The 57671-nt window shown below is 73.3% G+C and carries 51 protein-coding genes (1 of these 51 running past the window's edge); 38 read left to right on the plus strand and 13 right to left on the minus strand.

Annotated elements, in window-relative coordinates; all coding sequences use genetic code 11:
* Positions 1 to 82 precede the first annotated feature (82 nt).
* Together AB0B83_RS02850 and AB0B83_RS02855 are read left to right on the plus strand one after the other, a co-directional pair.
* Positions 83 to 1078 (plus strand): iron ABC transporter permease, encoded by a 996-nt coding sequence (locus tag AB0B83_RS02850; protein ID WP_357576701.1) that lies wholly within the window; start codon positions 83 to 85, stop codon positions 1076 to 1078.
* A 65-nt stretch (positions 1079 to 1143) separates the two neighbouring features.
* Positions 1144 to 1920 carry an ABC transporter ATP-binding protein gene (locus AB0B83_RS02855; RefSeq protein WP_357576815.1) on the plus strand — a complete coding sequence of 259 codons (777 nt, stop codon included), beginning with the start codon at positions 1144 to 1146 and terminating at the stop codon, positions 1918 to 1920.
* Positions 1921 to 1948: 28 nt separating this feature from the next.
* Here AB0B83_RS02855 and AB0B83_RS02860 read toward each other — a convergent pair whose 3' ends face one another.
* The 4 genes from AB0B83_RS02860 to AB0B83_RS02875 form a co-directional block, all read right to left on the minus strand.
* Positions 1949 to 2710: a VOC family protein gene (locus tag AB0B83_RS02860; protein ID WP_357576702.1), complete on the minus strand. Its 762-nt coding sequence runs from the start codon at positions 2708 to 2710 to the stop codon at positions 1949 to 1951.
* A 97-nt stretch (positions 2711 to 2807) separates the two neighbouring features.
* Positions 2808 to 3545, minus strand: coding sequence for an ABC transporter permease (locus AB0B83_RS02865; RefSeq protein ID WP_357576703.1), 738 nt, complete (start codon positions 3543 to 3545; stop codon positions 2808 to 2810).
* Positions 3546 to 3560: 15 nt separating this feature from the next.
* Positions 3561 to 4478, minus strand: coding sequence for an ABC transporter ATP-binding protein (locus AB0B83_RS02870; RefSeq protein ID WP_132232158.1), 918 nt, complete (start codon positions 4476 to 4478; stop codon positions 3561 to 3563).
* Between the two features lie 57 nt (positions 4479 to 4535).
* Positions 4536 to 6644 (minus strand): AAA family ATPase, encoded by a 2109-nt coding sequence (locus AB0B83_RS02875; protein ID WP_357576704.1) that lies wholly within the window; start codon positions 6642 to 6644, stop codon positions 4536 to 4538.
* Positions 6645 to 6835: 191 nt separating this feature from the next.
* Here AB0B83_RS02875 and AB0B83_RS02880 point away from each other — a divergent pair, with 191 nt between their 5' ends.
* The 3 genes from AB0B83_RS02880 to AB0B83_RS02890 are packed head-to-tail and all read left to right on the plus strand — an operon-like array spanning position 6836 to position 9674.
* Positions 6836 to 7420 carry a winged helix-turn-helix domain-containing protein gene (locus AB0B83_RS02880; RefSeq protein ID WP_357576705.1) on the plus strand — a complete coding sequence of 195 codons (585 nt, stop codon included), beginning with the start codon at positions 6836 to 6838 and terminating at the stop codon, positions 7418 to 7420.
* 40 nt (positions 7421 to 7460) lie between these two features.
* Positions 7461 to 8789, plus strand: a complete 1329-nt coding sequence (locus AB0B83_RS02885; protein WP_357576706.1) for an MFS transporter — start codon at positions 7461 to 7463, stop codon at positions 8787 to 8789.
* Between the two features lie 33 nt (positions 8790 to 8822).
* Positions 8823 to 9674, plus strand: coding sequence for a menaquinone biosynthesis protein (locus tag AB0B83_RS02890; RefSeq protein ID WP_357576707.1), 852 nt, complete (start codon positions 8823 to 8825; stop codon positions 9672 to 9674).
* Between the two features lie 31 nt (positions 9675 to 9705).
* Here the strand turns inward: AB0B83_RS02890 and AB0B83_RS02895 are convergent, their stop codons facing one another.
* Positions 9706 to 10653, minus strand: a complete 948-nt coding sequence (locus AB0B83_RS02895) for a hypothetical protein (protein WP_357576708.1) — start codon at positions 10651 to 10653, stop codon at positions 9706 to 9708.
* Positions 10653 to 11609, minus strand: a complete 957-nt coding sequence (locus AB0B83_RS02900) for a hypothetical protein (RefSeq protein WP_357576709.1) — start codon at positions 11607 to 11609, stop codon at positions 10653 to 10655. The genes AB0B83_RS02895 and AB0B83_RS02900 overlap by 1 nt, the downstream gene beginning before the upstream one ends.
* Before the next feature lie 357 nt (positions 11610 to 11966).
* Here AB0B83_RS02900 and paaA point away from each other — a divergent pair, with 357 nt between their 5' ends.
* The 27 genes from paaA (at position 11967) to AB0B83_RS03035 (ending at position 42596) form a co-directional block, all read left to right on the plus strand.
* Positions 11967 to 13034 (plus strand): 1,2-phenylacetyl-CoA epoxidase subunit PaaA, encoded by a 1068-nt coding sequence (gene paaA, locus AB0B83_RS02905; protein ID WP_357576710.1) that lies wholly within the window; start codon positions 11967 to 11969, stop codon positions 13032 to 13034.
* Complete coding sequence (gene paaB / locus AB0B83_RS02910; protein ID WP_101413756.1) at positions 13031 to 13351, plus strand: 1,2-phenylacetyl-CoA epoxidase subunit PaaB; 321 nt, start codon at positions 13031 to 13033, stop codon at positions 13349 to 13351. Before paaA ends, paaB begins: the two co-directional genes overlap by 4 nt.
* Entirely contained in the window at positions 13348 to 14073 is a 726-nt protein-coding gene (gene paaC / locus AB0B83_RS02915; RefSeq protein WP_357576711.1) for a 1,2-phenylacetyl-CoA epoxidase subunit PaaC, read from the plus strand. The genes paaB and paaC overlap by 4 nt, the downstream gene beginning before the upstream one ends.
* Before the next feature lie 131 nt (positions 14074 to 14204).
* On the plus strand, positions 14205 to 14681 hold the full coding sequence (gene paaD, locus AB0B83_RS02920) for a 1,2-phenylacetyl-CoA epoxidase subunit PaaD (protein WP_357576816.1): 477 nt from the start codon (positions 14205 to 14207) through the stop codon (positions 14679 to 14681).
* Positions 14678 to 15787, plus strand: coding sequence for a 1,2-phenylacetyl-CoA epoxidase subunit PaaE (paaE, locus tag AB0B83_RS02925; RefSeq protein WP_357576712.1), 1110 nt, complete (start codon positions 14678 to 14680; stop codon positions 15785 to 15787). Before paaD ends, paaE begins: the two co-directional genes overlap by 4 nt.
* Positions 15788 to 16143: 356 nt before the next feature.
* Positions 16144 to 17991 (plus strand): FG-GAP-like repeat-containing protein, encoded by a 1848-nt coding sequence (locus tag AB0B83_RS02930; protein ID WP_357576713.1) that lies wholly within the window; start codon positions 16144 to 16146, stop codon positions 17989 to 17991.
* 144 nt (positions 17992 to 18135) lie between these two features.
* On the plus strand, positions 18136 to 19326 hold the full coding sequence (mqnC, locus tag AB0B83_RS02935; protein WP_151456466.1) for a cyclic dehypoxanthinyl futalosine synthase: 1191 nt from the start codon (positions 18136 to 18138) through the stop codon (positions 19324 to 19326).
* Positions 19327 to 19678: 352 nt separating this feature from the next.
* The gene (locus tag AB0B83_RS02940) at positions 19679 to 20884 is read left to right on the plus strand and encodes an LPXTG cell wall anchor domain-containing protein (RefSeq protein WP_357576714.1); all 1206 of its coding nucleotides are present in this window, start codon (positions 19679 to 19681) and stop codon (positions 20882 to 20884) included.
* Between the two features lie 221 nt (positions 20885 to 21105).
* Positions 21106 to 22353 carry a cell wall anchor protein gene (locus tag AB0B83_RS02945; RefSeq protein WP_357576715.1) on the plus strand — a complete coding sequence of 416 codons (1248 nt, stop codon included), beginning with the start codon at positions 21106 to 21108 and terminating at the stop codon, positions 22351 to 22353.
* Between the two features lie 114 nt (positions 22354 to 22467).
* Positions 22468 to 23178: a demethylmenaquinone methyltransferase gene (locus tag AB0B83_RS02950; protein WP_151454888.1), complete on the plus strand. Its 711-nt coding sequence runs from the start codon at positions 22468 to 22470 to the stop codon at positions 23176 to 23178.
* Between the two features lie 65 nt (positions 23179 to 23243).
* The gene (locus tag AB0B83_RS02955) at positions 23244 to 23474 is read left to right on the plus strand and encodes a hypothetical protein (protein WP_311413643.1); all 231 of its coding nucleotides are present in this window, start codon (positions 23244 to 23246) and stop codon (positions 23472 to 23474) included.
* Positions 23475 to 23622: 148 nt separating this feature from the next.
* The gene (locus AB0B83_RS02960; protein ID WP_132232124.1) at positions 23623 to 24900 is read left to right on the plus strand and encodes a geranylgeranyl reductase family protein; all 1278 of its coding nucleotides are present in this window, start codon (positions 23623 to 23625) and stop codon (positions 24898 to 24900) included.
* Positions 24901 to 25092: 192 nt separating this feature from the next.
* On the plus strand, positions 25093 to 25458 hold the full coding sequence (locus AB0B83_RS02965; RefSeq protein WP_111134310.1) for an NADH-quinone oxidoreductase subunit A: 366 nt from the start codon (positions 25093 to 25095) through the stop codon (positions 25456 to 25458).
* A 14-nt stretch (positions 25459 to 25472) separates the two neighbouring features.
* Positions 25473 to 26150 (plus strand): NADH-quinone oxidoreductase subunit B, encoded by a 678-nt coding sequence (locus tag AB0B83_RS02970; RefSeq protein WP_132232122.1) that lies wholly within the window; start codon positions 25473 to 25475, stop codon positions 26148 to 26150.
* Positions 26147 to 26884: an NADH-quinone oxidoreductase subunit C gene (locus tag AB0B83_RS02975; RefSeq protein ID WP_132232120.1), complete on the plus strand. Its 738-nt coding sequence runs from the start codon at positions 26147 to 26149 to the stop codon at positions 26882 to 26884. The genes AB0B83_RS02970 and AB0B83_RS02975 overlap by 4 nt, the downstream gene beginning before the upstream one ends.
* A complete protein-coding gene (locus tag AB0B83_RS02980; protein ID WP_311413645.1) occupies positions 26881 to 28206 on the plus strand; it encodes an NADH-quinone oxidoreductase subunit D in 1326 nt (441 codons plus the stop codon). Before AB0B83_RS02975 ends, AB0B83_RS02980 begins: the two co-directional genes overlap by 4 nt.
* Positions 28203 to 29360 carry an NADH-quinone oxidoreductase subunit NuoE gene (gene nuoE / locus AB0B83_RS02985; protein WP_357576716.1) on the plus strand — a complete coding sequence of 386 codons (1158 nt, stop codon included), beginning with the start codon at positions 28203 to 28205 and terminating at the stop codon, positions 29358 to 29360. The genes AB0B83_RS02980 and nuoE overlap by 4 nt, the downstream gene beginning before the upstream one ends.
* Complete coding sequence (gene nuoF / locus AB0B83_RS02990; RefSeq protein WP_132232114.1) at positions 29357 to 30673, plus strand: NADH-quinone oxidoreductase subunit NuoF; 1317 nt, start codon at positions 29357 to 29359, stop codon at positions 30671 to 30673. The genes nuoE and nuoF overlap by 4 nt, the downstream gene beginning before the upstream one ends.
* Positions 30673 to 33186 (plus strand): NADH-quinone oxidoreductase subunit G, encoded by a 2514-nt coding sequence (locus AB0B83_RS02995; RefSeq protein WP_357576717.1) that lies wholly within the window; start codon positions 30673 to 30675, stop codon positions 33184 to 33186. The genes nuoF and AB0B83_RS02995 overlap by 1 nt, the downstream gene beginning before the upstream one ends.
* Entirely contained in the window at positions 33183 to 34538 is a 1356-nt protein-coding gene (nuoH, locus tag AB0B83_RS03000; RefSeq protein ID WP_311413649.1) for an NADH-quinone oxidoreductase subunit NuoH, read from the plus strand. The genes AB0B83_RS02995 and nuoH overlap by 4 nt, the downstream gene beginning before the upstream one ends.
* A 1-nt stretch (position 34539) precedes the next feature.
* Positions 34540 to 35181: an NADH-quinone oxidoreductase subunit NuoI gene (gene nuoI, locus AB0B83_RS03005; RefSeq protein ID WP_089002426.1), complete on the plus strand. Its 642-nt coding sequence runs from the start codon at positions 34540 to 34542 to the stop codon at positions 35179 to 35181.
* Positions 35178 to 35948 (plus strand): NADH-quinone oxidoreductase subunit J, encoded by a 771-nt coding sequence (locus tag AB0B83_RS03010; RefSeq protein WP_357576718.1) that lies wholly within the window; start codon positions 35178 to 35180, stop codon positions 35946 to 35948. Before nuoI ends, AB0B83_RS03010 begins: the two co-directional genes overlap by 4 nt.
* Positions 35945 to 36244: an NADH-quinone oxidoreductase subunit NuoK gene (gene nuoK / locus AB0B83_RS03015; RefSeq protein ID WP_132232104.1), complete on the plus strand. Its 300-nt coding sequence runs from the start codon at positions 35945 to 35947 to the stop codon at positions 36242 to 36244. Before AB0B83_RS03010 ends, nuoK begins: the two co-directional genes overlap by 4 nt.
* 11 nt (positions 36245 to 36255) lie before the next feature.
* Positions 36256 to 38214: an NADH-quinone oxidoreductase subunit L gene (gene nuoL / locus AB0B83_RS03020; RefSeq protein ID WP_357576719.1), complete on the plus strand. Its 1959-nt coding sequence runs from the start codon at positions 36256 to 36258 to the stop codon at positions 38212 to 38214.
* A gap of 64 nt (positions 38215 to 38278) precedes the next feature.
* Positions 38279 to 39814: an NADH-quinone oxidoreductase subunit M gene (locus tag AB0B83_RS03025; RefSeq protein WP_132232102.1), complete on the plus strand. Its 1536-nt coding sequence runs from the start codon at positions 38279 to 38281 to the stop codon at positions 39812 to 39814.
* Between the two features lie 52 nt (positions 39815 to 39866).
* Positions 39867 to 41420 (plus strand): NADH-quinone oxidoreductase subunit NuoN, encoded by a 1554-nt coding sequence (gene nuoN / locus AB0B83_RS03030; protein WP_357576720.1) that lies wholly within the window; start codon positions 39867 to 39869, stop codon positions 41418 to 41420.
* 90 nt (positions 41421 to 41510) lie between these two features.
* The gene (locus AB0B83_RS03035) at positions 41511 to 42596 is read left to right on the plus strand and encodes a polyprenyl synthetase family protein (protein WP_132232098.1); all 1086 of its coding nucleotides are present in this window, start codon (positions 41511 to 41513) and stop codon (positions 42594 to 42596) included.
* Positions 42597 to 42617: 21 nt separating this feature from the next.
* On the opposite strand, the gene AB0B83_RS03040 is transcribed toward AB0B83_RS03035, so the two are convergent.
* Positions 42618 to 43799 (minus strand): MFS transporter, encoded by a 1182-nt coding sequence (locus AB0B83_RS03040; protein ID WP_357576721.1) that lies wholly within the window; start codon positions 43797 to 43799, stop codon positions 42618 to 42620.
* Positions 43800 to 43953: 154 nt separating this feature from the next.
* On the opposite strand from AB0B83_RS03040, the gene AB0B83_RS03045 reads away from it, so the two are divergent.
* Positions 43954 to 44736 (plus strand): helix-turn-helix domain-containing protein, encoded by a 783-nt coding sequence (locus AB0B83_RS03045; RefSeq protein WP_357576722.1) that lies wholly within the window; start codon positions 43954 to 43956, stop codon positions 44734 to 44736.
* Between the two features lie 98 nt (positions 44737 to 44834).
* On the opposite strand, the gene AB0B83_RS03050 is transcribed toward AB0B83_RS03045, so the two are convergent.
* Entirely contained in the window at positions 44835 to 46946 is a 2112-nt protein-coding gene (locus AB0B83_RS03050; RefSeq protein ID WP_357576723.1) for a PhoX family phosphatase, read from the minus strand.
* A gap of 250 nt (positions 46947 to 47196) precedes the next feature.
* Here AB0B83_RS03050 and AB0B83_RS03055 point away from each other — a divergent pair, with 250 nt between their 5' ends.
* Both AB0B83_RS03055 and AB0B83_RS03060 read left to right on the plus strand, forming a co-directional pair.
* A complete protein-coding gene (locus AB0B83_RS03055; protein ID WP_357576817.1) occupies positions 47197 to 47691 on the plus strand; it encodes a sigma-70 family RNA polymerase sigma factor in 495 nt (164 codons plus the stop codon).
* Positions 47688 to 48380 carry a zf-HC2 domain-containing protein gene (locus tag AB0B83_RS03060; RefSeq protein WP_357576724.1) on the plus strand — a complete coding sequence of 231 codons (693 nt, stop codon included), beginning with the start codon at positions 47688 to 47690 and terminating at the stop codon, positions 48378 to 48380. Before AB0B83_RS03055 ends, AB0B83_RS03060 begins: the two co-directional genes overlap by 4 nt.
* Positions 48381 to 48390: 10 nt before the next feature.
* On the opposite strand, the gene rarD is transcribed toward AB0B83_RS03060, so the two are convergent.
* From rarD to eccE, 4 genes are all read right to left on the minus strand, one after another.
* Positions 48391 to 49320, minus strand: a complete 930-nt coding sequence (gene rarD / locus AB0B83_RS03065; protein WP_357576725.1) for an EamA family transporter RarD — start codon at positions 49318 to 49320, stop codon at positions 48391 to 48393.
* Positions 49317 to 49817: a GNAT family N-acetyltransferase gene (locus tag AB0B83_RS03070; protein WP_357576726.1), complete on the minus strand. Its 501-nt coding sequence runs from the start codon at positions 49815 to 49817 to the stop codon at positions 49317 to 49319. Before AB0B83_RS03070 ends, rarD begins: the two co-directional genes overlap by 4 nt.
* 94 nt (positions 49818 to 49911) lie before the next feature.
* Complete coding sequence (locus AB0B83_RS03075; protein ID WP_357576727.1) at positions 49912 to 50298, minus strand: phage holin family protein; 387 nt, start codon at positions 50296 to 50298, stop codon at positions 49912 to 49914.
* Between the two features lie 54 nt (positions 50299 to 50352).
* Positions 50353 to 52125, minus strand: coding sequence for a type VII secretion protein EccE (gene eccE / locus AB0B83_RS03080; protein ID WP_357576818.1), 1773 nt, complete (start codon positions 52123 to 52125; stop codon positions 50353 to 50355).
* A gap of 474 nt (positions 52126 to 52599) precedes the next feature.
* Here eccE and AB0B83_RS03085 point away from each other — a divergent pair, with 474 nt between their 5' ends.
* On the plus strand, positions 52600 to 52920 hold the full coding sequence (locus tag AB0B83_RS03085) for a WXG100 family type VII secretion target (RefSeq protein ID WP_132232452.1): 321 nt from the start codon (positions 52600 to 52602) through the stop codon (positions 52918 to 52920).
* Between the two features lie 26 nt (positions 52921 to 52946).
* Positions 52947 to 53237: a WXG100 family type VII secretion target gene (locus tag AB0B83_RS03090; protein ID WP_357576728.1), complete on the plus strand. Its 291-nt coding sequence runs from the start codon at positions 52947 to 52949 to the stop codon at positions 53235 to 53237.
* 154 nt (positions 53238 to 53391) lie between these two features.
* Here the strand turns inward: AB0B83_RS03090 and mycP are convergent, their stop codons facing one another.
* On the minus strand, positions 53392 to 54672 hold the full coding sequence (gene mycP / locus AB0B83_RS03095; RefSeq protein ID WP_357576729.1) for a type VII secretion-associated serine protease mycosin: 1281 nt from the start codon (positions 54670 to 54672) through the stop codon (positions 53392 to 53394).
* Between the two features lie 152 nt (positions 54673 to 54824).
* Between mycP and AB0B83_RS03100 the strand changes: the two genes are divergently transcribed.
* Positions 54825 to 57671, plus strand: the 5' portion of a protein-coding gene (locus tag AB0B83_RS03100; protein WP_357576730.1) for an SseB family protein. The gene runs 645 nt beyond the window's last position; the window shows 2847 of its 3492 coding nt (coding positions 1-2847); it begins with the start codon at positions 54825 to 54827; its stop codon lies beyond the right edge, outside the window.

The following is a 57671-nucleotide window of genomic DNA, read 5'->3' on the forward strand; positions in this document are numbered from 1 at the left end:
CGGGTCAACCCGGCCGCCGCCGTGCCGCTGCCGACCACCTGGGACGGCCCGATGGGGATGGCTCGCCGCCGGGGTCGCCGCGGTGCTCGTCGCCCTGGTCGCCGGGGTGTCCCTCGGCCCGGTCAGCCTGCCGCCGGGCAGCGTCGCGGCCGAGCTGCTGAACCTCATCCCGGGGGTACGCCTCGACAGCGGGCTCTCCGAGCGCGAGATCGCCATCGTCACCGAGCTGCGGCTGCCCCGGGTGGTGCTCGGGCTGCTGGTCGGCGGGCTGCTCGCCCTGGCCGGCGGCTGCTACCAGGGCGTGTTCCGCAACCCGCTGGCCGACCCGTACCTGCTCGGGGTGGCGGCCGGGGCCGGGCTCGCGGTCACGGCGGTGATCACCCTCGGCGTCGGGGCTGGCGGCGCGCTGACCGGGCTGCCGCTCACCATCCCGCTGGCCGCGTTCGTCGGCTCGATCGGCGCGGTGGCGATGACCTACCTGCTGGGCGTCTCCGGCGGGCGCGGCCGCTCCACCGCCACGCTGATCCTCGCCGGCGTGGCCGTCTCCGCGTTCCTCTCCGCCGGGCAGACGTACCTGCTGCAACGCAACTCCGACAGCATCCAGCAGGTCTACTCCTGGCTGCTCGGGCGGCTCGCCACCGCCGGCTGGCACGACGTGCGGCTGGTGCTGCCGTACTTCCTGATCACCGCGTTCGTGGTGCTGCTGCACCGGCGGGAACTCGACGTGCTCTCCGTCGGCGACGACGAGGCCACGAGCCTCGGACTGCATCCGCAGCGGTCCCGCTACCTGCTCATCGCCGCCGCCTCGCTCGGCACCGCCGCCGCCGTCTCCGCGTCCGGCCTGATCGGCTTCGTCGGGATCATCGTGCCGCACACCGTCCGGCTGCTCGTCGGGTCGAGCTACCGGGTGATCCTGCCGCTCTCGCTGCTCTTCGGCGGGGCCTTCCTGGCCCTGACCGACGTGGTGGCCCGCACCGCAGCCGCCCCGTCGGAGATCCCGATCGGCGTGGTCACCGCACTGCTCGGCGGCCCGTTCTTCGTGCTGGTGCTGCGTACCTCCCGTCGGATGCTCGGGTGAGCGCGCGGCGCGCGGCCGCGCGGCCGGCGGACGGTGGGGCCGTGGGGGCCCCCGACGTGGCCGCCGTGCCCGCCGTCGAGGTGCGCGACCTGCACGTGCGCCTGGACGGCACGCCGATCCTGGCCGGCGTCGACCTGACCGTCGCCGCCGGCGAGTGGGTCACCGTGATCGGCCCGAACGGCGCCGGGAAGTCGACCCTGCTGCGCGCCGTCGGCGGCCTGCTGCCCGCGCCGGGCGCCGTCTCCCTCTTCGGTACGCCCAGCGAGGCGCTGCGCCGCCGCGACCGCGCCCGGGTGGTCGCCACGGTCGCCCAGTCCCCGGTCGTGCCGGCCGGCATGACGGTGCTCGACTACGTGCTGCTGGGCCGCACCCCCTACATCCCGACGCTGGGCCGGGAGTCGGCCGCCGACCTGGCCGCCGCCCACGAGGTGCTCGACGGGCTGGACCTGGCCGGATTCCACGACCGGGAACTGGCCACCCTCTCCGGCGGTGAGCGGCAGCGGGTCTTCCTGGCCCGCGCGCTGGCCCAGGGCGCGACCCTGCTGCTGCTGGACGAGCCGACCAGCGCCCTGGACATCGGCCACCAGCAGGAGGTGCTGGAACTGGTCGACCGGCTGCGCCGCGAGCACGGCCTGACCGTGCTCGCCACCATGCACGACCTCTCCATCGCCGGCGAGTACGCCGACCGCATGGTGCTGCTGGCCGACGGCCGGGTGGTCGCCGCCGGCACCCCCCGCGAGGTGCTCACCGAGCAACTCCTGGCCACCTGGTACCGCGCCACGGTCCGCGTCGTTGACGGCGACCACGGCCCCCTGGTCGTCCCGATCCGCCCCCGTCGCTGACCGTCCCGCCCCGCGCGGGTGGGGATGGTCAGGGGCGGGTGAGGATGTTGAAGAGGGCGCCGTGGGGGTCGCGGAGGGCGGCGTAGCGCCCCGCCGGGGCGGTCTGGGGCGGGACGAGGATGGTGCCGCCGAGTTCGGCGGCGCGGGCGGCGGCCGCGTCGGCGTCGGCCACGGCGAAGTACACCGACCAGTACGCGGGCGTGTCCGCCGGGAACCCGTCGCCGAGCGGTGGCACCATGCCGGCCACGATCCGGGTGCCGAGCCGCCAGCCGGTGTACGTGACCGGGCCCGCCTGCTGGTCGTCCGGTTGCCAGCCGAAGACCAGCTCGTAGAAGACCTTCGCGCCCTCCGGATCGGGGGTGACCAGCTCGGTCCAGGTCAGCGCCCCCGGGACGTCGAAGACCTCGGCGCCGGGCATCGACATCGGCTGCCAGACGCTGAACGTCGCGCCGGCGGGGTCGGCGAAGACCGCCATCCGTCCCTGGTCGAAGACCTCGAACGGGGGCACCACGACCTGCCCGCCGGCCCGCTCGACCCGGCCGGCCACCAGGTCCGCGTCGTCGGTCGCCAGGTACGTCGACCAGATCGGCACCTGGTCGGGGATGGCCGGCGGTCCCGCGCCCGCCACCGCCCGCCCGCCGAGCAGGAAGACCGTGTAGCCGCCCGCCTCGGGCTCCGGGTCGATCCGGCCGGTCCAACCGAACAGCTCGGGGTAGAACCGCCGCGCCTCGGCGAGGCCCGGGGTGGCGAGGTCGACCCAGCAGGGTGTGCCCGGCGGGACGATGCTCACGTCGACCCCCCTCTCGGCGGGGGACGGCCACGCCGGCACGCCCCTGCCGGAATCGTGGCACCGACCCGCCGCGCCACGTGGCGGATCGGCCGAAACGTCAGCTGAACCGTCGACCCTCGTCGCGCCGGTACGCCCACCCGGCCAGCAGCGCCAGCAGCACCACCCAGACCCCGAGCATGACCATCGACAGCGGGTTGACCGGGTAGTCGCCGACCGCCGCCCACATCAGCTCCACCGCGCCCCGGGTCGGCAGGAACGGCGCGACGGCCTCGACGAAGCCGGGCGCCTGGTCCGGTGCGGAGAGCAGCCCGCCCCCGAAGGCGAGCGGAAAGAAGACGACCTGCGCCACGACGATCGCCGCCTTGCTGGGCATCGAGTAGCCGATGGCGAGACCCAGCAGCGTGAACGGCACCGAGATCACCGTGACGATCGCCAGGGCCAGCAGGAACGCCGGTGCGCTGACCCGCGCCTCGGTGAGCGTCGCCCCGATCGCCACCACCGGCACCAGGGAGAGGTAGGTGAGTGCCAGCCCGGCCAGCACCCGCCCGGCGAAGCGGGGCGCGGGCCCGGCCGGCAGGGTCCGCGTGTACGGGTTCCAGGGCTGGTCGCGGTCCTCGGCGACCCCGACGCCGTACTGGAAGATGTTCGCGCTCATCACCGAGAAGGTGACCATGGCGGCGGTGGCGTAGGTGGCGCCGACCGGGTCCTTGCCGGCGAACGGCACCACGAAGAAGAGCATCGCGACGGCGGGGAAGAAGGCGCTGCCGAAGACGGCGATCGGGATGCGGACCGTCTCCAGGAGCTGGTAGCGGGCGTGGACCAGGGCGAGGCGCATGGGAGAACCGTCCCCTCAGGCGGTGGCCGGCGGGCCGGCCACGGCGGTCGTCGGACGGTCGGCTCCGGAGCCGGGCGCGGTGATGGCGAGGAACGCCTCCTCGAGCGAGGTGGGGCGGACCTCCAGGTCGGCGAACGCCACCCCGGCGGTGACCAGGGCCCGCACCAGCTCGTCGGCGTCGGTGGTGAGCAGGTGCGTGCGGCCGTCGACCCGCTCGGTGCGGACGACGCCGGGCAGCGCGGGCAGCGCGTCGGCGACCAGGCTGACCCGGCGTACGCCGACGATGCCCCGGATCGCGTCGACCGTGTCGTCGGCCAGCACCCGGCCCTGCCCGATGACCACCACCCGCCGGGCCAGCGCCTCGACCTCCTCCAGGTAGTGGCTGCTCAGCAGCACGGTGCCGCCGTCGTCGTGGAACGCCCGGATCGCCTCCCACAGGGTGTGCCGCGCCGCGACGTCCAGGCCGGTGGTCGGCTCGTCGAGCAGCACCAGCCGGGGCCGGCCGACGAAGGCGAGCGCCACCGCGAGTCGGCGGCGCTGCCCGCCGGAGAGGCCCCCGGTCTGCCGCCGGGCCAGCTCGCCGAGGCCGAAGCGGTCGAGCAGCTCGCCCCGAGGGACCGGGTCGGGGTGGTGGGCGGCGACGAAGTCCACCACCTCGCCGACCCGCAGCGTGCCGGGCAGGCCCGTCTCCTGCGGGGTGACCCCGATCCGCCGCCGGCTCGCCGGGTCACGGGGGTCGCCGCCGAACAGCTCGACCCGGCCGGCGGTGGGCCGGCGCAGCCCGACGAGCAGGTTCAGCAGGGTGCTCTTGCCGGCCCCGTTCGGGCCGAGCAGGCCGACCAGCTCGCCGGCGGAGACCTCCAGGTCGACCCGGTCGAGGGCGAGCACGTCGCCGTAGCGGCGGCTGACCGCCTCGGCGCGGGCGAGGATCACGGGAGACTCGTCGAGGGCGTCACGGACACCTGTCTACCGCCCCGGCGCAAGTCCGGGTCAGCCGAGCGGCGCGGGGAGCGGTCGGGTGTGCAGCACGGCGAGTCGGGAGACCGCCCGTGTGAGCACCACGTAGAGCCGGTGCAGGCCGCGCGGTTCGGCGGCCACGATCGCCGCCGGCTCGACGACGATGACGTGGTCGTACTCCAGGCCCTTGACCAGGGTCGCGGGCACCACCGTGACGCGCGCCGCGGCGGCCGGCTCGTCGACGGTCGCGGTGTCGACGCCAGCGGCCTCCAGCGCCGCCCGCAGCCCGCCGACCGCGTCGTCGGCGGCGATCACCGCCACCGAGCCGTCGAACGCGAGCGCCGCGCGCACCTCGGCCACCGTCGCGGCGGCCAGGTCGTCGACGGTACGCACGTCGAGCGCCCCGTCGCGGCGTAGCGACTCGGCCGGGGGCACGTCGACGGCGAGCGCCGGCAGCAGCCGGTTGGCGAACGCCACCACGGCGGCGGGCACCCGGAACCCGACGGTCAGCGGCACCACGACGGCGTCCGGCTTGCCGAGGTGGCGCAGGGACTCCCGCCAGTCGGCGGCGGCCCACGGGGCGGTGCCCTGGGCCAGGTCGCCGAGGAGCGTGATCGACCCGTGCTCGCTGCGTCGGGCGATCACCCGGCACTGCATCGGGGAGAGGTCCTGGGCCTCGTCGACGACGACGTGCCCGAAGCCGCCCGGCCGCTCGATCAGCCCGGCCGCCTCGTCGATCAGCACGGCGTCGGCCGCCGTCCACTTCGTGGCCTTCGGCGTACGCCCGAGCTTCGTGCCGGCCGGGGCGGCGAGCCTGCACAGCCGCGCCTGCTCCTCGGCGTCGAGCAGCCCGTCCGCCGCCGCGGCGAGCCGCTGCGGGTCGCCGAGCAGGGCGTGCACCAGCCCTTCCGGGGTGAGCGCCGGCCAGACCGCGTCGAGGAAGGCGGTGACCGGGGTGGCCTTGCCCATCCGGCGCAGCCAGGCGTCGCTCGGGGACTCGGCGCGCCGCGCCTCGGCCTGCCGTTGCAGCAGCGCCACCACCCGGGCCCGGACGCGCTCGCGCCCCGTGGCGTACGGCAGTCGTTCCCGGCGGGTCTCCTGGACCACCCGGTGCAGCGGGTCCAGGCCGATCCGCCAGCGGAACGAGCCGTCCGAGACCATGATCGGCTCGGTCGGCTCGCCGATGTGCGCGTCGACTGCCCGGCGCAGCACCTCGGCCATCCGGGCGTCGTGCTTGATGGCGGCCACCGCCGGGTCCTCGACGGCCCGCACCGGCACCCGGCCGACCAGGTCCTCCACGGTGGCCTGCTCGACCTCCACCTCGCCGAGCGCCGGCAGCACCGCCGCGATGTACGACAGGAAGGCCCGGTTCGGCCCCACGATCAGCACGCCGGAGCGGCGCAGCCGCTCCCGGTGCAGGTAGAGCAGGTACGCGGCCCGGTGCAGGCCGACGGCCGTCTTGCCGGTGCCCGGGGCGCCCTGCACGCAGATCGAGTCGGCGAGGTCTGCCCGGACCAGCTCGTCCTGCTCGGGCTGGATGGTGGCGACGATGTCGCGCATCGGCCCGACGCGCGGCCGTTCGATCTCGGCGGTCAGGATCCGGCTGGTCGTCCCCAGTTCCTCGCCTCGGTCGAGGCGCTCGTCCTCGAAGCTGGTAAGCGCCCCGCTGCTGAACCCGAAGCGGCGCCGTACCGCCACGCCCTGCGGGTCGCGCGCGCTCGCCCGGTAGAACGACCGGGAGACGGGGGCCCGCCAGTCCAGCACCAGCGGCTCGCCCCGGTCGTCGGTGACGTGCCGCCGGCCGACGTGGTAGCGCCGCCCGGCGTGGTCCGCGTGCCACCCGTCCGGCCCGTCGCCGGGGCCGCCGGGCGGGTCGTCGGCGGGCGGGGCCCCGGTCGTCGCACCGAAGTCGAGGCGCCCGAAGAAGAGCGGCGTGGTGGGGTCGTCGGCGAGTTCGGCGACCCGGCGGGCGAGGGTGCGCCCGAGGGTCTCGGCCGCGTACGCGTCGCCGGCCACCTGGTCGCCGGTCGAGAAGAGGGCCTGGGCGCGTTCCCGCATCTGCGCCAGGGCGGCCCGGGAGGTGGCGAGGTGCTCGCGTTCGGCGGCGAGGTCGGCGTCGAGGTCGAGATCGAGGTCGGTCACGCTGAATCCCGTCGGGGTCTACTGCCGGTCGCTCGCGTGTCCGGCGGGCGGATGGGAGCGACCTGACAGCCTACGCGCCGGGCGCGTGACGCTCCACCGGATTTCGACCGTGGCGCCGCCGTCCGCCGCTGACCTCCGGTGCCGGTCGACCGGCGACCCACGGCGGGCGGGCGACCAGGAATCATGGACGAATGACGGAGGCGCGTCCCGAACAGCGCCGGATCACGATCAGCGACCCGCAGGTGATGCGGGCGCTGGCCCATCCGGCCCGAATCGCGATCATGGAACACCTGGGCGTGGTGGAGGGCGGTGCGACCGCCACGGAGTGTGCGGAGGTGGCCGGGCTGTCGCCGAGCGCGACCAGCTACCACCTCCGGGCGCTGGCCAGGTCGGGCCTGGTGGAGCAGGCACCGAGCCGGGGGGACGCGCGCGAGCGGCTGTGGCGCACGGTCGGCCGGACCCTGCTGGTCGACGCGGGACAGTCCGCCGGCCCGGAGGCGCGCGCGGCCGAGCAGGCGCTGGTGGAGGCGCACGCGGCCCGGGACATGGAGCGGACCCGGGACTGGCTGCGCCGCGCCGGGGACGAGCCCGCCGAGTGGTACGACGTCGCGCTGTTCAGCGACACGCTGCTGCTGCTCACCGCCGACGAGCTGGCCGGGCTGAACGAGGCGGTGAGCGCGTTGTTCGAGCCGTACCGGCAGCGGAACCGGCAGGCGGATCCGCCGGCCGGGGCGCGCACGGTGGCGGTGCAGTACCGGGCGGTGCCGCTGGCGTAGGGGGTTGCTTCGATCAGTTGTGAAGGATTATTTTCGAAGTATGTCCTTCACAACTGACGGGTCGCGCTGGTCCGACGTCTGGCTCGCCGCCACCGCGCGCGGCACCTCGATGTGCGGTGACTTCCTCGCCGCCACCGCCCTGGCGCTCGCCCTCCAGTCCGCCGGCGCCAGCGGCATCGCCGTGTCCGGACTGCTGTTGGCGGCGACCCTGCCGCTGGTGGTGCTCGCCCCGCTCACCGGGCGCCTCGCCGACCGGGTGGACAGCCGGAAGCTGCTGGTCACCGCCGGCCTGGGACAGGCGGCCGTCTGCGCCCTGCTCGCCTTCGCCACCCACCCGGCCCTGATCATCGGGCTCGTCGCGCTGCTCGCCTGCGGGCTGGCCGTGACCCACCCCTGCCTGGCGGCGCTGCTGCCGGCGATGGTGCGCCCCGCCGACCTGCCCCGGGCGAGCGCGATCAGCCAGACGGCCAGCAGCCTGGGCGCGCTCGGCGGCCCCGTGCTCGCCGGGCTGCTGGTCGGGCAGTTCGGTGCGCGCGTACCCCTGCTCATCGACGCCGGGAGCTACCTCGCCCTGGTGGCCGCGGGCCTGCTGCTGCGTACCCGCAGGGGCGGCCGGCGGGCCACGGCCGCACCCGCGTCCGGGACGGAACGGGCCCCGGCGTGGCGGCTGCGCGGCGACCCGCTGCTGCTGGCCGTCGTCGTCAGCACGGCCGCGGTCATCACCGCCGTCGGCGGTATCAACGTGGTCGAGGTCTTCTTCATCCGCGAGACCCTCGACAGCTCGCCCACGGTGTACGGGCTGGTCGGTGCCGCCTGGATGGCGGGGATGCTGCCCGGCAGCTGGCTCTGCGCCCGGCTGGCCCACCGGCTCACCGACGACGGCGCCCTGGTGTACGGGGTGCTGGCGACGCTCGGCGGCATCTGCCTCATGGTGCTGGTCGCCGCCGCCGTGCCCACGGCCGCGCTGCTGGTCCCGCTCTGGCTGGTCGCGGGCGCGGCGAACGGCGGGGAGAACGTCTTCGCCAACCTGCTCACCGCCCGGCGGGTGCCGGAGGCGTCGCGCGGCCGGGCGTACGCCCTCTACGGCGCGGCCGTGCAGGGCGGCTCGATGGGGGGCTACCTGATCGGGGGCGCCCTGCTGGCGCTGCTGTCGCCGCGACCCCTGATCGCGGCGGCCGGCGCGGTCGGCCTGCTGGTCGTGGTGGCGTTCGTGCCGGCCGTCGCCCGGTCCGTCCGACGGGTCCGGGCGGCCGGCGCCGGGTCGACGGCGGCGGCCCGGGCGGGCGGTGCGGACGGCGCGCCGGGCGAGGCGGGGGACGGCGACCACCCGGCGGATGCGGGGTTGGCCACTCCCACCCCGGCCCACTGAGCCACGCGACGGTGGCGGGGATACGGTCGGGGCATGGCTGAGCACGTCGCACGCCCCCGGGTCGGGCACATCCAGTTCCTGAACTGCCTGCCGATCTACTGGGGGCTGATGCGCTCCGGCGCCCTGATCGACGTCGACCTGCACAAGGACTCCCCGGACCGGCTCAGCGCCGCCCTGGTCGCCGGTGACCTGGACATCGGCCCGATCTCGCAGGTGGAGTACCTGCGGCACGCCGACGAGCTGCTGCTCCTGCCCGACCTGGCGGTCGGCAGCGACGGCCCGGTGCTGTCCGTCAACGTCGTCTCCACCCGCCCGCTGGCCGAGCTCGGCCACGGCAAGGTGGCGCTGGGCTCGACCTCGCGGACCGGGGTGCTGCTGGCCCAGTTGCTGCTCGGCGAGCGGTACGGGGTGAACCCCGAGTACTTCCGCTGCCCGCCCGACCTGACCCAGATGCTGCTGGAGGCCGACGCCGGGGTGCTGATCGGCGACGTGGCGCTGCGCGCCCTCTACGAGGCGCCGAAGCGTGGGCTGGAGGTCACCGACCTCGGGCAGGCGTGGCGGGAGTGGACGGGCCTGCCGATGGTCTTCGCCGTCTGGGCGGTACGCCGCGACTTCGCCGCCGCCCACCCCGGCCTGGTCAAGGAGGTGCACGAGGCGTTCCTGCGCTCCCGGGACCTCTGCCTGGCCGAGCTGGACCAGGTGGCCGAGGCGGCCGCGCGCTGGGAGCCGTTCGACGCGGCGACCCTGGCGACGTACTTCCGGGCGCTGGACTTCTCCCTCGGCGAGCGCCAGGTGGCGGGCCTGCGCGAGTTCGCGCGCCGCGCCGCCGCCATCGACGCCGCCCCGCCCCTGCCCCCCTCCGGCCCGGCCTTCTTCACGGGCTGAACCTCTGGCCGGCCCGGGGCGGTGGTCGGGTCTAGGTGGTGGGGCGGAGGAGGGCTTCGGTGATCTTCTGGCAGTTCTTCATGCCGTACTCGTAGCCCTTGCCGATCGGGTAGCGGACCATCACGCCCATCGTCCAGGTGTCGCCGATGGCCAGGCAGTTGATGTGCATCTCCTGCTCCTTGGTCCGGTCGATCCAGCCGTTCTTGATGGCGATGTTCTTGCGTTCGGCGGCCGGGAACGCCTTACGGATGCCGAAGTCGCCGCCGCCCCTGACCAGCCGCATCTCGTTGAGCAGCCACTTGGTCCACTTCGGCCCCGCGGCGCGGCCGTCGGCGATGCAGGCGCCCATCCGGGCGGTGTCCCGGGGGGAGAGCTTCGTCCGGCTCCAGCCGCCGTCGCTGGCGACGCTGCTGTCGGTCAGCTCGCACTTGGCGAGCAGCCGCTTGATCGAGGAGGACCCGCCCAGCGCGTTGTAGAACTGCTGGGTCCGGGTGTTGTCGCTGTCCCGGATGATCTTCGTGGCGTCGGCCAGCTTGGCGGCGCTCGGGGTCTGGCCGTTCTCGTCGGCGCGGCGCAGGTGGTCGGCGACGATCCACGCCTTGATCAGCGACGCCGTGGTGCTGGTCTCGTCCATGTTGTCGGAGCCGACGATCTCCCCGGTGCGGCGGTCGAGGACGCTCCAGGAGTACCAGCCCTCGATGTCCAGGTCGAGTTCCTTGGCCTCGAACGGCAGCGGCTCCGGCTCCGGCGTCGGGCTCGGCGACGGCGAGGGCCGGGAGCTGCGGTCGCTGGGGGCGGTCGTGGCGCGCTCGGCCGGGCCGGCGGGGGTGCCCCACTCGGCGGCGGCGCGGGACTCGAACGGCGAGCCCGGCAGCAGCCGCAGCGAGACGAGCACCAGGCAGATGAGGACCACCGCGATGGCGATGAGCCTGCGGGGGGAGGCGTCGGCGGGCTCGTCGGCCCGGCGCTGTCGCGTCATCAGAGCTTCCCGGCGGGCTGCTGCGGCACCTTGAGGGCGGCGCCGGGCTGCGGGGTCACGAGCTGGCTGGCGACCGAGGCGCAGACCTGCGCGCCGTAGTTCAGCCCGCTCTTCTGCGGGTAGCGCAGCATCACCGCGAGGCTCCACCTGTCGGTCACCGCGAGGCAGTTCACGTGCCAGTTTCCGTCGTAGTTGAGCGGGGTCCAGCCGTTCTTCATGCTGACCGGGCCCTGGCTGACGATCGACTGGGGGAGGCCGTCGATGATGCCCCAGCGGCCGCCGCCGGAGCGGGCCTTCTGGTCCTTGGCGGCCGTGCTGCCCCTGACCTTGCTCATCTCGTCCAGCAGGAGCTTCGTCCACTTGGGGCCGGCGGCCGTGCCTTCGGCGATGCAGTCGCCGAGCCGGACGGCGTCGCGCGGGGACATCCGGGTGAAGCTCCACCAGCCCACGTAGCCGGGCACGTTGCCCGGCTTGGTGTCGGTGAGTTCGCAGGTGCTGATCATCCGCTTGATCGTGGCGGCCCGACCCACCGCGCCGTACAGGGCGTTGGCGGCGTCGTCGTTGCTGTCCCGGATGGCGGTGGTGATCTGCTTCTTGCGCTCGGCCGGCAGCGGCTTGTCGCCGAGCTGGCGGAGGTAGTCCGCCGCGAACCAGGCCTTGATCATCGACTCGGTGGAGCTGGTCGAGGCCAGGTTCTTCGACCCGGAGATCTCGCCGGTCTCCCGGTCCATCAGGGCCCACGAGAAGAACTCGCCCTTGAAGTCCACCGCCACCGGGCCGGCGGCCAGGGTCGGCGGCGCGGGCGGGACCGGCGCGGGCGCCGCCACGCTTCCGCCACCGCTTCCGCCGCTCGCGGCGTCGTCGCCGGTGAGTCGGGCGTACGCGGCCGGGACGAGCAGGCCACCACCGAGGAGGACCGCCACGACGGCGAGCACCAGGGTCACGCGGGATCGCATGAGTGGATGAGCTCCAGATGTCAGGGCCGGGGGACCGGCTGGTTGTCGGACGGATCGGCGGCTCGCCGAGGCGGGGGATGCGCCCTCCGTGTTTCTCGGGCGATCGTCGGCAGCCGATCGGTGTGACGGGGGAAGTCTACGTGCGGATCGGCGGCGCGCCAGGACCCGACACCTGGCAACTTGCCATGTAGGCGGGATATCGAGCCGCTATGCGGCTGTTGAGAGGATTCAGCTTCTCATAGTGAGCCAAGTCATAGTTTGCCCGGCTGCCGGAGCCCCTTCCCCGTACCGAAACTGCCTCCGGAAACCTGTTACACCCTCTGGTGTCCCGAGAGGCGAGCTGTAACACTTGACCCCATGTATGGCAACGACTTCTCCGCCGAGGACGCACCCGGCGGTGGCCTGCTCGGCGAGGTCGAGGCGGCGGAGGCGGCCCTGCGGGAGGCCGCCGCACGTGGCCGCCGGGGCGGCGCCCCCGGCCCGGACGAGGACCTCGAGGCGTACTTCGCCGAGGTCATCGACGCCGACCAGAAGATCGAGCCGCGCGACTGGATGCCCGAGGCGTACCGCAAGACGCTGATCCGGCAGATCGCGCAGCACGCGCACTCCGAGATCATCGGCATGCAGCCGGAGGGCAACTGGATCAGCCGCGCCCCCTCGCTCAAGCGCAAGGCGATCCTGCTGGCCAAGGTGCAGGACGAGGCCGGCCACGGCCTCTACCTCTACGCCGCCGCCGAGACCCTCGGGATCAGCCGGGACGAGCTGGTCGAGCTGCTGCTCAACGGCCGGCAGAAGTACAGCTCGATCTTCAACTACCCCACCCTGACCTGGGCCGACGTGGGCGCCATCGGCTGGCTGGTGGACGGCGCCGCCATCGTCAACCAGGTCCCGCTCTGCCGCTGCTCCTACGGGCCGTACGCGCGGGCGATGATCCGGGTCTGCAAGGAGGAGTCGTTCCACCAGCGGCAGGGCTACGAGATCCTGCACACGCTCGCGCACGGCACCCCGGCGCAGAAGGCGATGGCGCAGGACGCCCTCGACCGCTGGTGGTACCCGTCGCTGGCGATGTTCGGCCCGCCGGACACCGACTCCACCCACTCGGCGCAGTCCATGGCCTGGAAGATCAAGCGCTTCTCCAACGACGAGCTGCGCCAGCGCTTCGTGGACATGTGCGTGCAGCAGGCGGAGATCCTCGGCCTGACGATCCCGGATCCCGACCTGCGCTGGAACGAGTCCCGGCAGTCGTACGACTTCACCCAGCCCGACTACGACGAGCTGATGCGGGTGATCAAGGGCAACGGCCCGTGCAACCGGGAGCGGATGGAGCACCGGCGCCGCGCCCACGACGACGGCGCGTGGGTGCGGGAGGCCGCTGCGGCGTACGCCGCCAAGCGGGTGGAGCAGAAGGAGAAGGTAGCGGCGTGAGCGAGCGTAGCGAGCGGACGGAGCAGCGCGGCGTGAGCGCCCCGTCGCCCCTGTGGGAGGTCTTCGTGCGGGCGCGGCGCGGGTTGTCGCACACCCACGTCGGCAGCCTGCACGCCCCCGACGCCGAGCTGGCCCTGCGCAACGCGCGGGACCTCTACACCCGCCGCCAGGAGGGCGTCTCCATCTGGGTGGTGCCGGCGGGCGCGATCACCGCGTCCAGCCCCGACGAGAAGGACGCCTTCTTCGACCCGGCGGCCGACAAGGTCTACCGGCATCCCACCTTCTACGACGTGCCGGACGGGGTGGCCCACCTGTGAACGGCCCCTTCGACTTCGCCCTCGCGCTCGGCGACGACGCGCTCGTCGCGGCGCAGCGGCTGGCCGAGTGGACCACCCGCGCGCCGGAGATGGAGGAGGACATCGCGCTGGCCAACATCGCCCTCGACCAGCTCGGCGCGGCCCGGCTCCTGCTGTCGTACGCGGGCGAGGTGGAGGGCGCCGGCCGGGACGAGGACGCGCTGGCGTTCCTCCGCGACGACCGGGAGTTCCGCAACTGCCTGCTCGTGGAGCTGCCCAACGGCGACTTCGCGGTCACCATGGCGAAGCTGCTCTTCCTGGCGGCCTACCAGCTTCCCCTCTACACCGCGCTGGCCGGCTGCGCCGACGAGCGGCTGGCCGCGATCGGGGCCAAGGCCCGCAAGGAGTCGGCCTACCACCTCGACCACGCCTCGACGTGGGTGCGGCGGCTCGGTGACGGCACCGAGGAGTCGCACCGGCGCATGCAGGCGGCGGTCGACCAGGTCTGGCCGTACGCGCACGAACTGTTCGCCTCCGACCCGGCGGCGCCGGTCGACCCGGCCACCCTGCGGGCCGACTTCGACGCCACCGTCGGTGCCGTGCTCGACGAGGCCACTCTGACCCGGCCGGAGTCCGGCTGGGCGCCGGGCGGCGGGCGGGACGGCGTGCACACCGAGCACCTGTCCTACCTGCTCGCCGAGATGCAGGTGCTGCACCGCGCCCACCCCGGAGCCAACTGGTGAGCGCGAGGAGTGCAGCGCAGCGGAGCCCCGCAGTCGCGAACGGAAGGCGGTACTGGTGAGCGCGAGGAGTGCAGCGCAGCGGAGCCCCGCAGTCGCGAACGGAAGGCGGCACTGGTGAGCGCGAGGAGGCACTGGTGACTCCGAGGGAGGCCGTGGCGGCGGTGGTGGACCCGGAGATCCGGGTGGTCACCATCGACGACCTCGGCATCCTGCGGGCGGTCGACGAGGACCCGGCGACCGGCCGGGTGGTCGTGACCATCACCCCCACCTACACCGGCTGCCCGGCGATGGACGTGATCCGCGCCGACATCCGGCGGGCGCTGGCCGCCGTCGGGCGTCCCGAGGCCGACGTGCGGACCGTCTACAGCCCGGCGTGGAGCACCGACTGGATCTCCGACGCCGGCCGGGCCAAGCTCGCCGCCGCCGGCATCGCCCCGCCGTCGCCCGTACGCGCCGACAACGTGGTGCCGCTGACCCTCGCCGTCCGCTGCCCGCGCTGCGGATCGCCCGAGACCGAGCAGGTCAGCCGCTTCGGCTCGACCGCGTGCAAGGCGCTCTGGCGCTGCCGTTCCTGCCGTGAACCCTTCGACCACCTGAAGGCGCTGTGACTGTCACCATCACCCGCCCGGTCCGTCGCCGGCCGGTCTTCCACCCGCTGTCCGTCGCCGCCGTCGACCGGCTCACCGACGACGCCGTGGCGGTCACCTTCGCCGTGCCGGCGGAGCTGCGGGAGACGTTCGCGTTCTCCGCCGGCCAGCACCTCACCGTCCGCCGCCCCGGCGCCGCCGGTGAGGACGTGCGGCGGTCGTACTCCATCTGCTCCACGCCCGACGACCTGGCCCGGCACGGCCGGCTGCGGATCGGCGTGCGGGAGATCCCCGGCGGCGCCTTCTCCGCCTTCGCCTGCGGCGCGCTGCGCGGCGGCGACACGATCGAGGTGCTGCCGCCACTCGGGCACTTCACCACGGCCCTCGCGCCGGACCGGGCCCGCCACTACGGCGCGGTGGTCGCCGGCTCGGGCATCACCCCGGTGCTCGCGCTGGTCGCGACGGCGCTCGCCGTCGAGCCGGCCAGCACGTTCACGCTGGTGTACGGCAACCGCACGGCGAACACGGTGATGTTCGCCGAGGAGCTGGCCGACCTGAAGGACCGGTGGCCCACCCGGCTGCACCTGGTGCACGTGCTCTCCCGGGAGCAGGGCGAGTCGCCGCTGCTCTCCGGCCGGATCGACGCCGACCGGCTGGGCCGGCTGCTGGACACCGTCGTTCCCGGCGACACCGTCGACGAGTGGTTCCTCTGTGGCCCGTACGACATGGTGGTGGACGCCCGGGAGGTGCTCGCCGCGCGCGGCGTGCCGGAGTCGGCGGTGCACACGGAGCTGTTCCACGTCGCCGAGGCCCCGGCCCCGCCGCGACGCCCGGCCGACGAGCCGGGGGGCGGCGCCGAGGTGACCATCCTGCTGGACGGCCGGTCGTCGCGCTTCACGATGCGGCGCGACGAGCGGGTGCTGGACGCGGCGCTGAAGGTGCGCGGCGAGCTGCCCTACGCCTGCAAGGGCGGGGTCTGCTCCACCTGCAAGGCCAAGGTGGTCGACGGCGCGGTCACGATGGCCCGCAACTACGCGCTGGAGCCGGACGAGGTGGCCGCCGGCTACGTCCTCACCTGCCAGTCCAGCCCGACGACCGACCGGCTCACCGTCGACTACGACGCCTGACCGGTCCGCCCGCCGCTCGGCGGGCGCAGCCGGGTCGGCGGGTCGGCGCAGGCACCGCGTCGCACCCGCCGACCCCCCTGCGTGCGGTCAGCTCGGGGCCTTGACCTGGCCGTCGTAGGCGATGCTGCGCCACAGGTCGAACTGGCGGTCGAATGCTGATGGTTCGATCTGTGCGGCGGGAGGGCCCGATCGTGGCGGTCGAGCGGGGCGGTGCGGCGACCGCCCAACATCTATATTCCAGTCCGTCACTGACAGGTGACGCGGCCGACCGGTGTGCCCCGGGCGGACCGGCGGGTCGAGACGGCCGGCGCCGGAGCGCGGGCGGCCGGCCGCCGTGCCCGAGGAACGGAGAGTCGATGGATCAGCAGGTACGACGACGGCGAAGAGCCCTCGTCATCGGTGTCGCCGCCGCTTTGACGGCGGGTGCCGTCGCAGGTGTGCCGGCCCGGGCGGTAAGCGGGGGCAGCCCGGTCACGGACAGCGCGTACGCCTTCGCGGCGAAGGTCACCTTCGGTGAGATGGGCGCCTGCTCCGGGGCGCTGGTCGCGCCCCAGTGGGTGTTGACGGCCCATTCATGCCTTCCCCCCACCCCGGGCCCCCGCTCGACTGCGAGCGCGCCCGCCTGGCCCACCACGGTCACCGTGGGCCGGCTGGATCTGACCACGAACGACGGCCGGGTGCAGCGTGCCAACCTCGTGGTGCCGCACCCGGATCGGAACCTCGCGCTGCTCCGGCTCACGCTGCCGGTGGTCGGCGTCACCCCGGTCGCGCTCGCCACCGGGGCACCCGTGCCGGGCGAGACGTTGCAGGCGCTCGGCTTCGGTCGTACCGCCACCGAGTGGGTGCCCGACAAGCTGCACGGTGCGCCGGTCACGGTCGGCGACGTCTCGGCCACCTCGGTCGCGATCAGCAACGAGCAGGGTGGGCCGACCACCTGCAAGGGCGACGCCGGAGGGCCGGCGGTGCGGGTGGTGGACGGGCGTCCCGAGCTGGTTGCCGTACACGCCACCTCCTGGCAGGGCGGCTGTCTCGCCGAGACGGAGACCCGGCGGGACGCCATCGAGACCCGCACCGACGACCTGGCCGGCTGGATCCGCCAGAACACGTCCAACAACTGCAGTGCCGGTGGCGCGAGTCACGGCCCGGCAGACCAGGCAGGTGTGGTGATCCTGAGCGACTGGACCGGCGACTGCCGCACCGACGCGGTCGTCCAGCTCGCCGACGGCAGGCTGCGGGCGTACCGGTCGAGCGGGGACCTCTCGGGCACCGCCCCGCTCTTCCCGTCGCCCTACCGCTACGTGGGGACGAACTGGGGCGGGGCGAACCGGCCGCGGGCGCTCACCGGGGACTTCACCGGGGACGGCCGGGCGGACATCATCGCGCAGAGCGGCGACGGCACCCTGACCGCCTGGGAGTCGACCGGCGACCTCTCCGCCGACTACCGGCTCTTCGCCGGGGCGTCCGCGATCGTCGGCACCGCCTTCACCAACGGCTCGATCCCCCGCCTGATCCCGGGCGACTTCAACGGCGACGGCCGCACCGACCTTCTCGGTCAGCTGCTCAACGGCACGCTGCGGGTCTGGACGTCGACGGGCGACCTGTCGGCCGACGCCCGGCTGTTCGCCGGGACTACGAGGGACGTCGGCACGGGGTTCACCACCACGGAGGTGCCGCGCATCCTGACCGGCGACTTCAACGGCGACGGGCGGACCGATCTGATCGCCCAGTACGCCGACGGCACCATGAAGGGCTACCCGTCCAGCGGGAATCTTTCCATGGACATGAGGCTCTTCCCGACGACGCTCGCGGCGAAGGTGGTCGGCACCGGTTGGCGGAGTTCCTCGATTCCTCGGATCCTGCCGGCCGACTTCGACGGTGACGGCACCACCGACCTGGTCGCCCAGCTCGCGGACGGGCGGCTGCGGGCGTACCGGTCGTCCGGGGCGATGACCGGCGAGGGGCTGCTGTTCTCCGGGCCCTACCCGTACGTGGGCACGAACTGGGGCACGACGAACCGGCCCCGCATCCTGGTCGGGGACCTCACCGGCGACGGCCGCACCGACCTGATCGGCCAGGACTCCGCCGGCGTCATGCTCGGCTTCCAGTCGACCGGGGACCTGAGCGCCGACTCCAAGCTCTACGCCACCAGCACCAGTGCCGTGGGCAGCGGCTGGACGTCCAGCAGCATCCCGCGCGTCTTCTGACCGGAGGGTGCGGCGTCGTCCGTCGTCGGACGGGCGGCGCCGCACCACCGGCAAGGGTGAACACCGTCACACCCGAGGGGCCGCCGGGCGGGCTGTTCGGCGGCCATCGGCCGGCCCCCTGCGCGGGCGACGTAGGCTCGGGGGGTGAGTGTGAGCCGGGAGATCGACGACATCCTGCAGCGTGGCGCGGACGGCGGGCGGATCACGCCCGAGGAGGCCCTGCTGCTCTACACCGAGGCGCCGTTGCACGCCCTGGGCGAGGCCGCCGACGCGGTGCGCCGCCGCCGCTACCCGGACAACGTCGTCACGTACCTGATCGACCGCAACATCAACTACACGAACGTCTGCGTGACGGCGTGCAAGTTCTGCGCGTTCTACCGGGCCCCCAAGCACAAGGAGGGCTGGACCCACCCGACCGAGGAGATCCTGCGCCGCTGCGGCGAGGCGGTCGAGCTGGGCGCCACCCAGGTCATGCTCCAGGGCGGGCACCACCCGGACTACGGCGTGGAGTACTACGAGGAGCTGTTCTCCTCGGTCAAGAAGGCGTACCCGCAGCTGGCGATCCACTCGATCGGCCCCAGCGAGATCCTGCACATGGCCAAGGTCTCCGGGGTCAGCCTCGACGAGGCCATCGCCCGGATCAAGGCGGCCGGGCTGGACTCGATCGCCGGCGCCGGCGCGGAGATGCTGCCCGCCCGCCCGCGCAAGGCCATCGCGCCGCTGAAGGAGTCGGGCGAGCGCTGGCTGGAGGTCATGGAGCTGGCGCACCGGCAGGGCGTCGAGTCGACCGCCACCATGATGATGGGCACCGGCGAGACCGCCGCCGAGCGGATCGAGCACCTGCGGATGATCCGCGACGTGCAGGACCGCACGAAGGGCTTCCGGGCGTTCATCCCCTGGACGTACCAGCCGGAGAACAACCACCTCAAGGGCCGTACGCAGGCCACCACCCTGGAGTACCTGCGGCTGGTCGCGGTGGCCCGGCTCTTCTTCGAGACGGTGCCGCACCTCCAGGCGTCCTGGCTGACCACCGGCAAGGACGTCGGGCAGCTCGCCCTGCACATGGGCGTGGACGACCTCGGCTCGATCATGCTGGAGGAGAACGTCATCTCCTCGGCCGGCGCGCGGCACCGCTCCAACCTGCACGAGCTGATCGGCATGATCCGCTCGGCGGACCGGATCCCCGCCCAGCGCGACACCCTCTACAACCGGCTGGCCGTGCACCGCACCCCGGCCGACGACCCGACCGACGAGCGGGTCGTCTCGCACTTCTCCTCGATCGCCATGCCGGGCGGCGGCGCCGGGAAGTCCCTGCCGCTTGTCGACGCCCGCTGAGGCAGGGCGTCCGCAGGCACCCGCACCACCGACACCCCACCGTCGTTTGGCGGTGGGGTGTCGTCGTACGTGGACCACTGCGTGGATCACGGGAATACGGAAAGTGACCGTAAATGGCTCGCCCGGCTGGCCGATCGGGTGAATTCCCGTCGGCCGTTGATCTCAATTAGATTGCCGTTCGGAGCCGGTGTCGGGGTGGCCGGGGCAGCAAGACATATCAATCCGGGCATTCCTTAAGTGATTCTTAGCCAGGCTGTTCAACGCGCCCGTTCCGTGGGGTGGCGGGCGTGATCGCTTACCGCTAACGTCCCCGGCCGTACCTTTCCTTCACCCCAACGGGGGGAACTCTTCCATGATCTTCCGTAACCGTTCGCTGGCGCGTATCGGCGCCGGCGCGCTGCTCGCCTCCGGCGCGTTGACCGCCCTCGGTAGCCCGGCTCACGCCTCGGGCACGGAGACGGACCTCGCGATCGAGGTGGCTGGCACGCGGGTCGCCGCCAACGCGCAGGGCAAGTTCGCCTACGCCAAGGTGACCAACCTCGGCAAGAACACCCCGAGCGAATTGTCCGTGCGGGTGGACGTGTCCAAGGTCGACTTCGACAAGGTCGCCGCCTGGCCGGCCGTCGAGGACGGCTGCGACGTGGAGCTCGCCGGGGAGAAGCCGACCGCGTTCATCTGCCACGCGACGGAGAAGGGCCTGCCGGGCCCGGGCGAGACCACCGACCTGCCGATCGTGCTGTTCAAGAGCGAGGCCGAGGGCACCTACAAGGCCCCGCTCTCCTTCAAGCTCATCTCGAAGGACGACACCAACGCGGCGAACAACACCAAGACCGCGACGCTGGACTTCTCCGACGCCAGCGGGCCGGACCTCTCGGTCGTCGCCGAGGACGTCAAGCAGGCCGTGAAGATCGTCGACGGCAACCCGGTCTACTCCGGCGACCTGCACGCGGGCGGCCGCTCGGCGCTGACCTACTTCATCGCCAACCAGGGTGACAAGGCCGCCGCCGGTCTGAAGATCAGCGTCAAGCTGCCCAAGGGCGTCACCCCGACCGAGGTGGAGCCGGGCTGCGAGTACGCGGCCGACAAGTCCACCTTCACCTGCACCTACGCCAACTTCGGCCTGATCCCGCAGGACGAGGACACCAACCCCGAGGACAAGCTCTACTCGGCCTACGGCTTCTACCACGTGTTCGACGTGGCGGCGGACGTGAAGCCGGGTGCCCTCAAGGGCGGTCTGGTCAGCGTCGAGCCGGTCGGGTCCGCGCCCAGCCGGATGCGGGCGGCCGCGGTCACCCTGCCGGAGAACGTCACCGGCCTGCGGGCGACCGACGTGGACGCCACCGACAACTCCGACGCGTACGCCGTGATCGTCGCGGCGAAGGGCGGCGCGGGCGGCGGCGGTGACGACGACGGCGGCCTGCCGGTCACCGGCGCGCAGACCACGCTGATCGGCGGCATCGGCGGCGCGGTGCTGATCGCGGGCGCGGCCATGTTCATGGTGGCGCGGCGGCGCCGGGTCGTCCTGGTGACCCCGGGCGACGAGAAGCCGACGGCCTGACGGTCGTCCTCCATCGACCCGCGAGGGTCGTTCACATAACGCACGGCAGCGGGGGCGGGATGGGTGACCATCCCGCCCCCGCTGTGCGTCGGACCGTCCGTCCGTCCGGATCGGCCGGACGGATGAAACACGATCTCCCTGCTGGCGTGCCGCTTCGACCTTCGATAGCGTCCGCCCGGGTTCCGCAACCATCCGTTTCTTCCTAACCCCCCGGGGGACCGATGACCCTGTTCCATCGCTCGGCCCTGGCCCGCGCCGGTGCCGTGGCACTCCTCGCGGCGGGTGGCCTGACCACCGTCGCCGTTCCCGCCCAGGCCGCCGACGGGCCGGACCTCGCCCTGACCCCGATCAGCACCCAGCTCGCGAAGGGTGTCGACGCGGCCCGGAGCAAGCCGTTCAAGTTCACCGTCACCAACGCCGGCACGGCCACGGCGGAGGACGTCTCGTTGCGGGTCAACACCCAGCAGCTCAAGGAGAAGCGCGTCGGCTTCCTGGTGCCCGAGAACTGCCGCGCCATCGAGAGCCACCTCTACCAGTGCTCCCTCGGCGACCTGCCCGCCGGCACCAGCAAGGACTTCGGCGTCCCGCTGTTCAGCACGGGCGGCCGGGGCGACGGCGGCAAGCTGGTCGTGCACGTCGTCACCGCGACGCCCGGGGGCAAGGTTCGCGACAAGGTCGTCGTGCCGGTGACCGTCACGAAGCCCGGCTACGACCTCACCGCCTGGGCGCAGGACGTCCAGGCAGGCGTCGTGGTCAACGGCGCGGTGGCCGACGAGCCGGACCTCAGGCCGGTGCGCCGGGGCGAGACCGTCCCGCTGGACTGGGCGGTCTACAACGACGGCAGCCGGCCCGCGACCGGCGTCTTCTACGGCATCACCCTCCCGGCGGGTGTGAGCTTCGTGACGGTGCCGCAGGGCTGCGTCACGCAGGTGTTCCTCGGCAGGGAGCAGGCGTTCTGCGAGGACGCCGGCGCGACCATCCGCCGGGGGCAGTACTACACCGCCGACGTGACGGTGAAGGTCGGCGACGACGTGACCGAGCCGGTGCTGCGGGAGGGCGACCTCTTCGCGTACGGGCTGGACGTCGCCGAGGGCGAGCCGGAGGAGGAGCCGCGGATCGCCGGCCAGGCGCAGCGGAAGGCCTTCTCCGAGGCCGACATGGGCGACAACCACACGGTCTTCGAGGCCTTCGTCGACCTGTCGGCGCAGCCGACCCCGACCCCGACGCCGACCGGTGAGCCGACGCCCACCCCGACGGCGACCCCGACCGGCGTACCCACGGCGGCCCCGACCACCACCCCCGGTGGCGGTGGCGGCGGCGACGGCGGGCTGCCGGTGACCGGCGTGCAGGCCGGGCTGATCGGCGGCATCGGTGCGGCCGTGCTGCTGGCCGGCGGCGCGCTGCTGCTGCTCTCCCGGCGGCGCAGGGTCGTCCTGGTGGCGCCCGGCGACGAGAAGTCGACCGACTGACGTACGACGACGCGGGGGCGGGGTGGGCGACCATCCCGCCCCCGTGGCGTGTCCGGGTGGTGGTGCGGCCGACCCACCGGCCGCCCGCGTGGGCCGGACTGGCAGAGTGGAGGGGTGAGCCGTACCCCGCAGGGCCAGCGCGCCAACCTGGACAAGCAGCCGCACGAGGTCGCCGCGATGTTCGACGGCGTGGCGGCTCGCTACGACCTGACCAACACCGTCCTCTCCTTCGGGCAGGACCGGTTCTGGCGCCGGGCCACCCGGGCCGCGCTCGACCTGCGGCCGGGTGAGCGGGTGCTCGACGTGGGCGCCGGCACCGGCGTGTCCACCGAGGAACTGGCCCAGTCGGGCGCGTACGCGGTGGGCGCCGACCTGTCCCTCGGCATGCTGCGCGTCGGCAAGCGCACCCGTCCCCAGGTGCCGCTGCTGGCCGGGGACGCGTTGAAGCTGCCCTTCGCCGACGCGAGCTTCGATGCGGTGACCATCTCGTTCGCGCTGCGCAACGTGAACGACACCGACGCCGCCCTGCGGGAGCTGGCCCGGGTGACCAGGCCGGGCGGCCGGCTGGTGGTGTGCGAGTTCAGCACCCCGGTGAACCCGGCGTTCCGCACGGTCTACCTGTCGTACCTGATGCGTTCGCTGCCGAGCGTGGCCCGCACCGTCTCCAGCAACCCCGACGCGTACGTCTACCTGGCGGAGTCGATCCGGGCGTGGCCCGATCAGCCGGCCCTGGCCGCGCGGATCGGCGCGGCGGGCTGGGGCAGGGTGGCCTGGCGCAACCTGACCGGCGGGATCGCGGCGCTGCACCGCGCGGTCCGCGTCTAGACCTGTTCGGCGCCCTTTCCCTGAATATCCGTTTTTGATCCACTTTGTTCCGTAAGCTCGCCCCCATGACGGGACGACACCAGGCGGTCGGCGCGGAGGCCACCGACGACGACGCGACCGAACTCATCGCCCAGCTCAAGGAGCTGGCCGGCGCGGATCCCGCCGACGTCCGTCAGGTCGTGGCCGAGGTGCTGGCCGCCCTGGACCGCGCCGCCGGCGGCGCGCTGCGCGAGCACCTGCCGGAGACGATCCGGCACGACGCCGGCCTGGATCCGGCCGCCTCCGCCCGGCGCTGAGGCCCGCCCCGGCGCCCCGCCTCCGACCTCGGCCGACGTGTCTCCGGCAAGTTAGGTACCCCTGGTCCGGCGTGGTCATGACGTCGGTCATAGACTCCCACCGTCTGGCTTGTGAAGCATTTCACGAGCATGCGGGAGGAGGCGCGGGATGGCCGCGGTGGAGCATGACGCCGACGTGATCGTCGTGGGCGCCGGTCCCGGTGGGTCGGCTACCGCATACCACCTGGCTCGGCACGGCGTACGGGTGCTGCTGCTGGAGAAGACCGAGTTCCCCCGGGAGAAGGTCTGCGGCGACGGGCTGACCCCGCGCGCGGTGCGGCAGCTCATCCGGATGGGCGTGGACACCTCGCCCGAGGCGGGCTGGCTGCACAACCGGGGCCTGCGGGTCATCGGTGGCGGCGTCCGGCTGGAGCTGGACTGGCCCGACCTGGCGAGCTTCCCCAACTACGGCCTGGTGCGCACCCGGCTCGACTTCGACGACCTGCTCGCCCGGCGCGCCGTCGAGGCCGGCGCCGAGCTGCGCACCGGCGTGAACGTCACCGGCCCGGTGCTGGGCCCGGACGGCCGGGTCACCGGCGTCGAGGCGGAGGTCGGCCCGGGCAAGGAGCCCGCCACCTTCCACGCTCCGCTGGTCGTCGCGGCCGACGGGGTCTCCGGCCGCTTCCCGCTCGCCCTCGGGCTGGCCAAGCGCGAGGACCGGCCGATCGGCGTCGCCGTCCGGCGCTACTACCGCTCGCCCGCCAAGCACGACGACAACTACCTGGAGTCCTGGCTCGAGCTGCGCAGCAAGGACAGCGGCGACAACCTGCTGCCCGGGTACGGCTGGATCTTCGGGCTGGGCGACGGCCGGGTCAACGTCGGCCTCGGGGTGCTCAACTCCTCGTCCGCGTTCGGCAAGACCAACTACCGCCGGCTGCTCACCGACTGGCTGGCCAACACGCCCGCCGACTGGGGCATGACCGACGAGGCGAACGCGGAGGGGCCGATCCTCGGCGCCGCGCTCCCCATGGGCTTCAACCGGGTGCCGCACTACACCCGCGGCGTGATGCTGGTCGGCGACTCCGGCGGCATGGTCAACCCGTTCAACGGCGAGGGCATCGCGTACGCGATGGAGTCCGGCGAGCTGGCCGCGGAGGTGGCCGTGCAGGCGCTCGCGCGCCCGGCCGGCGCGGACCGGGAGCGTGCGCTGACGGCGTACTCGACGGAGCTGAAGCTCCGCTTCGGCGGCTACTACCGGCTCGGCGGCATCTTCGTGAAGCTCATCGGCCGCCCCGAGATCATGCGGATGGCCACGAAGCACGGGATGCCGCACCCGATGCTGATGCGCTTCGTGCTCAAGCTGCTGGCCAACCTGACCGACCCCCGCGACGGGGACGCGATGGACCGCGTCATCAACACGATGACGAGAGTGGCGCCGGCCGTGTAGCCCGAGGAACGAGCCTGCGAGCGCCTGCGGTCGCGAACGAAGGCAGCCCCGTGTGACGGCCCCGTCCACGGTCTGCGATGACCGCAGGTGCGGACAAGGGAGATCGACCCCCGCCGACGACCGTCGCGAGGGACGTGAATAGTGTGATTTTTGACAAGGACCAGGGCAGGGAAGGACGAGCAGGAGAAAACGATGTCGCTCTCGCCTTATGCACCGATCATCGGGCTGTTCGCCCTCGCCGCGGGGTTCGCGCTGTTCTCCGTGGCCGCTGCCCGCTTCGCCGGTCCCCGGCGCTACAACAAGGCCAAGCTCGAGGCGTACGAGTGCGGCATCGAGCCCAGCCCGCAGCCGGTCGGCGGCGGCCGGTTCCCGATCAAGTTCTACCTGACGGCGATGCTCTTCATCGTCTTCGACATCGAGATCATCTTCCTCTACCCCTGGGCGGTCTCGTTCGACGCCCTGCCGATCTTCGGCTTCGTGGAGATGGTCCTGTTCATCGTCGCTGTCTTCGTCGCGTACGCCTATGTCTGGCGGCGTGGCGGCCTGGACTGGGACTGAGGGAGGAACCTCAGATGGGTATCGAGGAGAAGCTTCCCGCCGGTGTCCTGCTCACCTCGGTGGAGAAGCTGGTCAACTGGTCGCGGAAGACGTCGGTCTGGGGGGCCACCTTCGGTCTGGCCTGCTGCGCGATCGAGATGATGGCCGCCGGTGGCCCGCACTACGACATGGGCCGCTGGGGCATGGAGGTCTTCCGGGCGTCGCCCCGGCAGGCCGACCTGATGATCGTGGCCGGCCGGGTGAGCCAGAAGATGGCCCCGGTGCTGCGCCAGATCTACGACCAGATGGCGGAGCCCCGCTGGGTCATCTCGATGGGCGTCTGCGCCAGCAGCGGCGGCATGTTCAACAACTACGCCATCGTGCAGGGCGTCGACCACATCGTCCCGGTCGACATGTACCTGCCCGGCTGCCCGCCCCGGCCCGAGATGCTCATCGACGCGGTCCTCAAGCTGCGCGAGAAGATCGGGCACGAGCCGCTCGGCCCGAACGGCCGCAAGATGCTCGAGGCGCGCAAGGCCCGCGGCGACGTTCCGGTCGTCCCCTACGGCTCGATGCCGTCGTCGTACCGCAGCGACAAGGCCCGGCGGGCCGAGTGGACCAAGGCGGTCCGTGAGGGTCGCGAGGAGCAGCTGCGGATCGAGAACTGGATGAAGGCCCAGAACCACCTGCAGCACGGGGGTGTCCAGAAGTGACCGCGCCTCAGGACAGGCAAGACGACGGCGGCGTGCCGGTTCCGGTCACGCCGGCCGGCGCCAGCACCACCGCACCCGCCGAGTACCCCCCGGCCAGCCCGGCCGGCCGGGGCATGTTCGGCAACCAGGGCTCCGGCGACGTGTCCGGCTTCGGCGGCCTCGTCCGCCAGCGCCGGACCATCGAGGACGCCCCCCGGCCGTACGGGGGCTACTTCGACGAGGTCCGCGACGCGCTGGAGGAGGCGTACCCGGACTTCGCCGACGCCGTCGAGAAGGTCGTGGTCGACCGGGGCGAGCTGACCCTGCACATCCGCCCCGAGCGGATCGCCGAGGTCTGCCAGGTGATGCGCGACGACATGGCGCTCCGCTTCGAGCTCTGCTCCTCGGTCTCCGGGGTCGACTACCTCGGCGCCGACGCCCGCCGCCTGCACGTCGTCTACCAGCTCACCTCGATGACCTACCGCCGCACGGTGCGGCTGGAGGCAGCGGTCTCCGTCGAGGACCCGCACCTGCCGAGCGTCACGTCGATCTACCCGACGGCGGACTGGCAGGAGCGCGAGGCGTACGACATGTTCGGCATCGTCTTCGACGGCCACCCCAACCTGACCCGGATCCTCATGCCGGACGACTGGGAGGGGCACCCGCAGCGCAAGGACTACCCGCTCGGCGGCGTACCCGTCGAGTACAAGGGCGCTGAGATCCCGCCGCCGGACCGGAGGAGGTCCTACCAGTGACCACGTCGAACTACGCCACCGAGCGCGACACCACCGAGGGGAAGGTCTTCACCGTCACCGGTGGCGACTGGGACAGCGTCGTCTCGGGGGCCGACCCCATCAACGACGAGCGCATCGTCGTCAACATGGGTCCGCAGCACCCGTCGACGCACGGCGTGCTCCGGCTGATCCTGGAGCTGGAGGGCGAGACGGTCCGCGAGGCCCGCTCGGTCGTCGGCTACCTGCACACCGGCATCGAGAAGAACCTCGAATACCGCAACTGGGTCCAGGGCAGCACCTTCGTGACCCGGATGGACTACCTCGCCCCGATCTTCAACGAGACGGGGTACGCGCTGGCGGTGGAGAAGCTGCTCGGGATCTCCGACCAGATCACCGAGCGGGCGAACACCATCCGGGTCCTGATGATGGAGCTGAACCGGATCTCCTCGCACCTGGTCTGGGTGGCCACCACCGCCATGGAGCTGGGCGCCATCAACATGATGCTCTACGGCTTCCGCGAGCGTGAGTACATCCTGGAGATCTTCGAGATCATCACCGGCCTGCGGATGAACCACGCGTACGTCCGTCCGGGCGGCGTGGCCCAGGACGTGCCGGACGAGGCGATCGTCAAGATCCGCGAGTTCCTCAAGCTGCTGCCGAAGCGGCTCAAGGAGTACGAGAACCTCCTCTCCGGGCAGCCCATCTGGCTCGAGCGGACCAAGAACGTCGCGGTGCTCGACGTGACGGGCTGCCTCGCGCTCGGCGTGACCGGCCCGGTGCTGCGTTCGGCCGGCCTCGCCTGGGACCTGCGCAAGACCATGCCGTACTGCGGCTACGAGACGTACGAGTTCGACGTGCCGACGCACACCGACGGCGACGTGTGGGGCCGCTACCTGGTCCGGCTCGCCGAGATCCGGGAGTCGCTCAAGCTCGTCGAGCAGGCGTTGGACCGGCTCAAGCCGGGCCCGGTGATGGTGGCCGACAAGAAGATCGCCTGGCCGGCGCAGCTCGCCATCGGCGTCGACGGCATGGGCAACTCGCTGGAGCACGTCGCGAAGATCATGGGTCAGTCGATGGAGTCGCTGATCCACCACTTCAAGCTCGTCACCGAGGGCTTCCGGGTGCCGCCGGGCCAGGTCTACGTCGGCATCGAGTCGCCCCGCGGCGAGCTGGGCGTGCACGCCGTCTCCGACGGTGGCACCCGGCCCTACCGGGTGCACTACCGGGAGCCGAGCTTCGTCAACCTCCAGGCGCTCCCGGCGATGGCCGAGGGCGGCCTGATCGCCGACGTGATCGCCGGTGGGGCATCGCTGGACCCTGTGATGGGTGGTTGTGACCGATGAGTGTTTTCACTGACGAGACCAGGGAGCGGGCGCGGGAGATCATCGCCCGCTATCCGGCCGACCGGTCCCGGTCGGCGCTGCTGCCGCTGCTGCACCTGGTGCAGTCCGAGGAGGGCTACGTCTCCCCGGCCGGCGTGGCGTTCTGCGCCGAGGTGCTGGGCCTGAACAAGGCCCAGGTGGGGGCGGTCGCCACCTTCTACACCATGTACAAGCGCCGGCCGACCGGCGACTACCTGGTGAGCGTCTGCACCAACACGATGTGCAACGTGCTCGGCGGCCAGGAGGTCTACGACACCCTCACCGAGCACCTCGGCGTGGGGCACGACGAGACCACCGCCGACGGGAAGATCACCCTGGAGCACGCCGAGTGCCTGGCGGCGTGCGACTACGGCCCGGTGATGACCGTCAACTACGACTTCTTCGACGGTGTGGACCCGCAGACCGCGCGTGGCGTCGTCGACGAGCTGCGCGCCGGTGGCCGGCCGATGCCGACCCGGGGCGCCCGGCTCTGCACCCTCAAGGAGATGGCGGTGCAGCTCGCCGGCTTCGCCGACGAGCGGGAGGGCGCGGTCGCCGACGGCGGCCCGGGGGAGCCCACCCTGCGGGGGCTGCGGCTGGCGCAGGAGCACGGCATCTCGGTGCCGGGCTTCGACCCGAACACCCCGATCCGCAGCAAGGCCGAGGCCGACAAGGCCGCCGCCGAGGCGAAGGCCAGGAGCGAGGCCGCGAAGCCGGCTCCCGAGCCGGCCAAGGCCGCGCCGGCCCCGAGCGGCAACGGCACCCGGCCCGCCACGGGCAACGCGGGCACCGGCGAGCCCGCACCCGCCGCCGAGGCGGCCGGCAGCACCACCCGTGACGTCAGGGCGCCGGACGCCAAGTCGCCCGAGGTGCGTACCGCCGAGACCCGGCAGCCCGACGCGGCGACCGCCGTGCCGGACGCCCCGGGCACCAAGGTTCCGGTGGACGGCGCCCCGCCGGCTCCCCGCGACGCGCAGGAGGCGGAGGCCGCCGGGGCGGCGGCCAACGCGCCGGCCGGCGACGGCAAGCCCGCCGGCGACGAGGCCGGTGCGCAGCAGCGCAACCTCAAGGAAGCCGAGGCGGGCGCCGGTGGCGCGGGCTCCGCCGTCGCGAGCGAGACGGGGGTCCAGAAGTGACCACTCCCCGGCCGGAGACCCTGGCCAAGCTGACGCCGGTACTCACCAAGCGCTGGCTCTCGCCGGACGCCTGGCGGATCGGCACCTACGAGAAGCTCGACGGCTACGCGGCCCTGCGCAAGGCGCTCAAGGCGCACCCGGACGACCTGATCCAGCTGATCAAGGACTCCGGCCTGCGCGGTCGCGGCGGCGCCGGCTTCCCGACCGGCCTCAAGTGGGGGTTCATCCCGCAGGGCGACGGCAAGCCGCACTACCTCGTCGTCAACGCCGACGAGGGGGAGCCGGGCACCTGCAAGGACCTCCCGCTGATGACGCACGACCCGCACGCCCTCGTCGAGGGCGTGATCATCGCGTCGTACGCGATCCGGGCCAGCCGCGCCTACATCTACATCCGGGGCGAGGCGGTGCACGCCGCACGCCGGCTGCGCAACGCCGTACGGGAGGCCACCGCCAAGGGCTACCTGGGCCGGAACATCCTCGGCTCCGGGTACGACCTGGAGCTGGTGGTGCACTCGGGCGCCGGGGCGTACATCTGCGGCGAGGAGACCGCGCTGCTGGACTCGCTGGAGGGCTTCCGGGGCCAGCCCCGGCTGCGCCCGCCGTTCCCGGCGACCCACGGCCTGTACGCGAGCCCGACGGTGGTCAACAACGTCGGCACCATCGCCAGCGTCCCCTACATCGTGCTGGGCGGCGCCGACTGGTGGAAGACCATGGGCACGGAGAAGTCGTCCGGCCCGATGATCTACTCGCTCTCCGGCCGGATCGCCAACCCCGGCCAGTTCGAGTGCGGCATGGGCGTCACCCTGCGGGAGCTGATCGAGCTGGCCGGCGGCATGCAGCCCGGTCACAACCTGAGGTTCTGGACGCCGGGTGGCTCGTCGACGCCGCTGCTCACCGCCGAGCACCTGGACGTGCCGCTGGACTTCGAGGGGGTGGCGGCGGCCGGCTCGATCCTCGGCACCACGGCCACCCAGATCTTCTCCGACCAGGACTGCCCGGTCTACGCGACCTACCGGTGGCTGGAGTTCTACCACCACGAGTCGTGCGGCAAGTGCACCCCGTGCCGCGAGGGCAACTACTGGATGGTCCGGGTCTACCGGCGGATCCTCGCCGGTCAGGGCACCCACGAGGACCTGGACACCCTGCTGGACACCTGCGACAACATCCTCGGCCGCTCGTTCTGCGGCCTGGGTGACGGCGCGACCAGCTCGGTGACCTCGTCGCTGAAGTACTTCAAGCAGGACTACCTCGACTACATCGAGGGGCGCACGGCGCCGAAGCTGTCCGACAAGCAGTTGGTGGGAGCCCACTAATGACTGACGTCGTCAAGGCCCCGGAAACCGTCACGCTCACCATCGACGGCGTCGAGGTCACCGCCCCGAAGGGGGCGCTCCTGATCCGGGTCGCCGAGCAGTTGGGCACCGAGATCCCCCGGTTCTGCGACCACCCGCTGCTGGCCCCGGCCGGCGCGTGCCGGCAGTGCCTGGTCGAGGTGGAGGGGCAGCGCAAGCCCGTCGCCTCCTGCACCCAGACCGTCGCCGACGGCATGGTCGTACGCACCCAGCTCACCTCCCCGGTCGCCAAGAAGGCGCAGGAGGGGGTCATGGAGCTGCTGCTGCTGAACCACCCGCTCGACTGCCCGATGTGCGACAAGGGCGGCGAGTGCCCGCTGCAGAACCAGGCGATGTCCACCGGACGCTCCGACTCGCGCTTCCACGAGCACAAGCGGGAGTACCCGAAGCCGCTGCCGATCAGCACGCAGGTGCTGCTCGACCGCGAGCGCTGCGTGCTCTGCCAGCGCTGCACCCGGTTCTCCGAGGAGATCGCCGGCGACAAGTTCATCGACCTGATGGGCCGGTCGTCCGCCGAGGAGATCAACATCTACCGGGACGAGGACTACGGCGTCGAGACGGGCGCGGGCTGCCCCGGCTCGGCCGCCGACGAGTCCGGGGACGTGCCGTTCAACTCGTACTTCTCCGGGAACACGGTGCAGATCTGCCCGGTCGGCGCGCTGACCGGCACCCAGTACCGGTTCCGGGCCCGGCCGTTCGACCTGGTCTCCTCCCCGAGCGTCTGCGAGCACTGCTCGGCCGGGTGCGCCCAGCGCACCGACTGGCGGCGGGGCAAGGTGCTGCGCCGGCTGGCCGGCGACGACCCGGCGGTGAACGAGGAGTGGAACTGCGACAAGGGGCGGTGGGGCTTCCAGTACACCCGCGCCTTCGACCGGCTCACCACCCCGCTGGTCCGCGACCCGCAGACCGGCGAGCTGCGTGAGGCGGCGTGGAGCGAGGCGCTGGCCGTCGCCGCCGAGGGGCTGCGCGCGGCGCGGGACGGCGGGCGGGGCACGGCGGTGCTCACCGGCGGTCGGCTGACCGTCGAGGACGCCTACGCCTACGCGAAGTTCGCCCGGGTCGCGCTGAACACGAACGACGTCGACTTCCGGGCCCGGCCGGTCTCCCGCGAGGAGACGGACTTCCTGGCCAGCTCGGTCGCCGGGGTCACCGACGTCACGTACGCCGACGTCGAGAAGGCGCCGGCCGTGGTGCTGGTCGGGCTGGAGCCGGAGGAGGAGTGCCCGATCCTCTTCCTGCGGCTGCGCAAGGCGTACCTGAAGAAGAAGCTGACGGTCTACGCGATCGCGCCGTTCGCCACCCGCGGCCTGGAGAAGCTCGGGGCCAAGCTGGCCCGGGTGGTGCCGGGCGAGGAGGCGACCGTGCTCGCCGAGCACGCGACGGTGGCCGAGGCGCTCAGCGCCGAGGGCGCGATCCTGATCGTCGGCGAGCGGCTGGCCAGCGTGCCGGGCGGCCTCTCCGCGGCGGCCGACGTGGCCCGGCGTACCGGCGCGAAGCTGGCCTGGGTGCCGCGGCGCGCGGGTGACCGCGGCGCGGTCGACGCGGGCTGCCTGCCCAACCTGCTTCCCGGCGGCCGCCTGGTCAACGAGCCGGCCGCCCGGGCCGAGCTGGGTGAGGCGTGGGACATCCCCGCCGGGGTGATCCCGAGCCAGGCCGGCCGGGACACCGACGCGATCCTCGCCGCCGCCGCCGGCGGTCAGCTCGGCGCGCTGGTGGTGGCCGGGGTCGACCCGGCCGACCTGGCCGACCCGCGGCTGGCCGAGAAGGCCCTGGACGAGGTGCCGTTCCTGGTCAGCCTGGAGCTGCGGATGAGCGCGGTGGCCCGGCGGGCCGACGTGGTCTTCCCCGTCGCCCCGGTGGTCGAGAAGGCCGGCAGCTTCCTGGACTGGGAGGGGCGGCTGCGCACCTTCGAGGCGGTGCTGCGCACCGCCGCGATGACCGACGGCCGCGTGCTGGACGCGCTCGCCGCGCAGCTCGACGTGCAGCTCGGCACCGGTGACGTGCTCAGCGTCCGCCGCGAGCTGGGCGCGCTGCCGCGGACCCGGACCGACCGCCCCGCCGCCCCGTCGGTGGAGCCGGCCACGGTGCGGGAGCCGGGCGCCGGTGAGGCGGTGCTCGCCACCTGGCACCAGCTGATCGACCTGGGCAGCCTCACCGACGGCGACGAGCACCTCGCCGGCACCGCCCGCCCGCCGGTGGTCCGGCTGGGCAAGGGCACCGCGGAGGCGCTCGGCGTCGCCGACGGCGACCCGGTGACGGTGGGCACCGACCGGGGGGCGCTGACCCTGCCGGCGGCGATCACCGAGATGCCGGACGGCGTCGTCTGGCTGCCGACCAACTCGCCCGGCTCGACCGTGCGACGCAGCCTCGGCGCGACGTCCGGAGCGCTCGTGCGGATCTCCGCCGCCGCGGTCGCCGCCGACGCGGCGGACCGCCCGGGCCCGCTCCTCAACGCAGGGGGTGTACAGCAGTGAACGCGGTCTACCTGGCCCAGGATCCGACGCTTGCCGACTTCGGCCGGGATCCCTGGTGGCTGGTCCTCGGCAAGATCGTCTTCGCGTTCGTCGTCGCCGTGCTGGCCACGCTGCTCGGCGTCTGGTTCGAGCGCCGGGTCGTGGGCCGCATGGCCGTGCGGCCCGGCCCCAACCAGGCCGGCCCGTTCGGTCTGCTGCAGACCCTCGCCGACGGCCTGAAGCTCGCCTTCAAGGAGGACCTCCTCCCGCGGACCGCCGACAAGGTCGTCTTCTTCTTCGCCCCGGTGATCTCGGTGGTCTGTGCGATCACCGCGCTGTCGGTGATCCCGTTCGGGCCGATGGTCAGCATCTTCGGGCACCGGACGCCGCTACAGGTCACCGACGTGCCGGTGGCGGTGCTGGTGGTGCTGGCCCTCTCCTCGCTGGCCGTGTACGGCATCGTGCTCGGCGGCTGGGCCAGCGGCTCCACCTACCCGCTGCTCGGCGGCCTGCGCTCCGCCGCCCAGCTGGTCTCGTACGAGGTCACGATGGGCCTGAGCGTCGTCGCGGTCTTCATGACCGCCGGCACCATGTCGACAAGCGGGATCGTCGCCGCCCAGGGTGACGGCACCCGGCTGAGCATCGGGGGCTTCGAGGTTCCGGCCCCCGGCTGGTACGCGCTCCTGCTGCTCCCCAGCTTCATCATGTTCTTCATCGCCATCGTCGGTGAGACGAACCGGGCGCCGTTCGACCTGCCCGAGGCGGAGTCGGAGCTGGTGGCGGGCTTCCAGACGGAGTACAGCTCGCTGAAGTTCGCGCTCTTCATGCTCAGCGAGTACGTCGCGATGGTGACCATGTCGGCCTTCACCGTGACGCTCTTCCTCGGCGGCTGGCACGCGCCGTGGCCGATCACCAGCATCTGGGCGGGCGCCAACTCCGGCTGGTGGCCGATGCTGTGGTTCTTCGGCAAGGTCGTCATGCTGGTGTTCGTCTTCGTCTGGCTGCGGGGCACCCTGCCCCGGCTGCGCTACGACCAGTTCATGCGCTTCGGCTGGAAGGTCCTGCTCCCGATCAACCTGGTCTGGATCCTGGTCCTGGCCGGCCTGCGCTCGATCGAGGACTGGGACTCGCGCAGCAAGCTGATCGCCGTCGGCATCCCCGCCGGCATCCTGCTGCTCGCCACGCTGCTCTGGCCGAGCCGGAAGCAGCAGCCGAAGCCGACGGTCCAGGAGCAGGTCAACGACCGGCCGCACGGCAGCTTCCCGCTGCCCCCGATGGACCTGCAGGTACCACCGAGCCCGCGCACGAGGCGCGTGGTCGCCGAGCGGGAACCGGCCAACATCGCCGCCGGCCCGGACTCCAGGGAGGTGTGACGTGGGCGCGATCACCGGAACGTTCAAGGGATTCGGTGTCACCTTCTCGCACATGTTCAAGAAGGTCATCACCACCGACTACCCGTTCAAGCCGCCGGTGTCGGCGCCGCGCTACCACGGGCGGCACATCCTCAACCGGCACCCGGACGGGCTGGAGAAGTGCATCGGCTGCGAGCTGTGCGCCTGGGCCTGCCCGGCGGACGCGATCTACGTCGAGGGCGGCGACAACACCGACGAGCAGCGCTTCTCGCCGGGTGAGCGGTACGCCAGCATCTACCAGATCAACTACGCCCGCTGCATCTTCTGCGGGCTCTGCATCGAGGCCTGCCCGACCCGCTCGCTCACCATGAGCAACGAGTACGAGCTGGCCCGGGACAACCGGCAGGATCTGATCTTCACGAAGGAGCAGCTGCTCGCGCCGCTGCTGCCGGGCATGGAGCAGCCGCCGCACCCGATGCGACTCGGCGACAGCGAGAAGGACTACTACGTCGGCGCGCTGACCAACCCGGGCACCTCGGCCGGCGCGGAGCACTCGGCCAACAACCCGGGCCGGTACCAGGTGGAGGAGCACCCCGGTGTGACCTTCCCGGGCGCCGAGCAGCACGCCCAGCGGGCGGCAGCCGCCAAGGGAGACGGAGCATGACCACGCAGACGATGCTCGCCGCGGCGGGCGAGGTCTCCAGCGGGGAGCAGGTGACCTTCTACATCCTGGCTCCGCTGGCGCTGATCGGCGCGATCGGGATGGTCGCGGCGCGCAACGCCGTGCACTCGGCCCTCTGGCTGGTGCTGACGATGCTCTGCCTGGGCGTCTTCTACGTCCTGCAGGCCGGGCCGTTCATCGGCATGGTGCAGATCATCGTCTACACCGGCGCGATCATGATGCTCTTCCTGTTCGTGCTGATGCTGGTGGGTCGCGACGCCTCGGACTCGTTGATCGAGACGCTGCGCGGCCAACGGGTCGCGGCGGTGGTGCTCGGGCTCGGCTTCGCCGGCCTGGCCGGCGGCGGGCTGTGGCGCGCGCTGGAGGGCACCACGGCGGTCGGCCTGGAGCAGGCCAACGCCGAGGGCAACGTGCAGGGCATCGCCCGGCTGCTCTTCACCAAGTACGTCTTCGCGTTCGAGCTCACCTCGGCGCTGCTCATCACGGCCGCCATCGGCGCGATGGTCCTGGCCCACATCGAGCGGCGCAAGGAGGACAGGCTGGACCAGCCGAAGACGATGCGGGCGCGCTTCGCCCCGGGCAACTACCCGGGCCCGAAGCCCGGCCCGGGCGTCTACGCGACCTCCTCCTCCGTGGCCACCCCGGCCCGTCTGCCGGACGGCCGGCTGACCGAGCGGAGCACCCCGGAGATCCTGCCGGTGCGCGAGCTGGACGACCGGGAGACGACCCTGAAGGGGACGGAAAAGTGACGCCGGACTACTACCTGGTGCTGGCCGCGGTGCTCTTCACCATCGGCGCGGTCGGTGTGCTCATCCGGCGCAACGCGATCGTGCTCTTCATGTGCATCGAGCTGATGCTCAACGCGGCCAACCTGACGCTGGTCACCTTCAGCCGGATCAACGGTGACCTCAACGGCCAGATCATGGCGTTCTTCGTGATGGTGGTGGCGGCGGCCGAGGTCGTGGTCGGGCTCGCGATCATCATGGCGATCTTCCGGACCCGACGCTCCGCGAGTGTCGACGACGCCAACCTGCTGAAGTACTGAGGGGTCCTGCGGTGGGAACGATTCTGACGAACGCCCCGGCTGAGCCGGTGGGCACCGTCGCCTACGCGACGGCGGACGGGCTGCTGGGCAGCGTCTGGCTGCTGGTGGCGATTCCGCTGCTCAGCGCGGCGGTCCTGCTGCTGCTCGGCCGGCGGGCGGACCGCTGGGGGCACTGGCTCGGGGTGGCCGCCATCGGCGCCGCGTTCGTGCTGGGCCTGACCTACTTCTTCCAGCTCCGCGGGCTGGAGAACAAGTCGGTCGAGCTGAGCCTGTGGGACTTCATCACGGTCGGCGACCTGCGGGTGGACTTCGGTCTGCTCTTCGACCCGCTGGCCGCCGTCTTCGTGCTGCTGATCACCGGGGTGGGCTTCCTGATCCACCTCTACGCGGTCGAGTACATGGCGCACGACACGGGACGCCGGCGGTTCTTCGCCTACTTCAACCTGTTCGTCGCCGCCATGCTGCTGCTGGTGCTCGGCAACAACTACGTGATGCTCTACTTCGGCTGGGAGGGCGTCGGTCTGGCGTCGTACCTGCTGATCTCCTTCTGGTACGAGCGGCCCAGCGCCGCCACCGCCGGCAAGAAGGCGTTCCTGATGAACCGGGTCGGCGACGCCGGCCTGGCGATCGGCATCTTCATCATGTTCGCCAGCCTCGGCACCACCCAGTACGACGAGGTCTTCAACGGGGTCGGCTCGCTGACCGCGACCACGGTGCTGGTGCTCGGCCTGCTGCTGCTGCTCGGCGCGACCGGAAAGTCCGGCCAGTTCCCGCTCCAGGCGTGGCTGCCGGACGCGATGGAGGGCCCGACCCCCGTGTCGGCGCTCATCCACGCCGCGACCATGGTCACCGCTGGCGTCTACCTGATCGCCCGCTCGAACCCGATCTTCTCGGCCAACTCCACCCTCCAGCTGGTGGTGGTGAGCGTCGGCGCGCTGACGCTGCTGATCGGCTGCATCATCGGCGCGGCCAAGGACGACATCAAGCGGGTGCTGGCCTGGTCGACGGTCAGCCAGATCGGCTACATGTTCCTCGGCGTCGGCCTCGGCGGCGGTGCCTACGCGCTGGCGATCGTGCACCTGCTGGCGCACGGCTTCTTCAAGGCCAACATGTTCCTCGGCGCCGGCTCGGTCATGCACGGCATGAACGACCAGGTCGACATCCGCCGGTTCGGCGGGCTGTCGAAGTACATGAAGGTCACCTGGATCACCTTCATGACGGGCTGGCTCGCGATCATCGGCATCCCGCCGCTGTCCGGCTTCTTCTCCAAGGAGCCGATCATCGTGGCCGCGTTCGAGCGGGAGGACTGGACCGCCTGGCTCTTCGGCGGCGCGGCCCTGCTCGGCGCCGGACTGACCGCGTTCTACATGACCCGGCTCTTCGTGCTCACCTTCCACGGGCCGAAGCGCTGGACCGAGGACATCGGGCACCCGCACGAGTCGCCGAAGCTGATGACCATCCCGCTGATCCTGCTGGCGGTCGGCTCGGTGGGGGCGGGTTGGCTGCTCTCCACCTCGGTGCCGGACTGGCTCACCGCCACGGCCGGACTCGGTGCGGCAGAGGGGGAGCACCACGCGGTGCTCTCGCACACCGTGATCAAGATCCTGTCGATCCTGGTCACCGTGCTCGGTGCCGGGCTGGCCTGGTTCCTCTTCCGCAACGGCACGGCCACCGCGCCGCAGCCGGCCGGGGTGCTGGTCACCGCCGCCCGCCGCAACCTCTACACGGACGCGGTCAACGAGGCGATCTTCGAGAAGCCGGGCATCTTCCTCACCCGGGCGCTGGTCTACCTCGACAACCGGGGCGTCGACGGGCTGGTCAACGGCCTCGCGGCGGGGATCGGTGGCGGCTCGGGTCGACTCCGGCGGCTCCAGACGGGCTTCGTCCGGTCGTACGCCACCTCGATCCTGACCGGCGCGCTGCTGGTCCTGGCGGCGTTCCTGGCCGTCGAGGCGGGGTGGCTGGCGTGATCGACCTCTTCCAGGCGGCCGTCTCCGGCGGACCGCGCAGTGACGACGGAGGTAAGGCCGCATAATGTCCGACTTCCCGTTCCTCTCGGTGCTCACCGTGGCACCGCTGGTCGGCGCCCTGGTGGTGGCCTTCCTGCCGCGCAGCCGGCCGGAGCTGGCCAAGCAGGTGGCGCTCGGCTGGTCGCTGCTGGTGCTGGTGCTGTCGGTGGTCATGTGGGTGACCTTCGAGGTTGGTGGCGACCGCTTCCAGTTCCGTGAGTCCTACACCTGGATTCCGAACTGGGGCGTCAGCTTCACCTTCGCCGCCGACGGCATCGCGCTGGTGATGCTGATGCTGATCGCGGTGCTCGTACCGCTGGTGATCCTGGCGTCCTGGCACGACGCCGAGTCGTCCAAGCGGTCGGTGCCGGTCTACTTCGCCCTGCTGCTCGTCCTCGAGTGCACGATGATCGGCGTCTTCGCCGCCGCCGACGTGTTCCTGTTCTACGTGTTCTTCGAGGTCATGCTGGTGCCGATGTACTTCCTCATCGGCAGCTACGGCGGCCACCAGCGGCAGTACGCGGCGGTGAAGTTCTTCCTCTACTCGCTGGTCGGCGGTCTGTTCATGCTCGCCGCGGTGATCGGCCTCTGGGTCGTCGGCGGGAAGACCTTCGACTGGCAGGCGCTGTCCCAGGTGGACATCTCCACCGGCACGGAGCGCTGGCTGTTCCTCGGCTTCTTCCTCGCGTTCGCGATCAAGGCGCCGTTCTTCCCGTTCCACACCTGGCTGCCGGACGCCGGTGGCGCGGCCCCGGCGGGTGCGGCGGCGCTGCTCGTCGGCGTGCTCGACAAGGTCGGCACCTTCGGCATCCTGCGCTACTGCCTGCCGCTGTTCCCGGACGCGGCCAAGTGGTTCGCCCCGTGGGCGCTGGCGCTCGGCGTGATCGGCATCATCTACGCCGCGCTGCTGGCGGTCGGCCAGAACGACCTGAAGCGACTGGTGTCGTACACCTCGATCGCGCACTTCGGGTTCATCGGGGTGGGCATCTTCGCCTTCACCACCCAGGCCGGCACCGGCGCGGTGCTCTACATGGTCAACCACGGGCTCGCCACCGGCCTGCTCTTCCTGGTGGTGGGCATGCTCATCGCCCGGCGGGGCTCCGCGCTGATCAGCGACTTCGGCGGCGCCGGCAAGCTGGTGCCGATCCTGGCCGGGGTGCTCTTCTTCGCCGGTCTGGCCTCGCTCGCGCTGCCCGGCACCGCGCCGTTCGTCTCCGAGTTCCTGGTGCTGATCGGCACGTTCACGGTGAACAAGCCGGTCGCGGTGATCGCGACGCTCGGCATCATCCTGGCCGCCGCGTACGTGCTGTGGATGGTGCAGCGCACCACCCAGGGCACGCTCAACCCGGCGCTCACCCAGATCGACGGCATGAAGCGTGACCTGAACCTGCGCGAGAAGTTCGTGGTCGCGCCGCTGATCGCGCTGATCGTGCTGCTCGGCTTCTACCCGAAGCCGGTCACCGATGTGATCAACCCGGCCGTGCAGGCGACCATGCAGGACGTCGGCCGGACCGACCCCGCCCCGACCTCGGGCGGCACCGTCCAGGAGGCGGCAAAGTGAGCGCGAGGAGCGAGCTTGCGAGCCCCGCAGTCGCGAACGAAAGGTTTGCGCAGTGACTGAGCTGAAACTGCCGTCGATCGACTACGCGGCGCTCGCTCCGACCCTGATCATGCTGGGCGCCGCTCTGCTGGGCGTGCTGGTCGAGGCGTTCGTGCCCCGCCGGCTCCGGCACGTGGTCCAGCTGTCGATGGCCCTGCTGGCGGTGCTCGCCGCGCTGACCATGGTGGTGCTGGCGGCCGACGAGCGGAAGATCACGATCGGCGGGGCGATCGCGGTGGACGGGCCGACGCTCTTCCTCCAGGGCGCGATCCTGGTCCTCGCCGCGATGGCGCTGCTGCTCATCGGCGAGCGTTCGGTGGAGCGGGGCGGGGCGTTCGTCGCCCAGGCCGCCGTCACCGCCGAGTCGGCCGACGACCGGCGGCAGGCCGAGGGCAAGAACGGCCTCACCGAGGTCTACCCGCTGACCACGTTCGCGATCGGCGGCATGCTGATCTTCGTGGCGGCGAACGACCTGCTCACCATGTTCATCGCGCTCGAGGTCTTCTCGCTGCCGCTCTACCTGCTCTGCGCGCTGGCCCGCCGCCGGCGGCTGCTGAGCCAGGAGGCCGCGCTGAAGTACTTCATGCTCGGCGCGTACGCCTCGGCCTTCTTCCTGTTCGGCGTGGCCCTGATCTACGGCTTCACGGCGGGCATCCCGGGCCGGCAGGCGGGTGTCGACTTCGCCACCATCGACGCCGCGGTCGAGAACTCCCCGGCCAGCCCGGTGCTGCTCTTCGCCGGCATGGCGCTGCTCGCCATCGGGCTGCTCTTCAAGGCGGCGGCGGCCCCCTTCCACGTCTGGACCCCGGACGTCTACCAGGGCGCGCCGACCCCGGTCACCGGTCTCATGGCCGCCTGCACGAAGGTCGCCGCGTTCGGCGCCCTGCTGCGGGTGTTCCACGTCGCGTTCGACGGGGCCCGGTGGGACTTCACCCCGGTCCTCGGCGTCGTGGCGGTGCTGACCATGCTGGTCGGCGCGGTGCTGGCCGTCACGCAGACCGACATCAAGCGGCTGCTGGCGTACTCCTCCATCGCCAACGCCGGCTACCTGCTGGTCGGCGTGCTCGCGCCGGGTGCCGGCGGGATCTCCGGGACGATGTTCTACCTGGTCGCGTACGGCTTCTCGGTGCTCGCCGCGTTCGCCGTGGTGACCCTGGTGCGCGACGCCGACGGGGAGGCCACCCACCTGTCCCGCTGGGCCGGGCTGGGACGGCGATCGCCGTTCTACGCGGGGATCTTCACCTTCATCCTGCTGGCCTTCGCCGGAATCCCGCTGACCAGCGGCTTCACGAGCAAGTTCGCGGTCTTCGGCCCGGCGCTCGAGGGCGGGCAGGCGTGGCTGGTGATCGCCGGCGTGCTGACCAGCATGGTGCTGGCCTTCCCGTACCTGCGGGTCGTGGTGATGATGTGGCTCTCCGAGCCCGGCGAGTCGACGCCGACCGTCGCCGTGCCCGGCGGGCTGACCTCGGCCGCGCTGATGATCGGCGTGCTCGCCACGCTGGTGCTCGGTGTGGCGCCCGCGCCGCTGCTCGACCTGGCCACCGGCGCCGCCGAATTTGTCAGATGACCGACGCTCACGCCCGCGGGGGCCGGTACGCCACGGCGTGCCGGCCCCCGCGCCGTATCCCCCGTCCCGGGCAGGTCGCAGGGGTGTGGCATGGTTGATGGCGTGGTGAATCCGGCTGGCGAGCGTTCAGGTGCCTCCGGGTCCGGCGGCCGTCGGACCAGGGTGAGCACGAGTCAGTTCGGCGCGCTCGGCCTCTATCTCGCCGATCCCCGCGTCGAGGCGTCCGTGCTGGGCCTGCTCGAGGGCGTCGAGTCCGAGCTGCGGGCGAGCGTGGCCAGCGCCGACCCGTTCGTCACGGAGGCCGCCCGGCACCTCGTGGAGGCCGGCGGCAAGCGGTTCCGCCCGCTGCTGGTGGCGCTGGGCGCCCAGTTCGGCGATCCCACGGGGCCGCAGGTCGTGCCGGCCGCCGTGGTGATGGAGCTCACCCACCTGGCGACGCTCTACCACGACGACGTGATGGACGAGGCCGCCGTGCGCCGGGGGGCGCCGAGCGCCAACTCCCGGTGGACCAACTCGGTCGCCATCCTCGTCGGCGACTACCTCTTCGCCCGCGCCGCCGACATCGCCGCCGACCTGGGCATCGAGGCCGTACGCCTCCAGGCGCGCACCTTCGCGCGGCTGGTGCACGGCCAGATCGCCGAGACCGTCGGCCCCCGCCCCGGCGACGACCCGGTGGCCCACTACCTCGACGTGATCGCGGGCAAGACCGGTTCGCTGATCGCCACGTCGGCCCGCTTCGGCGGCATGTTCGGCGGTGCCGCCCCGGAGCACACCGAGGCGCTGGCCGGCTACGGCGAGACCATCGGCGTGGCCTTCCAGCTCTCCGACGACCTGCTCGACATCGCCTCGGAGTCGGTGGAGTCGGGCAAGACGCCCGGCACCGACCTGCGCGAGGGCGTGCCGACCCTGCCGGTGCTCTACGCGCTCGGCTCGGACGACGCCGACGCCGCCTCGGTGCGGCTGCGGGAGATCCTGGCGACCGGGCCGCTTACCGACGACGACCTGCACGCCGAGGCGCTCGGTCTGCTGCGCGAGAGCCCGGCGCTCAAGCGGGCCCGGGAGACGGTCCGCAGCTACGCCGAGGACGCCCGGGAGCAGCTCTCGCCGCTCCCGCAGGGCCCGGCCCGCCGCGCCCTCGAATCCCTCTGCGACTACATCGCCGACCGCACCAGCTGACGTCCGCCCCGCACCAGTCCGCTAGCGGCGGGCGAGCAGGCGGCTGCCGGCGAGCATCAGGGCGGCGGCGAGCAGCATCGACCCGGCGGCCACGAGCCACATCACGGGGTAGCCGGCGTGCGCGGCCACGGCACCGAGGCCGAGCGGGCCGAGGCAGCCGCCCGCGTACACCCCGGTCTGGGTGACCGAGGTGGCGGCGGCCGGGGCCTGCGGGTGCAGCCGGACCACCGCGAAGGTCATCAGGCCCGGCCACGCCCAGCCCAGGCCGAAGCCGAGCAGCACGCCGGCCACCAGCGGCACCGACCCGGCCGTCGCGAGCAGGCCGAGCCCGGCCGCGCCGACCACGAGCATGCCGGCGATGAGGGCGACGTGCCCGGTGGCGCGGCGGTCCGCGAGCCAGCCGACGACGACCCGGGCCGCCACGCAGACCGCGCTGCCCAGCGTCAGTGTCAGCCCGGCCAGCCCGGGTGACAGCCCCCGGTCGGCGGAGGAGTCGACGACGAAGGTGCCGAGCGCGTTCGCGGCGGCAGCGGCGAACGTCCCGGCGGCCCCGACCACCACCAGGGCCGCGGTGGCGCGGCCGCCGCGGGTCGGGGCGGCCGTCCGGGTGGGGCGCGGCTCCCGCGCGGGTACGGCCGGCAACGCCGCCAGGGCCGCGCCGGCGGCCACGACGAACGCCCAGCGCCAGCCGGCCGTCAGCGCCACGGTCGGCACCGCCGCCCCGGCCAGCAGGGTGGCCACGGGGATGGCGGCCTGCTTCACCCCGAACGACAACCCCTGCCTGCGGGTCGGCACGTGCCGGGCGAGCGTGGCGTTGCTGGCGAGCTGACCGAGGGCGTTGGCGGTGCCGGCGAGCGCGAGCAGCCCGAGCAGGACCGGGTACGACCGGGCCAGCCCCGCCACGGCCAGCAGGCAGGCGGCGGAGAGCAGGATGCCGGCACGGGCCACCACGGTCGGCCCGTGCCGCTCGGCGAGGACGCCGGAGGGCACCGAGGCCAGCGCGCCCACGCCGAAGTAGACCGACACGGCCAGGCCCAGCCCGGCCGGCGAGAAGCCGAGGTCCTCGCCCATCTGCACGGCGAGCCCGCCGAGCAGGAAGACCGGCAGGACGCAGGCGATGGTGACGGCGACGGCCCCGGTCACGGCCCGCGTGGGCCGGGGCGGGGCGATGCCCGGGTCAGGCTGGAGCGCGATGTCGGTCATGGTCCGGCAAACCTACGTGAGCGGGGCTTTCGTCACGGAAAGTGCCTGTTGAGCAACGCGACGTTCATGACGATCTGGCATCCTCCACCCGAACGGGCATTTCGAACCCGGCCTGTTTTTCATATGGTGTAAGTCCCCGGCGGCGGAGGTGGTTGTGCGCGACCCCTTGGCGGAACCTTCGGATCTCATCCGGAGCGTGTCCCGCGCGCTACGCGTGCTCGAGTCGGTCGGTCGCGCCCCGAAGGGGCTCACCGTCAAACAGATCGCCCGGCGCTGTGAGCTGACCGTGGCGACGACGTACCACCTGGTCCGCACCCTGGCCTACGAGGGCTACGTGATCCGTCGTGAGGACGGCACGTACATCGTGGGCCTGGAGGTGGCCGACCGCTACCGCGAGCTGGTGACGGCGTTCCGGGGGCCGCCAGCGGTCGGGGAGAGCCTGCGCCGGGCCGCCATGGACACCGGCTACAGCCACTACCTCGGCCGGTTCGTGGGCGGCCAGGTGGCGGTCACGGCCGTGGCCGAGGGCCCACGCTCGCCGTACCTGGAGGACCTGGTGCCCGGGTTCGACGAGGGAGCGCACGCGACCGCCCTCGGCAAGGCGCTGCTCGCCACGATGACCGCCGAGCAGCGCTTCCGCTACCTGCGCGACTACGGCATGCGTCCCTTCACCACCGCCACCCTGACCACCTCCGAGGCGTTCGAGGTCGACCTTGCCGCCGGGGAACGGCGGGGCATGCAGCTGGAGCTGGGGCAGTTCCGGCAGGGCGTGGCCTGCGCCGCGGTGCTGGTCAGCCCCGACAAGGACATGGAGCGCCGGGTCGTGCTGGCCTGCGCGCTGCCGGCCGGCGAGATGATGACCTCCGCCCGCGCGGTCCGGGCGAAGCTGCTCACCGTCGCCCGGACGATCGCCGACGGCCTGGCCGCCGACAGCTGACCCGCCCCCGCCCCGGTCGGGCCGCGACGACCGTGGCCCTCCCCCCGGCTGGGAGAGGGCCACGGTGGCGGTCCGACGGCGGACCGCCCGACGGGTGGTCAGCTGCCGATCGGCCCGCCGTCCAGGCGCCAGGCGACCACCACGCCCGGCTTGGCGTAGTCACCGTCCGGCCAGTTCGAGGCCGGCTTCTCGACCGAGGCACCGCTTAGCTCGCCCGGGTGCTGCACCGCCACGAAGACCGAGCGGTTGTCCCCGGTGATGAACGGGCCGCAGGCCTCCCCGCCCACCGGCACGGTGAGGAACTGCTTCAGGTGGCCCCGCTCCGGCCCCTCGACGGCCGTGGCGAAGAGACCGTCGTTGCTGCCCAGCGCGTTGCCGTCCGTGGAGATCCAGAGGTTGCCGGTGGCGTCGAACGCCACGTTGTCCGGGCAGGAGATCGGGGAGACCTTCGTCTTGTCGTACCCGGCGAAGAAGGTCGACGGGTCCGCCGGGTCACCGGCGACGATCGGCAGCGACCAGGCGAAGGTCTCGCCCGCGTTGTCGCCACGGTCCTCGACCAGCTCCAGCACCTGGCCGTGCTTGTTCGAGTTGCGCGGGTTCGCCTCGTCGGCGGCCGGCTTGCCGGCCCTGCCCCGGTCGGTGTTGTTGGTCAGCGCCACGTACACCTTGCCGGTGAGCAGGCTCGGCTCGACGTCCTCCGGGCGGTCCATCTTGGTCGCGCCGACCTTGTCGCCGGCCAGCCGGGTGAAGGTGAGCACGTCGGCGGCCGTCATCCCGTCGACGTACGAGCGGTTGCCGCTGACCAGTTTGATCCACCGGCCCCGGCCGTCGAACGCCCCGTCGGAGGGGAGCTTGCCGGAACCGTCGATCTCGCCGGCGCTGCTCTGCTTCAGCTCGGCGACGTAGAGGGTGCCCGACTCCAGCAGGGTCAGGTTGTGCCGGCGGGCCACCCAGGAGTTGCCCTTCATGAACTTCTTGTCGGAGACGAACTTGTACAGGTAGTCGAACCGCTCGTCGTCGCCCATGTACGCGACCACGTGCCCGCTCCTGGCGACGATGACGTTCGCGCCCTCGTGCTTGAACCGGCCCAGCGCGGTGTGCTTGCGCGGGCGGCTCTCCGGGTCGTACGGGTCGATCTCGACGATCCAGCCGTGCCGGTTGGCCTCGTTCGGGTGCTTCGCCAGGTCGAACCGCTCGTCGGCGCGCTCCCACCTGCGGCTGCCGCTCGGGTAACGGGTCGTGGTGGTGATGCCGTACCGGGCCAGCTTCGGCTTGATCTCCTCGGCCACCGCGTCGCCGCCGACGAAGTACTGGTTGAAGTTCTCCTCACCGGAGAGCACCGTGCCCCAGGGGGTCACCCCGCCGGCGCAGTTGTTCAGCGTGCCGACGACCGTACGGCCCTTCGGGTCGGCGGCCGTCCGCAGGTGGACCGAGCCGGCGGCCGGCCCGGTCAGCTCGAACTTCGTGGCCAGCGCCGTGACCCGCCGGTTGTACGGCCGCCGGCCCTTGGTGACCGGCCGCCACTGCCCGGTGCCGTCGACCCGCTCCAGCTCCACCACCGACATGCCGTGCGCCGCCATCGCGATCCGCAGCTGCTCGACGCTCAGCGCGTCCTGGCTCGTGAAGCCGGGGAACATCAGGTCCTCGTTTGTGTACTCGTGGTTGACCACGAGCAGCGCGCGCCGGCGCCCGTCCAGCGGCAGCACCCCGACGAAGTCGTTGTTGTAGCCGAACTGCCCGGCCTGGGCGGCGGCGCTCTGGGCGCGTACGTCGAACTCGGGGGCGCCCGGCACCACCGGGTCGCCCCAGCGCAGGACGACCGCGTGGTCGTACCCGTTGGGCACGACGAGGCTGTCGAGGGTGTTCGGCGGGACGGGCTTGAAGGTCAGCGCGCCGCTGCCGACGCCGCCGGCGGGGCGGTCGAAGCCGGCGGCGCCGGGGACGACGGGGGTGGCGGGGGCCGCCGCGGCGGGGGCGGCGCCGGCCACCGCACCGCCGAAGCCGAGGACCAGCGCGCCGACCGCGCCGGCCCGGACCACGCCGCGCCGGGACACCTCCGCGTTCACCACGTCCCCGAAGTACGCGTTGTCGGACGTGTTGGGCACCGGGTGGTCGCACGCGTTGCCGCACCGGTAGAGACAGGTCATGGCGTCGCGGCTGCCGTGGCGGGTGGCGCCCAGCAACGGGAGCAGCCGGGGACGGTCGCTCATGGAAGGAGCCTCCTGATGGGGGTCGGTGCACGCCGGACCAGCCGCTGGCGTGCGTACCCGCCGGACGCTAGGAGGGCGCGGTGAGCGACCGTCGGCGACGGTGTGAACCGGGCGTGAACACCTCGGCCGGGGGTGCCACGGTGACCTGCGGCTGAACCGTTCGGGGCGGCGGCACGTATTCCCGTGCGAACGCCACCGCCGGACTCGCGCCGACAGCGAGGAGACCGCCATCAGCGACCACGACGCCCAACTGCTCCGCGCGCTGCACGACGAGCACGCGGAGGCGCTGTACGCGCACGCCCTGCGGCTGGTCAACGGCGACCGGCAGCGGGCCGAGGACCTGGTGCAGGAGACGCTGCTGCGGGCCTGGCGGCACCCGGAGGCGCTCGACCCGACGCGCGGCTCGATCCGGTCCTGGCTCTTCACCACCGCCCGCAACCTGGCCATCGACGCCTGGCGGCGCCGCTCCGCCCGGATCGGGGAGGTCTACACCGACGAGCTGCCCGAGCCTCCCGAGGCCGTGGACGAGGCGGAACGGGCGGTGGAGGCGTGGACCGTCGCCGAGGCGCTGAACCGGCTCAGCCCCACCCACCGGGAGGTGCTGGTCGAGTGCTTCTACCAGGGGCGGTCGGTGGCGGAGGCGGCCTCCCGGCTGGGCGTGCCGCCCGGCACGGTCAAGTCCCGGACCCACTACGCCCTGCGCTCACTACGGTTGGTCCTGGCCGAGATGGGGGTGACGGAATGACCCGGTGCGAGTTCGCGTACGACGACGGCGCGTACGTGCTGGGTGCGCTGGCTCCCGCCGACCGGGTGGCCTACGAGCGGCACCTCGCCGGCTGCGTCGCCTGCCGGGAGGCGGTCGCCGAGATCGCCGTCCTGCCCGGGCTGCTCGGCCGGCTCGACCCGGCGGGGCTGGAGCAGTTCCTGCCGCCACCGGAGAACCCCCGGGTGCCCGAACTGCTCGCCGCCGCGCGGGAGCGCCGCCGCCGCGACCGGTCGGCCACCCGCCGCCGGTACGCCCTCACGGCGCTAGCGGCCGCCGTGGCGGCCCTGGTCGTCGGCGTCGGCACCGCCGCCCTGCTGCCCCGGGAGGTGGCCGGCCCGACCCCGGTCGAGGTGCGGATGGTCGCCATGCAGCCGGTCGCCGGCGCGGTGCCGGTGCACGCCGAGATCGCCCTCAACGGCACCGACTGGGGCACCGAGGTGCGGATGCGCTGCGGGTACGACGCGAAGGCCGGCTACGCCAAGGCGTACACCTTCCGGCTGGTGGCGCACGGCCCGGACGGCGCGACGGAGCAGATCGGTTCCTGGCTCGCCGCTCCCGGCGACGACCTGCGGATCACCGGCGCGACCCGGTTCACCGACGCGGAGCTGGTCCGGCTGGAGCTGCTGCGCGCCGACGGCACCCCCGTCCTCGTCTACGACGTCCGCTGACCCGCGCGGGTCAGCGGGGCGCGGCGACGGCCTCGGCCCGGCGGGCGGCGAGGGTGGCGGCGCGGGTGCGGCGGGAGTTGCGGACGGCGTCGACGGTGAAGACGATCAGCGCGGCCCAGACCAGGGCGAAGCCGGCGATCCGGGCCGGCGGCATCGGCTCGTGGAAGATCAGCACCCCGCAGCCGAGCTGGAGGATCGGGGCGAGGTACTGGATCATGCCGAGTCCGGTAAGCGGCAGCCGGTTCGCCGCCCCGGCGAAGAGCAGCAGCGGGATCGCGGTCGCCGCCCCCGCCGACACCAGCAGCAGGGTGTGCCCGACCGACACCTGCCCGAACGTGCCCTCGCCGGCGGCGGCGAGCCAACCCACGTACGCCAGCGCGGGCAGCGCCAGCACCGCCGACTCGACGAAGAGTCCCTCGGCGGCGGGCAACCCGAGCTGCTTCTTGGCCAGGCCGTACCCGGCGAAGCTGAACGCCAGCACCAGCGCCAGGTACGGCAGCCGGCCGTAGTCGATGGTCAGCACCGCCACGGCCAGCCCGCCGATGCCGAGCGCCACCCACTGCGTGGGCCGCATCCGCTCGCGCAGCACGGTGACGCCCAGCAGCACCACCACCAGCGGGTTGATGAAGTAGCCGAGGGCGGTCTCCACCACCCGCTCGGAGGTCACGCCGTAGATGTAGGTGCCCCAGTTCACCGCGATCAGCGCGGCGGCGACGCCGATGCCGGCCAGCGCCCGGGGCCGGCGCAGCAGTGCCCGCAGGAAACCGACGTTGCGCATCGCCGCCAGCAGCAGGGCGACGAACACCACCGACCAGACGATGCGGTGGGCCAGGATCTCCAGCGGCCCCGCCGGGCGCATCAGCCGCAGGTAGAGCGGGAAGAACCCCCAGAGCAGGTACGCGACGAAGCCGTAGAGGTAGCCGAGGCGGAGTGGCGTCACGTTTCCACCGTAAGGGCCGGGAGGCCGCCCGGTTCCTTTCCGGTGATCGGACTCACCGGCTGGTTCCGCTGGTCGAGCTGCATCCAGCGGTGCGGATCGGTCATCGGGGCGAACCCGACCTTGGCGTACACCGCGTGGGCGTCGGCGGTGGCCAGCAGGATCCGGCGTACGCCCAGCTCGGCGAGGTGGTCGCGGACCGCCCCGGCCAGCCAGGTGCCCAGTCCCCGGCCGCGCTCGCCGGGGTCGACGTAGACGTCGCAGAGCCAGGCGAAGGTGGTGTGGTCGGTGACCACCCGGGCGACCGCGACCTGGCGGCCGTCACCCGGGCGGTAGACGCCGAACGGCACCGACCCGGCGAACGCCCGCGCCACCGTCTCCCGGTCCCGCCCGAGCGCCCAGTAGGCGTCGGTGCTGAGCCAGTGGTGCACCAGGCCCAGGTCGATCCGGGCCGGGTCGGTGCTGAGCAGGTAGCCGTCGTCGCGGGTCAGGGTGAACATGCCCGCGACGCTAACCCGGCCACCCGGCCCGATCAGCGGCCAATTCCCGCCCTCTGGTCGGCCCGCCCGCCCGCCTCTCCCTGGTCGAGGCGGGTCAGTCCCGGTCCAGGACGGCCCCGAGGATCCAGGTGACGATGCCGACGAACAGCGCGCCGAGCACCGCCTCCGGCCAGAAGCCGTCGACGTGGAAGGGCAGCCCGACCTGGTCGGCGATCCAGCTCGTGAGCAGGAACAGCAGCCCGTTGACCACCAGCGCGATCAACCCGAGGGTCAGCAGGTAGAAGCCGCAGCCGACGGTCTTGATGATCGGCTGGAGCACCGCGTTGACCACGCCGAAGATCACCGCGACGAGGACCAGCGTGACGACCGCCTCGCCGGCGGACGCCGACTCCAGCGTGATGCCCGGGATGAGCAGCGTGGCCAGCCAGAAGGCCAGCGCCGTGCTGCCCAGCCGGATCAGCAGCCCTTTGAGGAAACCCATGGCCGGATCGTGCCACGGACGGACAAGCTGCGGAAGCCGCGACCGTCGCCCCGCTCAGCGGCGGGACGGACGGCCGATCAGCTGCGACTCGATCGGGGTGGGGGAGAGCAGCGCCCAGCGCAGCGCCCGCCGGTTGACCACCGCGACCATGTCGTCCCGGATCCGGGTCAACCACTCCGCCGACCCGCCGAGGCCCAGCGCGGCGCCCGCCACGGCGGCCTCGGCCGGGTCGAGCGGTTGCAGCACGGCCAGGTCGGCGCGGCCCAGCGCGTCGGCGTCGGCGGGGGTCAACTCGTCGCGCACCAGCAGCGTCGTCCGCCACGGGGACGCCGGCTCCGGCTCGGCGGGCGTGGAACCGGCGTCGACCACCACCAGCAGCGGGCGCAGCGGCGACCCCGGCTCGCCCACCGGGCGGCCCGGCGGCACCACCGGGATCATCGCGCCGGGGGTGCCGACGCCCCGGACGAACGGCTCCCACCCGCGCGGGCGGGCGGTCTGCACCACCACCCGGGCCCCGAGCGCCATGGCCCGCACCGCCACCAGCTGCGCCGCGCCTATCCCGCCGACAAGCATCACCCGGGTGCTCTCCGGCCGGAACAGCCGGACGGTCACCGCGCCGCCGTGCCGGTTCGTGCCGACCATCAGCCCCGCCTCGCCGAGGGTCAGCTCCAGGCCGTCGGGCGCCGGACCCGGCCCCGGTCCCACCGCGCCCGCCGCCGCGAGCGGCAGCGTGCCGGCCAACCCGGCGAGCTGCGCGCCGTCGAGCCGGTGCACCTCGCCGCCCACCTCGGCCACCAGCCGGCGCAGCGCCTGCGCCGCGATCGAGAGCTCCGCCGGGGTGGCGGCAGCCACCCGTACGGCCAGCTCGGTCGGTGCCGCCGCGGGGTCGGCGCCGGCCCACGGGCCGACGCCGAGCGAGACGGTCGTCGCCGTCGCGGGCAGCGCGAGCAGCCGGGTCACCAGCCGCCGGCCGGCGTCGGTACGCGGGTCGGGCCAGCGGCGCAGCCGGAACGTGGTCTGGAGTAGGTCGCCCGCCCGGACCGCCTGCCAGGACTCCTGCGCGGGATGGTCGTCGTGGTGGGCCAGCTCCGCCAGCACCCGCAGCGTCGCGTGCTCGCCCAGCGGGCGGGCGGTGACGGGCCCGACCCGGCGCGCGATGCGGCGCACCGTTCCGGCGAGCGCCCGCCGCAGCTCCTCTCCCGTCCAGCCCTCGGCACGCAGCACCCGCACGGCGAGCACGGCCCGTTCCCGGCCGGCGAGCCGCCCGTCGGTGAGCTGGCGGTACGAGGTGGCGACGGCGCCGCCACCCGCGCCGACGGTCGGCGCCGGAGAGCCCGTCAGGAGGAGCTGGAGCCGCACCGGGGGGCCGTCCGGTGCGGCGGCCGGCAGCAGGGACGCCGGGACGGGCAGCGCGCGGGGAGCGTCGCCGAGCAGGTCGGCCGGATCGCCGACCTCCAGCACGGCCACCATGCCGGCGGCGTCGTCCAGCACGGCGGCCGGCGTGCCGGCCAGCTCGGCGGGACGCACGACCGCGCCCGGGTCGACGAGGTCCAGCAGGGCCGCGGGGCCGGCGGCCGGCGGCAGGGCGCGGCGGCGGGTGGCGTAGCCCAGGCCCGTGGTCAGCCACTCGAAGAGCCACCGCCCCCGCAGCCGCACCCAGGCCAGGGGCAGCAGCAGCGCGGCCACCCCCACGGCGGCCAACGTCATCAGCGCGCCCCGGCCGGCGGCCGCGACCACGGCGGCCACCGCCACCTGCGTGGCGACGACCTGACCGGCCCGGACACCGGCGCCCCTCCGCCGGCCGGCCGGGTTCCGCGACGGCGACAGGGCGGCCGGGGTTGCCGGCGCGCCGGCCACGGTGCCGGTCGGGCCGGCCGGGCCGATCGGGTTAGCCGGACCAGCCAGGCCGATCGGGCCAGCCGGGCCAGCCGGACCGGCCGGAACGGCCGACCCGGGCGGCGCCGGCACGCGGGGCGCGGCGGTCGGGCGGGGATCGTGGCCCGGGGCCGGCCGGTGCGGGCCCGGGCCGGTGGTCACCGTCACCGCGCCTCCTCGACCGGTCACTCGCCGCGACATCGACGCCGCCCATCGTAAGGGGAGCATCCGGCGGGATGGGGGCCGCGGTCGTCCACAGGGGATGGCCACGGGGTAGCAGAACCGCGACGGTACCGCTACCGTCAGCGACGAGTTTCGCTGACCCCGCGCCCGCCACGCTCGACGTCCGGGCGGCGCGAGCGGCGCGCCCGGTGGGCGGGTGCGCCCACGGCCAGCCACGACCGAGGAGACGAGGTGACGTCCCGGGTGTCCCAGACCCAGGCAGAAGCAGCGGTGATGCAGCAGACCGCCGCGAAGTTCGAGCAGGTCGACCAGTCCCTGCAGTCCATGCTGAGCAGCCTGATGGCCGAGTTGGAGGTGTTGCAGCAGGCCTGGCGCGGTGCCGGCGGGCGCTCGTTCGAGCAGGTCAAGCAGCAGTGGGCACAGGACCAGGCGGCGCTTCAGCGGGCGCTGCGGGAGACCGCCGGCGCCGTCCGCACGGCCGGCCGGCACTACGACGTCTCGGACGCCGAGGCCGCCAGCCGGGTGTCCACCACCAACCGCGGCGGCATCCAGCTGCCGCTCTGACCCGGTCTCGGGGGAGGAGACATCCGATGGACGGTGTACTCGTCGTCAACTTCGCCGCCCTGCAACAGGCGAGCGTGGACATCCAGAAGGCGCTGAACGCGCTCGACTCGCAGCTCGGGCAGCTCGAACGGGACGCCGCCCCGCTCGTGGCGAGCTGGTCCGGCGAGGCCCTCCAGGCCTACGAGCAGCGGCAGCGCCGCTGGCGGTCGGCCTCGCAGGACCTCCAGGTCATGCTGCGCGACATCAAGCTCGCGGTGGACGACTCCGCTGCCGACTACCTCGACACGGAGAAGAAGAACGTCGGCCTGTTCCAGTAGGCCCCGCCCGGTGGTGGCGTCGATCGCGAGCCGGTCGGCGCCACCATCGGCCGTCCCGGGCAGCGCGACCGCCGACGGTGGACGACCCCGGACGCGACGGCCGTAGACCACCGGCCGGGTCAGGCGGGGCGACGGGTGCAGACCGCCGGCCGGGTCAGGCGGGGTCGGCCGGCCGCCAGCGGCGGCGGGCCCCGCGCGGCACGACGAGCGCCAGCAGCGCCGCCAGGGCCACCACCGCCCCGCTGGCCCCCGCCACCAGCAGCGCCCGGTCCCGGGCCGTCGCCCGGCGGGCCCGCTGCGCCAGCACCGCCGGTTCGGCCCGGTCGTCCGCGAGCGCGCTGACCTGGCGCGCCCGCTCCGACGTTCCCCCGGTCTCGGTGACCGCCCGGTACGGGTTCAGCACCCCCACGCCGTACCCGCCGCCGCCCCGACCGTCGCCCGGGGCGGGATCGGCGGTCGCCACGATCCGCTGCGCCACCTGCGCCGCGCTCAGCTCCGGCCGGTACTGGCGCAGCAGCGCGGCGGTGGCCGTCACGAAGGGCGCCGCGTAGCTGGTGCCCTCGGCCCGGTGGTGGCCCTCACCCGGGGCGGCCATCAGCACGTCGCTGCCCGGGGCGACCAGGTCGACGTACGAGCCGGTCTGGGAGAACGGTGCCCGTGCCCCGTCCGCCCCGATCGCGCCCACCCCGAGCACCCCGTCGTACGCGGCCGGGTAGGGCCGGGGGTCACCGGCGTCGTGCAGGTTCCCGGCGGCGGCCACCACGACCACGTCCCGGTCGACCGCGTAGCCGATCGCGGCCCGCACCGCCGGGTCGTCCGCGTACAGGACGACGGAGAGATTGAGCACGTCGGCGTCGTGGTCGACCGCCCAGCGGACGGCGCGGGCGAAGTCCCCGGCGCTGACCGTGCGCCCCGACTCCCGCCCCTCGACCACCTGCTGCTCGCTGACCCGTACCGGCAGGATCCGGGCGCCCGGGGCCAGCCCACGGAACGCCGTCCCGTCGCGGGGGACGGCGGCGATGATGCTCGCCACGCCGGTGCCGTGGCCGGCGCAGTCCCGGCTGCCGTCGCCGCCCGGGTCGAGCAGGTCGGTGCCGTCGAGCACCCGGCCGGCCAACTGCGGGTGCCGCCGGTCCACCCCCGAGTCGATCACCGCCACCGTCACCCCGGCGCCGGTGGCGAGCGGTGCCAGCCGCTCCGGGGCGTACCGCTGCTGGGGCCAGGGGCGCGCGGACACCGGCCGAACCGGGGCGAGGGGCGAGGCGCAGCCGGGGGCCGCACGCGCGGCGGCCGGCGCGGATGCGGACCAGCCGGCCGGCACCGGGCCGGGGGCGGACCCGGCCGGGCGGCCGGCGATCGTGGGGGCGGCCGGAACGGCGGTCAGCACCGCCGTCGTGAGGGCGGCGAGGAGCGGGCGTGAGGTGGACCGGGACATCGACCGCCTCCGTATCGTGTCGACTCCGGAACGGGATGTTAGCGCCTGTGGCGGCCCAGGGCGCACCGCCGCCGGCCAGCGATTGTGATCTTGCTTCTACCTTGTAGGTTGTACGCGATACCTATGGCCTGTTCGCGGGAGGAGGGGTGGCCGTGACCGAGTGGGAGCCGGCCACCGACGCCGAAGCGGCGATGCGTGACGCGCTACGCGCCAACGACCAACAGCTCTACTTCCGCGTCCTGGCCCGGACCGAACTGCTGCTGCCGGTCTCCGCCGAGGCGCTCGCGGGGACGGCGCCAGTGGGCTGGGGCACCTGGAGCACAGGTGGCCGTACCCACGTGCTGGCGTTCACCTCGGGAGCGGCGGTGCGCGCCTGTCTCGGCGAACACGGCGGTGCCGTCCGGCGCATCTCGTACGCCGATCTGTCCGACAGCTGGCCCAACCACGAGTGGTGGCTGGCGGTCAATCCGGGGCTGCCCATCGAGGGCTACCTGCCGGCCTGGTTCGTCGCCCAGCTCTCCCGGGGCGACGTCCGGCTGCCCGGCCGCACCATGGGTGCGCGGGCCCGGCTGGAACGCGTGGAGACGGCTGCCCGGGCGCGGGCCCAGGCCGCCGGTCAGGACACGTCGGGCGGGCCGGCGACCGGGCCGACCACCGGTGTGGCCCGGCCCGACGGCACGCTCCGGCCCGAGCCCACGGCCGCGTCGGCCACCGGCCGGATCCCCGCACCCGCCCGACCCGGCCCGGCCCACCCGCTTGTCCCGCCCACGCCCCCGGCGGACCACCTGGATGCGCGGCGTGGCGACCCGACGGCCGGCGGGCCCGCCCGGTTCGACGCCGTGGCGGCCCCCGACCGGCTCCCGCCGCCGCGCCCCGCGCCGCTCACCGAGCGCCCGAGGGGCCTGCCGACGCCCGACGCCCACCCCTCGCCGTCGACAAACGGTCGCCCGGCCGGGGAGGCCCCGGAGCGGCCGAACCGGTCGTTCTTCGAGCCGGCCTCCGGTCGCGCGGCCGCCCACCGGCAGGAGGCGCTGCGCTCGGGCGAGCGAGCGGTTCCGCCGTCCCGCCTCGCACCCGGCAGCCAGCCGTTCCCCCGCCGCCGGCCGCTCGGGGAGCCGGTACCGGGGGAGGCGACCCACCCGATCCCGAGCGCCCCGACCGGAGCGGAGCCGACCCACGCCTTCACGACGCCCGCCGGCGAGCCGACCCACGCGTTCACGGCGCCGACCGCGGAGCCGACCCACGCCTTCACGACGCCTGCCGGCGAGCCGACCCGCGCCTTCACGGCGCCGACCGCGGAGCCGACCCACGCCTTCACGACGCCTGCCGGTGAGCCGACCCACGCGTTCACGGCGCCGACCGCGGAGCCGACCCACGCCTTCACGACGCCTGCCGGTGAGCCGACCCGCGCCTTCACGGCGCCGACCGCGGAGCCGACCCACGCCTTCACGACGCCCGCCGGCGAGCCGACCCACGCGTTCACGGCGCCGACCGCGGAACCGACCCACGCCTTCACGACGCCCGGCGGGGAGCCCACCCGGGCCTTCGCGATGCCCGGCGGCGAGGCCACGCAGGTGCTGCCGCCGCGCGGACCCGGCGAGGACGCCACCCGGGACCTCCGGGGCCCCGCCCCGGATCCCGGGCCGCCACCACCGGCGTACGGCGCAGACCGACCGCAGCCGGCCGAGGACCTCACCCAGGCGCTGCCGCGCCGGCAGGCCACCCCCGAACCGGTCGGGCCGGAGCCGGTGGCGGACGCGGAACCGGTCTCCGGACCACCCGCCTCCCGACGCGGGTTCACGCCCATCGTCATCGAGGGCACCGTCATCGAGTCGCGGGACCTCACCGGGCCGCCTGCCCCCGAGCCGGCCCCGCCCGCCGAGGAGACCGTCTCGCTGTTCGAGCCGGTCCGGCGCCGCCGGGAACCGGTGACCGCCGCCACCGCCGACCCCGCACCGCCCGCGCCCGCCCACCCGTCGTCGCCGGCCGACACCGTGCGGTCCGCCGCCCCGTCGTGGTCCGGCGACGCCACCGCGTCCCTGGATCCGACGGTGTCCCTGGATCGGACGCAGCCGGTCGTGTCGTCGGGCGATGCGACGGTGTCCCTGGATCCGACGGTGTCCCTGGATCGGACGCAGCCGGTCGTGTCGTCGGGCGACGCGACCGTTTCTCTGGATCCGACGGTGTCCCTGGACCGGACGCAGCCGGTGGTGTCGTCGGGGTCGGGCGACGCCACCGTTTCTCTGGACCCGACCGTGTCTCTCGACCGGACGCAGCCGGTGGTGTCGTCGGGCGACGCGACCGTTTCTCTGGACCCGACGGTGTCCCTGGACCGGACGCAGCCGGTCGTGTCGTCGGGCGACGCGACCGTGTCCCTGGATCCGACCGTTTCCCTCGATCCCGGGCCGCCTGCCGACGCGGCGAGGCCCGGAGACGCGACCGTGTCCCTCGGATCCGGGCCGCCCGTCGACGCGTGGTCCGGGGACCCGACGGTGCCGACCAGCGTCGCCGCGCCCGCACCGGCGGCGGACGGCGCCGCCCGACAGGGGGCGGCGACCGACGCCGGCGTTCCCGACGCCGGGCCGGCGGAGGATCCCGGTCCGCCGGTCGCCGACGAGCCGGTCACCGCGCCCCTGACCGGGAGCGCGGACGTGTCGTCGGGTGCCGGTCCCGTGCCGGTCGACTTCGAGCCGGCCAACGAGGTCGAGGAGAACCTGCTCGACGCCGCAGGCGCCGGCAGCACCGACACCTTCCTGTCCACCCTGCTGCTGGCCCGCGTGCTGCTGCCGGTGGCGGCAGACTCCGCGCCGGGCAGCCGGCCCGGCGAGCCCGGCTTCGTCTGGCGTACGGAGGAACTCGACGGCGAGACGTTCGTGGTGGTGCACACCTCGCCGGAGCGGCTGGCCGACCACACCGACGCGACCGTCGAGACCATCGAGGTGAAGTTCGTCCAGTTGATCCGCCGCTGGCCGGACGAGGCCTGGTCGTTCGCGGTCAAC

It is taken from the genome of Micromonospora sp. NPDC049060, assembly GCF_040649055.1.
GTDB classification, from domain to species: domain Bacteria; phylum Actinomycetota; class Actinomycetes; order Mycobacteriales; family Micromonosporaceae; genus Micromonospora; species Micromonospora reichwaldensis.

Bases quoted from the DNA above. Each gene is read 5' to 3' on its own strand.
- AB0B83_RS02960 (WP_132232124.1), top strand. From the start codon at position 23,623: ATGGCCGCGGTGGAGCATGACGCCGACGTGATCGTCGTGGGCGCCGGT.
- AB0B83_RS02880 (WP_357576705.1), top strand. From the start codon at position 6,836: ATGACGGAGGCGCGTCCCGAACAGCGCCGGATCACGATCAGCGACCCG.
- AB0B83_RS03075 (WP_357576727.1), bottom strand. From the start codon at position 50,298: ATGGGTTTCCTCAAAGGGCTGCTGATCCGGCTGGGCAGCACGGCGCTG.
- AB0B83_RS03035 (WP_132232098.1), top strand. From the start codon at position 41,511: ATGGTTGATGGCGTGGTGAATCCGGCTGGCGAGCGTTCAGGTGCCTCC.
- AB0B83_RS02965 (WP_111134310.1), top strand. From the start codon at position 25,093: ATGTCGCTCTCGCCTTATGCACCGATCATCGGGCTGTTCGCCCTCGCC.
- AB0B83_RS03050 (WP_357576723.1), bottom strand. From the start codon at position 46,946: ATGAGCGACCGTCCCCGGCTGCTCCCGTTGCTGGGCGCCACCCGCCAC.
- paaA (WP_357576710.1), top strand. From the start codon at position 11,967: ATGTATGGCAACGACTTCTCCGCCGAGGACGCACCCGGCGGTGGCCTG.
- AB0B83_RS02970 (WP_132232122.1), top strand. From the start codon at position 25,473: ATGGGTATCGAGGAGAAGCTTCCCGCCGGTGTCCTGCTCACCTCGGTG.
- AB0B83_RS03010 (WP_357576718.1), top strand. From the start codon at position 35,178: ATGACCACGCAGACGATGCTCGCCGCGGCGGGCGAGGTCTCCAGCGGG.
- AB0B83_RS02865 (WP_357576703.1), bottom strand. From the start codon at position 3,545: ATGCGCCTCGCCCTGGTCCACGCCCGCTACCAGCTCCTGGAGACGGTC.
- AB0B83_RS02955 (WP_311413643.1), top strand. From the start codon at position 23,244: ATGACGGGACGACACCAGGCGGTCGGCGCGGAGGCCACCGACGACGAC.
- AB0B83_RS02895 (WP_357576708.1), bottom strand. From the start codon at position 10,653: ATGACGCGACAGCGCCGGGCCGACGAGCCCGCCGACGCCTCCCCCCGC.
- nuoE (WP_357576716.1), top strand. From the start codon at position 28,203: ATGAGTGTTTTCACTGACGAGACCAGGGAGCGGGCGCGGGAGATCATC.
- AB0B83_RS02890 (WP_357576707.1), top strand. From the start codon at position 8,823: ATGGCTGAGCACGTCGCACGCCCCCGGGTCGGGCACATCCAGTTCCTG.
- AB0B83_RS03070 (WP_357576726.1), bottom strand. From the start codon at position 49,817: ATGTTCACCCTGACCCGCGACGACGGCTACCTGCTCAGCACCGACCCG.
- AB0B83_RS02885 (WP_357576706.1), top strand. From the start codon at position 7,461: ATGTCCTTCACAACTGACGGGTCGCGCTGGTCCGACGTCTGGCTCGCC.
- AB0B83_RS02995 (WP_357576717.1), top strand. From the start codon at position 30,673: ATGACTGACGTCGTCAAGGCCCCGGAAACCGTCACGCTCACCATCGAC.
- AB0B83_RS03025 (WP_132232102.1), top strand. From the start codon at position 38,279: ATGTCCGACTTCCCGTTCCTCTCGGTGCTCACCGTGGCACCGCTGGTC.
- AB0B83_RS02940 (WP_357576714.1), top strand. From the start codon at position 19,679: ATGATCTTCCGTAACCGTTCGCTGGCGCGTATCGGCGCCGGCGCGCTG.
- AB0B83_RS03040 (WP_357576721.1), bottom strand. From the start codon at position 43,799: ATGACCGACATCGCGCTCCAGCCTGACCCGGGCATCGCCCCGCCCCGG.
- AB0B83_RS03060 (WP_357576724.1), top strand. From the start codon at position 47,688: ATGACCCGGTGCGAGTTCGCGTACGACGACGGCGCGTACGTGCTGGGT.
- mycP (WP_357576729.1), bottom strand. From the start codon at position 54,672: ATGTCCCGGTCCACCTCACGCCCGCTCCTCGCCGCCCTCACGACGGCG.
- AB0B83_RS02900 (WP_357576709.1), bottom strand. From the start codon at position 11,609: ATGCGATCCCGCGTGACCCTGGTGCTCGCCGTCGTGGCGGTCCTCCTC.
- AB0B83_RS02930 (WP_357576713.1), top strand. From the start codon at position 16,144: ATGGATCAGCAGGTACGACGACGGCGAAGAGCCCTCGTCATCGGTGTC.
- AB0B83_RS02945 (WP_357576715.1), top strand. From the start codon at position 21,106: ATGACCCTGTTCCATCGCTCGGCCCTGGCCCGCGCCGGTGCCGTGGCA.
- AB0B83_RS03090 (WP_357576728.1), top strand. From the start codon at position 52,947: ATGGACGGTGTACTCGTCGTCAACTTCGCCGCCCTGCAACAGGCGAGC.